Below are 57,671 nucleotides of genomic sequence, written 5' to 3'. Positions count from 1 at the left end.
GTTATTATCGGAAATATTTGCTCATACGTATCGACAGATTGGATCGATAAAAAATCCGTAGTAATCAGATCCCTAAAGTCTTCCCGGATTATATAGTAAAATTCAAAAAAAGAGAGATTATTCCCCTTCTTCCCAAATATACTCATTAAATAATCGGAACAGATATAACTTCTTTGAACAAAATCGGCTTCCCACAAGCCAACTTCCGCCCTATCCAATAACAATTTACATTGATCCAATTGAGTCTGTATATCCTCCATAAAAATATCCCTTCCGATAAAATTACACTATGATTTCACAAAGATATAATTTAAATAGTATAAATCCTCTATAATAAAAAAGAGGCTGTCTCAAAATAAACTTGAGATGGCCTCTGTTGTTTTATTCCAAGTTGAAGTCTTTTGGATTTTTCTCTAAAGATGAATTTATAAGCTTACTTTTGAAGATTTCACTGTTTTTTTGTTACCATAACCTTCCTAAGAGGCTACTTTTGCAAGATTATGTGCTATTGCCAGCAGGCCGAACTCAATTTCAACCTTCTTAAGTCCACGAAGATTGAACCTCTTGAAGTGCTTGTTGTTCTTGAGGTTTCCAAATACTGCTTCCACATCCTGTGGTCGCTGACTGCGATATTTCAGACCTTCATCAGAAAGCAGCTTTTCACGTTCTTTTTCCTTGATTTTTCTCAGACGGTGATTTACCTGTACAATCCTTTCCGAACTGCTTTTATGACACCGGCATCTTAACGGGCAACCCTTGCAGTTGCGTGCCCTGTATCTTGATATGGTCTGCACAAAACCGTTGTCTGTTACCCGCCTTACATCAGATAGTCTTTCCATTCTCTGCCCCATAGGACAGTACATGCCGTCATTTTCCTCATTATAATAAAAGTTGGCAGAGAGAAACGGGTCGTTTCTGAAATTCCTTTTCTGTTCCTTATGAAAATAATTGTACTTTATGAAGGTTTCAATGTCATGCCCGAAAGCATACAGATAGTTCTCTTCACTTCCGTATCCTGCATCACAGACAGACACGTTAGGGTATCTGCCGTAAAGGGAATGGAAATCATCCATATGCAGAGGATAGGTGGAGGTATCGCCTGCACACTGATGGATGGTATAGTTCAGGATGAACTGTTTATTGGTACTTATCTGAGGATTATATCCGGGTTTAAGCTGTCCGTTCTTCATATGGTCCTCCTTCATGCGCATGAAAGTGGCATCATTGTCTGTCTTTGAGTAACTGTTGCGTCCGTCAAGTATCTTTCCCTGTGATTCATATTTCCTGAGTTGTTCAGGCCATGACTTCCTTACACGCCTTACCTTCGCTTTCACTTTCTTGTCAGCATCAACTCCATTCAGGGCATCGTCTATCTGCTCCAGTGCCTTTTCCACTTTCTCCGGGGTGATATCCTGATATGTAACCGGAGCTGAATCACGCAGTTCCTGTTTGGTAACGGATTCGGCATACTGCCATATCTCCTCAAGCTGTTCAGCTATTCCGGATATACGGGTATGTATGGACCTGCCCCAGACAAATGTATAACGGTTGGCGTTAGCCTCCATTTTCGTTCCGTCGGTAAATGCCACATCAAGACTTACAAAACCTTCTGACACGAGGAACTTTACAATAGTAGCGAAAACTGTCTTCAGTACATCCTTCAGACGGCTGCTGCGGAAACGGTTGATGGTATTATGGTCAGGAGTCACGTTGCCGGTAAGCCACATGAAGCGGATATCGTTACGACAGAACTCTTCGATGCGACGGCTGGAATAGATGTTACGCAAATAAGCATAGACAAGAATCTGAAGCATCATGCGTGGATGGTACGCAGAACAGCCTTTAGAGGAATACTTAAGGTAAAGTTCTTTAAGGTTTATCTGTTCAATGATACGGTGAACAACCCGGACCGGATCGTTCTGGGGTATAAAATCGCCTAAACATGGAGGTAAAAGCAGATTATCGTTGGATGTGTAACTTTTAAACATTATCTTTGGGATATCTTGATTTGATTCCCTAAGATACAAAAAATTAGGGAGACGGGCAAGTTCTGGCTGAGCGAAGTTAGAGCTTGCCTGATTTTTTTTGCAGACACAAAAAAGGCCATCTCAAACTTCTATTTGAGACAGCCTCTTTCTATATTCAAAGCCTAATATAAATTATTTCAATTCCTTGATACGAATATTGCGGAATTTGACAGGGGAACCATGCCCTAAGAAACCTATATGACCTTTTTTGTTAAACAAACCCGGATGCTCCTTTCCATCAGGCGTACCATTCTTCACGGCATCCCGAATATTTCCATCCAAGATTACTACTCCATTCACCGTCACACGGATATGATCGCCATCCGCCATGATCTCTTCCGTATTCCATTCTCCAACCGGCTTGAACGCTTTCGGATGATCCTCACGGGCGGGAATGATACCGTATACGGAACCGTGATGTTGCAGCGGAGTGATGTTTCCTTGGTAAATAGGATGTTCACAATCCAAGACCTGCACTTCCATACCTACATATGCTGCATCTCCTTCCATCGGCGTACGAATACCGACACCGTTATTAGCTCCCGGGGTTAACTGGAAGTCAAAACGATAGATAAAGTTTCCGTATTCCTTCTTGGTGTACAGATTACCACCGAAACTACTGCTTGGGACCATAGAGATACAGCCATCTTCCAAGATATAATCAACCGTGTTTCCAGTCCACTCATGCATATTCGTTCCGTCAAACAAAACCTTGAAGCCCTCTTTTTCCTCTTCCGGCGATAATTTGAACGGTTCTTGTTTTTCCAATTCCTTTACGTAGATATTACGGTAATAGACCTTGCTGCCATGAGCTTGCATCTCGATTTGCTCTACCGGGAAAATCGGAAGCTTGCGATCCCAATAGTTTTCCAGAATCACGTTATCTACCACTTTTTCTCCGTTCAAGACAACCGTCACACGGTCACCAACCATCTTAATATAGAAGGAATTCCATTCACCCAATTTATTGTCGGCCACTTTCGAAGGCTTGCTCTCGTTTACCTGATTGTTGTACAAGCCACCGGAACCTACTTGCGCACCAACATTTACCCGAGAAGTATCCCAGATCTGGACTTGAGGAGTACCACGCAGATAAATACCGGCATCAGCCTCAGGGCCTTTCGGATCCAACATCCAATCCACATACATCTCGAAATCACCATATTGCTTTTCCGTACATAGGTTATCGTACCCAGTACCGTCAAATACTAACAGGCCGTTCTCTACTTTCCAGTCACGACGCATATTCTCATCTGCCTTCTCCTGCGCTTTCGCCAATTGAGCCGGTTTCATTTTCGCGCGGGCGATCGGATTCTCGACCAAACCTTTCCAACCCGTTAAATCCTTACCATTAAAGATAGAGACAAATCCGACCTCGTCCGGCATCGCATCCAAATGTTGCTTCAAGGCATCGATATCATAACGAGCGTCTTCCCCGTCAAACATGGTCAAAACACGTTTCAAGATAGCCTTCACATTGTCACCCTTATATTCCGGATGGTTACGAGCGATATTCCAAACCGCATAAACAGCCGCAGAACGAACAGCCGCATCGCTTGAATCCAAGAATTCCGACGCATACATCAATGCCAAGAAGGTATCCGCCCGTTGGATCTGACGTAAAATAAGAGCCTTTTGCTCACTCGTCCGGGCAATCTCCATGACTTTCCGCAAGCTCAACAAACGATTCTCTCTCGTAAATGCCGGATTAGATACCAACTGCACATAACGCTTTAACGCCCTGTCGAATACTTGATCGGAAGCGGCTGATTGGCAAACCTTAAATAGTTCGTCGGCAGCCTCAATACCCTTCCAAGCCAACAAAGCGTCAAGAGCCGCATCCTTGGCCGCTCCATTTCCTTTATTCAATCCTTCCACGATCGTAGCCAAAGCCTCTTTCTCGCCAGTCGCTGATAAGACCTTATAATAAAGATATCTCTTGCTGTCCCCCGCTTGTATCATACGACGATTCACGTTAGATACTTGAGTTGCCGCCGGTTGTTTAGAGATGGCGGCAATGATCGCATCTTGAAGCGGAGCGACAGCTGAAGCCTCCGCAGTCTCCAACATTCCGCACAATAAAGTGAAATCTTTCTCGGATACTACATCTTTCAATGCGGTATAAGCGGCTTTCTTCACCTCTGAGGAGCCGGATTTAATCTGATCCAGTACCGTATTTAGATTCGCATCGGCCATACGTATCGCCAACAGCTCCAAACCAGCGATTTTTCCGGCATCGGAAGCGGACGGGATCACTTTAGCGACTGCTTGATCAATATCGCCGTTAAATGCCATCAAAGCATCTTGACCCAATAAAATCACTTGCTTGTCATTGCTCTTCAACAAATCAGCCAGCACAGGAATGACACTCTTATCACCGATTTTAACCAAGGCCCAAACAGCGGCCTGTTGCACATAGAAATCCTTATCTTTCAATTGATCCAAAAGAACTTGTCTTGCTGGTAGATCAAAACGAAGTTCCAGATTCTTGATCACGTCATGTTTAGACGGGCATTTGCTTTCACGGCCTATCCAGTTCAAGATATCTACCTTGACTTCCGGCTTCGCCTTTAACATGTGTTTCATGACCTCGATATAAACATTTTGATCAGCGAAACCCGAAGCGAAGTTCAAAGCCGCATTACGGTATCCTTTATCCGTATCTTTCAAAGCCGATAATAAATTCTTCGTAGCGGCTTCCGGCTTAGCGGCCAATAGAATCTGAAGAGCGGCCTCACGGGTCTGTGTCATGCCCGCTTTCGTAGACTTCTTCAATAAATCATTCGCCGCTTTCTCCGCGTCTTTGGTATCGCCTTGCTCAAGGACACGTTTAATCAAAGCGATATACGCCTCATTCGCCCCGGTCTTTTCCATTTTATAACCGGCTTTCTCGGCAGCGGCGGCTAAATCACTCAGAGAAGCTTTAGAACCTACACGGCTCAACGCATAAAGAACCTCTTTCTGCATATTCTCATCGCTGGAACCAAGCATCACTTTCAATACATTTTCCGCATCAGCGATTTGCACGTCAGCGATCGCACGGATAATATCCTTTTGCGTCTTCGGAGTACCGGAACGACGCATCAAGGAAGCCACCAAAACCTTCTTAGCGTTATCGGTACGGATAGCGGATAACGCACGGGCAGCAGGACCGCTTAGGCTCTCATCGTTCAAATAGTTAGCCAGCGTATCCACACACTCATCTTTTCCCAGTAATTGAAGCTGCCGGATAATAAAAGCCTTTGTCTCCCGGTCGCTCACCTTATCTAAGGCTTTCAAATATGCGTTGGCTGTTGCTAGACGGGCATTTTCCTCACCTTTCGCCATCACGTAGTGAGTCAATCCGCTTAACGCATAATCCACGTTCGAGCTACTGCCTTTTCCCGGAGCGTTAATCTTGTTAATCAACATCAAGACCCCTTCCTCGCCAGTGGAGCTTAAGTCATTAATTAATTTGTTATATTCAGCTTGTTGCTCCGCCGGCATCTGTGCCAGTACATCGGCAACGATCGTCTTCGATGTACGATTAGCCGGGCTTTGAGCCATTAACATACTACCGCACAACAATAAGCTGGCAATTGATATATATACTTTTTTCATATGTGTATGTATTTAAATGTTCCAAGGCGCTCTCATCGGCTGATCCAACAAACGATTAGCGGCCTCATCATTAATAAATTCCAGTTTTACGGGATCAAAGTGAAGCGTACGATTCAAACGAAGGGCTACGGCACCCATATTCACGATCGTAGCGGAACGGAAGCCATTACGCTCATTCAAGGCAAAAGGCTGACGAGTCTTTACGCACTCGATAAAGTCGGTAACCTGTGGCTCAGGTTCGGGATAATCGGATAACTTTTTCTCCCAATCCGGGATATCACATACGAAATTCTTATAAACATTCCCGTTCGGTCCGGAAATATAAGGTGTGTTCGGATCCCCGTAATCACCTCCCCAAAGTACGATCTGGCAACCATCCTCATAGGTATACGTAATCGAGCGCCAAGTACCCACGGCGTCCGGATGTTGTTGCGGAGCATCCACCTCTACCTTAACCGGGCTGGTATTATCTTTTCCTAGAAAATATTGTACAGGGTCAATATAATGCTGTCCCATATCCCCTAAACCACCGCCGTCATAATCCCAGTATCCACGGAATGTCTGATGCACACGATGCGGGTTATAAGGTTTGTAAGGAGCCGGACCCAACCAGAAATCATAATCCAGCTCACTAGGCACCGATTGTGGTTCCAGATATTCTTTACCAACCCAATAGAACTTCCAGTCGAAACCGGTATGCTTGCTGATCGTTACCTTTAGCGGCCAGCCCAACATACCACTTTGAACCAGTTTCTTCAAAGGTTTCACTGGAGTGCCCAGTCCATAGAACGGGTCAGCGAAACGGAACCAAGTGTTCAAGCGGAACATACGTCCGTATTGCTTCATCGCTTCCATTACCCGTTTACCCTCCCCGATCGTACGGGTCATAGGCTTCTCACACCAAATATCTTTTCCTGCTTTAGCGGCCTCGACAGACATGATACCATGCCAGTGAGGAGGCGTAGCTATATGAACGATATCTACATTGGGATCTAGAATCAAATCACGAAAATCATGGTATGCGGCAATCTTATCCTTTACCAACTGTTTACCTAGCTCCAGATGATTCTTATCGACGTCACACACAGCGACAAGACGAGTCCCGGCATAGTCCACATGTCCACGGCCCATACCACCTGTACCGATAATTCCTTTTGTTAATTGATCACTTGGAGCGATGAATCCATTACCCAACACGTGGCGCGGTACAATCGTAAATGCCGCGATTCCTCCAAGAGTCTTCAGGAAGTCTCTTCTGTTTGTCTTCATAGTACGAATTTAAAATTTAGATAGAATAGATTAACTTGAGTGACAAAAATAATCATAATACTCGAAGAGACAAGAAAAATGTATATAAAAAAGAAAAGGATGCCTTTAACAAAGACATCCTTCCCTAGTATTTTATGAAAATCTATTACAAAGCGAATTGCGGTTGACGGTGAATCCATTGCCCACGGGTGAAATCCGGGAAGTCTACCAAAGCACCGCCACGAGCGATTGACATCTCCGACAAGCCGGAGATAGCGCTCCAAGCGGCAGCGTCATAGCAGTCCATTGGAGCCGGTTTCTTATTACGGATAGCGTCGATCAAGTCGTACATCATGATATAGTCCATACCACCGTGTCCGGCCTCAGCAGCTTGAGACTCTAAGGAAGCCCACAATTTATGATCATATTTCTTGAACCATTCATCGGAATCATCCCAACGATGAGGCTTAGACTTTCCTTGTACATATACATGATCGCCATCATTCATCCATAAACCCTCAGTTCCCTGAACACGGAAACCTAATGAATAAGGGCGAGGAGAATTGGTATCATGGGTTACGATAATCGTTTGTCCATTAGAACACTTAATCATAGAAGTCACGATATCTCCCAAATTGAAGTTGACCTTCGCCAACGGATGATTCTCACCCCCATTATCCACGATAAACTTATGCAATCCACGAGATTGAGTAGCCATAGCGGATAAAGAAAGGAAACGGTTACCACGATTGATATCCATACAATGAGCTATCGGTCCGATACCGTGAGTCGGATAGATATCGCCATTACGATGTACGGAATGGTTCGTACGCCATTGAGCCTCGGCGAAAGCCGTCGGACCCATACGAAGATCACCACTACCCGGTACATAGTTGTAATGAGTTCCATCGTTGAATTTCACCTCACGCAAGTCATGCTCATAACCACAACCACCATGCAAGATCTCGCCGAACAAACCTTGGCGGACCATATTCAACGCAGCCATACAGTCACGACGATAACATACGTTCTCCATGATATTCAAATGGCTTCCGGTTGCTTCCGAAACATTTACCAAATCCCAGCACTCCTCTAACGTGTTAGCCGCAGAAACCTCCACGCCTACATAAGGAACACCAGCCTTCATAGCGGCGACAGACATCGGTACGTGCCATTCCCAAGGACTTGCGATGATCACGCAATCAAACTCCTCGTTGTTCAACATATTCTCAAATTCACGTTCACCCCCTTTGTAAACTTTCGGAGCAGGGACATTAAATTTAGCGATATGTTTCAAGGTACTATCGATCGGGCCCTGTTGGATATCGCAAATCGCTACGATCTTATTACCGGGGATCGCCAATACATTATTAATATGCTCATGGCATCTAGAACCCGTTCCGATGAAACCGAAACGTAATTTACCATCATCTTTACCGGCTGTTTTTTTCTTTTGGGGTTCAGCGGCAGTTGTTGTAGCTCCGGCGTTTCCAGCCATTGCCAAGCCTGCGGCACCAATACCAGCGGCAGATACTTTCTTAAGGAATGAACGACGAGTGTTTTCCATATATTTTATAAATTAGTTTGTGTTTTGAGGATACAAAATTAAAAAAATATTTTTTCAATCAAAACGTTATTGAGTATTTTGAAAAATAAAGAGTCCAAGACTAAAAGTTCGTTATCTTTCCGGTTTCCCTTTTTAGCCTCTCGAAGGTCATCATCATCTGTCGAAGTCTTTTAGGTTCTTTTTCCGCCAAATTAACTTGCTGACCGATGTCTTCCTTTACATTATATAATTGATAACAGTTACTATTTCCGGCAAAGGCAGCCTCCTCCGCGTCGCCATAGGTATCCGGATACGGCGGGATCATGACCCAATCACCATCACGTAGCGCATAATTGAAATAACCTTCCAAGACAAGTTCCTTTCGCCCATTACCACCTTTTCCTAGGAAGACAGGCAAGGTGTTTTGGCTATCTACCTTATCAGAATAGGTCTGTCCGATCAACGCCGACAGCGAGGCTAACAAATCCATCTGGCAAACCAAGGCATCCGACACAGCGCCCGGCTTAACTTCCGCAGGCCAACGAAGCATGAACGGGATACAGGTCCCACCATCATACAAGCTCGTCTTTCCTCCACGAAGCGGTCCGGCCATCTTATGATCCCCTACCAATTCCACGGCTTGATCTTGATAACCGTCATCCAGAACCGGTCCGTTATCGCTAGTGAAAACAACTAACGTATTTTCCGTTAGCCCCAACTTATCCATTTCCTTCAAGAATTCGGTCACGCACCAATCCGCTTCCAAGATAACATCTCCACGAGGTCCCATCCCCGACTTACCCGCGAATCTCTCGTTCGGAACACGAGGTACATGCGGTTGATGCAAGCCATAGTACAGGAAGAAAGGTTTATCCTTATTCTCTTTCATAAAACCTTTCGCCTTCTCAAGGAACAACTCTGCCATATCCTCATCTTTCCATTGGGCGGTCTTGCCTCCTTTCTGGAAACCAATTCGAGGTACACCGTTTACGATAGCGCCGGCATGCCCGACACTCGGGAGCATTCTCAGTAATTCAGGATTATCCTTCCCAGTCGGTTCCCCGGGGAAATTCTCCTTATAACTGACATAGAGAGGATCGTTCGGATCGAGGTTTACACCTCTCCCATTCTCGATAAAGATACAGGGAACCCGGTCATTAGTAGCAGCTTGGATAAAAGAATAGTCGTAACCGATCTCTTTCGCTCCGGGATAAACCAGCTTGTTCCAGTCTACCACCCCGTCACCTAATCCTAGATGCCATTTGCCGACCGAGCCGGTGACATAGCCCGCTTGCTTCATCACCTTCGGCAAGGTAACCTGTTGAGTATTGATAATCAGAGCCGCATTGCCGGGAAGTATTTTGGCATCCCTATTTGTCCAAGGATATAATCCGGTAAGCAAGGAATACCGGCTGGGGGTAGAAGTAGCCGCCGTACAATAACCTTGCGTAAAGCGTATGCCTTCATTTGCGATACGATCCATTCCCGGAGTCTGTATGCGATGAGCCCCGTAACAGCTTAGATCACCATACCCGAGATCATCGGCCACGATGATCACCACGTTAGGTTGCCGGGGAGCTGATTGAGCTATTAAAGTTGTTGGCAAGGAAAACCCTGCCAACACACTCATTATACAATACTTATTCATCGCTTATTACGGATTCTGAGTTAATGTACCCGGATAAGCGTTAATCTCAGACTGCGGAATATACTGGATAGCCAACGGGCTGGTAGCAGGATATTCAGGCACGCCGTCATGGAATCCCGGGTAATGACGTTTCATCGTATCGCCTACACGATATACATCAAAACCACGGTCAGCCTCATAAGCTAATTCCAACTGACGTTCTTTCATGATAAGCTCATGAGCGTTTGTCGCATCCAAAGATTTATATCCGGCGTTAGGTAAGGAACGGGTACGAACGGTATTCAAATCGGCTAATGCTTTTGTATAGTTTCCTAATTTAGCGCTAGCCTCGGCGCGAATCAGGTATAACTCACCTAAGCGAGAGATAACCGGTGAATAAAGGTGGGGATAACCTTCTTGCTTAGAGCATTTATAACTATAGAATTTCGGATTACCTTGGCTTTCTAACATCAGGTAATCATAATCACCGACATAAGTTTTTCCCTTATAACTAATAGAATAACGTTTATTATCCACATCTACGGGAGTTAATGTGTACTCTTCATCATCCACGGTAGCGATTAACTTACCACCTACTTCCTTTGTCTCACCCTGACGATATACATAACCGGAAATCTTTCCGTCCGTATACAAGTTAGCGACGAAACGGAAAGCCGGAATTTGATCTCCCGCATCATTCTTCTTATATTGTGGATGGATAAAAGCCTCGCGGGCATCCGTATTTTTACCTGTCTCATGCAGCAAATCCATGTATTTAGCGCTAGCGTATACCTCACCCCAGCCTTGACCATCAATCTCCGCATACATACTACCTAACGGGCTACCCCAATCATCCCAATCCGAAGCAATGAATTTCACGGCAAAAATAGTCTCCGTTTGAGAAGCCGCATCCGGAGCAAGCTCATTATATGTCATAAACGTCGAACGACTCAATAAGGAGAATTGATTACTCTCGATTACCTCATTCGCATAATTATAAGATAATTGAGCGTATTCCTTATTCGGATTCTCAAAAGTACCACTCATATACATATAAACCTTGGCCAACAAGGCTTGAGCCGCATACTTTGAGGCATAGGCGGGCGACTTAAAATCAGACATCAACTCTTCTGCCTTTTTCAAGTCAGACAGAACTTGCTCATACGTATCTTTCACGGAAGAACGATCCGGAAGATCCAGGTTATCCATATCCTCAGGCATACCATTCACAATAGGTACACCCAGATTCTTCTCCGGTTCTTGATAATAAGGACGGCCAAACACACGACACAGATAAAAATACATCATGCCACGCATATAATAGGCCTCACCCAACTTTTGGTTCAACTCTGGAGATTCATTCTCATTGATCATCTTCATTAAAGAACTTGTCTGCGAGATGATATTATAAGCACTGTTCCAAACCGTAGAAAGCCCACCATTATTAACGGTATGCTGATAAGTAAAGTAAGTACCGAATGGATTTGTGGTCGGCTTATCCTTGCAAACGTTATCCCCGGGGAACTCTCCACAATAGTGTAAATGCTCAGATGCAGTTTTCAATTTAGCGTAGCAACCGTTTAATAAGACATCAACCGCAGCATCCTTATCTTCCATGATCTTGTCCTCCGTATACTTATCATAAGGCATACGTTCGATATCACAGCTTGTTATAAATGTGGCCGCTGCCGCAAGAGCCACTATAGCTATTTTTTTCATTCTTATTCCTTTAATTAAAATGTAACATTTAAACCAAACATAAATTTACGGGCTTGTGGGTACGGAGAAATGGCCACACCAACCGAACCAGCCTTGTATTGGCTTCCTACCTCAGCGGGAAGTTCCGGATCCACTCCAGAGAACCCCGAAAGAACAAACAAGTTCTCACCCGAGAAAGAAAGACGGACATTGTCTACATATTGGATCTTCCAAGGTAACGTATAGCCTAATGTCAAGCTACGCAAACGTAAATAGCTCGCATCCTCCAAGTAACGGGAAGATCCCTTGCTGGATTGGCTCTTATTACCATATTCAGCTTTTGGATGGGTAGCGATATCGCCCGGTTTTTCCCAGCGATTCCAATCATCCCTTAAATTCATTTGATTATAGTTTACATAAGCACCATCACTATCATACATAGAACGGTCATAATTGTAAATCTCACCTCCTACCGAATAACCGAAGACTGCGGATAAATCGATATTCTTCCAAGATAGATTTGTAGAGAAACCACCGTAGAAGTCAGGGCTTAATTTTCCTAATATAGTCTGGTGCTTGGAAGCCTCGCTATAATCAGAAGTTGTTATGCGTTCTCCTTTCTCATTTGTTGTATACCACAACGGAGCTCCTGTTTGCGGATCTACGCCAGCCCATTCAGTTCCATACCAAGTATCCACATCCTGACCCGGAGTCAAGATCTTATCCATATAGATGTAATAGCTTGTTCCTGCGTTGGCAGTAATAATCTCGCTCTTACCACCATACAATTCTGTGATCTTATTACGGTTCAAGCCCAAGTTAGCGGCAACGCTCCAATTCCAATCACCACCTTTCAAGATGTCCACACCTAATGAAACCTCGAAACCATTATTCTTAACAGAACCAACGTTACGATAGATACCCGTGATACCTGTCACACCGGGCAGAGGCACTTTATAAAGCAAATCGGTTGTTTTCTTATTGTAATAATCCAAATTAATAGTCAGACGATCGAACAAGATAGCGTCGATACCTACACCCGCCGTATAGGTTTTCTCCCATGTCAAGTTCTTATTTTCTTTTTGAGCAATTACCGCACCCGGATCACCGTTGTATCCCGTAGACATAGCATACAAAGTATACTGCGAATACAGCTCAGTAGGACGATTACCTACAGAACCATAGCTAGCGCGCAACTTCAATTGCTGTACCCAATCCTTTGCCTTGAAAAATTCCTCCTGATGGATATTCCAACCACCACTAACAGAGAAGAAATTACCATATTTAGCATCCTCACCAAAGTTTGAGGCACCATCTCGGCGGAAAGAGAAAGACAATAAATAACGATTGTCATACGCATAATTGGCATTGAACAAATAGGATTGTACAGCCCATTCCTCTTGCGATCCTTTTATTGTCTTAGGAGTTGTCGCTACATCTGCCACGGAGAAACCCGGAGCGAAACTAGCCGCTGTCTGATCCTTGATTTCCCGGGTATAAGAGTTCCACTCATAAGCCAATATCGCATTGATGGAATGTTTATCGAACACCTTATTAAAACGAAGCAATTGGTTGCTATATACCCGATAAGAAGTTGTGGTCTTATCTTGCAACAATCCATTGTCGGCCTCTCCTGCCTTAGAGCGAGGATCGTTATAGCCTTTGAAAAGAATGTTATTATATTTATAGCTATTCACGGACGCAAAAGTCAACCAATCGGTAAACTTGATATCGAAGTCAAAGTTTCCCATAAACTCATAGGAAGTTTTCTTCTCATAATTCCATTGCAGGTCATACAAGTAATTTGTAGCATCGCTATTCACCCAATCGGTCGGCCTGTATTGCTGGATCAAGTCGCCATTCTCGTCATACGGGGAGTCCCAAGGGAAATTAACGTACATGATAGCGCCTAGATCTTGCTGCTGGTCCATCACGTCGCTACGGGTAGCCCATACTTTAGGTTTGATAGTCAACCAATCCGTCGCTTGGTAATCCACATTGAAACGCAAGTTATAACGCTTGTAGTCATATCCTTTCACGGCACCATCCTCATTATAGTAACCAACGGATGTATACGTCTTGATCTTCTCTGAGCCACCGGAAACAGATACGTTATAGTCTTGAGCGAAGCCCAGATGCGTACCCTCTTTCCACCAGTCGAAGTTACGGTTGCGCAAATCCTCCGTAAAATAACTCGGAAGGGCGTCTTGATTAGCGAAAGATTTATAATAATCATATAATTCCTCGCCGTTCATCATATTCATGTTTCCACGGTGCAACTGGTTCACACCCATCTTTACGGAAGCGTTGATCGTAGCTTTTCCGATCTTACCTTTCTTCGTAGTCACCACGATAACACCGTTCGCTCCTTGAGAACCATAGATAGCGGTTGAAGCGGCATCCTTCAAGATAGACATGGATTCGATATCAGCCGGGTTCAAGCTACCCGCATCCGTACCGACGATTACGCCATCCACGATCCAAAGAGGGTCCGTGCTACCGTTTACCGTAGACTTACCACGGATCACCACCTTACCGGCAGCGCCCGGCTGACCACCACCCGAAGTAACCTGCACGCCCGGAGCCTTACCAGACAATAAGTTCTCGACCGTAGGGCTAGTGGCATCCAACAATTTCTCGTTGCTCACCACCTGCATGGCACCCGTCAAGCTTTCCTTTTTTTGCACGCCGTAACCAACAACAACCACCTCCTCAAGGTTCTGAGTGTCTTCCTTGATACGGATAGTCATCGGAGCACTAGTCGCTTTAACCTCATGGTTCACATAACCGATGTAAGAAACGACCAAAGTAGCTCCGGCCGGAGCTTCCAAACTAAACTTTCCATCGAAATCGGTACTGGTACCGTTCGTAGTGCCTTTCACGAGCACATTCGCACCGATTACCGGCTCACCCGTCACCGCGTCAACAATGGTACCTGAAATCGTAATCGTCTGCTGCGCCACCATTCTCTCCGCGTTTCTCAATTCATTTGGATTAGAAGATGACTTGTAAACAACAATCCTATTGTTGTTTACAACAAAATCAGCATGCTGATTTTTCAGCGCCGTCGTCAAAATCTCCTCGACCGAGCGGTTCGACATGTCGATTGAGATACGCTCATTCAGATTGATGTCATTGTTACGGATAAGGAACGTGTAATTGAATTTTTCCTCGATCAAATCGAAAAGTTCTTTTAATGTCGTACTTTCCATTTGAACAGACATCATTTGTGTCTGAAGTTCGGACGCTGAAACCGTACCGGGAATAAACGGCAGTCCCGCAAGCATACATGCGGCTACCATCATCTTACCGGTCTTCTTGAAATAGTTCATTTCCATTAAAGTTAGATTTAATAAATAATTTTCTCGTTTATACTATTTTCCACACTTACACCTTAGGATTAAGGTTTGTATTTTTATTTATCTTTTATAATAATCTCATCTCCCGAACGAGTCCACACATATTTGTGATCCACGTCCACCTCACGAAGGATTTTATCCAACGAATAATCTTTCGTAAAGCTACCGGAGAAGATTTCCTTTCTCAAAGGATCGCTCTCAACGCGGATACGCACGTTGAACTTACGTTCCAAATCCTTGGCGATACTCATGAAAGGTTGTTCGGAGAATTTCAGGCTACCGTCCATCCAAGAGAGAGCATCCTTGGCATCCACCTCACTGACTCTTACCTTATTGGTCTGCTTATTAAAGCTTAGTTTCCGGTTTGGAGTCAAGGTCACATCGCCCGCATGGGCAACCTCATCCCGCAAGCTCACGTTTACTTTTCCCGACACCAGAGTGACATCGGTCGTTTCATCCATTCCGTAAGCCTTTACGTTAAAGCTAGTTCCTAGAACCTTGATATCCAATCTCTTTGATTTTACGATAAAAGGCTTAAGGGAATCCCGGGTAATCTCGAAGTAAGCCTCACCATCCAATTGTACGCTACGTCCGTTCGTATTGAAATCACTGCCATATCTCAACGTGGAACCTGCGTTGACCCAAACCACGGATTGATCCGGCAAAACGACTTTCGTTTGGGCTCCCATAGGAGTTGTCGTCTCAAAATAAGCCAAGGCGGCAGATTTCGGCTGATTATGTCTCGTACCTATATAATAAGAGGCAGTCCCCACCGATACCACGATCAAGACCGAGGCGGCAACTTTTCCTAAAAACCGAAAATTTAGCCAATGATTCTTTTCAGAAGGAATAGCGGGATCGATAAGTGTCCCGAAATGTTTTTGGAAATCGGCTTTCATATCAGAGGCAAACAAAGGTACATGCGCCGTCGCCCAACAATCTGCCATCTCGGAAAGGCACTGTTTATGAGCGTCATCCGTTTCCAACCATTGTAGTAATTCATTTCGCCCCTCCTCGGATATATCTCCCATGAGGTAGCTATAAATTAAATCTTCTATGTGTTTATTCTCTATTTCCATGATATTAACAAAGGAGCCGGTTTTCAACCCGGTTTCTATTATATACACCTGTTTTAGAGATTCCGTTTAAGGAGATTCCAATTATTTTTCGAAAAAATTAAATATAAGTAAGAAAAGAGGGTAAAGATCGCCTAAAAGTTCACGCAACTTCGCCAAACCGATCTTGATCTGTACTCGTACCGTACTGGAACTGATATGATTTGTTATCGCTATTTCCTCATAGGTCTTGTTATGGTAAAGATATTGCACGAAGATATCCCGGCATTTAGCGGGCAAGGAATCCACGGCACGATAGATTTTCTCCTCGAATTCCTTATTCTCCAGATAAGCCAACGGATGGGGATCGGCGTCTATCTGCAACTCTTGTATCGACAATAAGTTTTCTTGTACATCTGATAAAGGGACTTCTTGCTGACGTTTATCTCTTAAATAATTCAGGCAATAATTACGTACCGAGCGAATTAAATAAGCGTTTACCGGATGTATTAACGCCGAATGGTGATTCCATACATTCATAAAAACATCATTAACGATCTCACGTGCCGCCTCCGAATTATAGACATATTTAGTCGCTACGGCGCACAAGTACACGTAGAAGGTCGTATATAATTGTTCAAATGCTTTGGCATCGCCATTATTGATCCGAGATATTATGTCCTCCTTTACAATCAGCACAAACGTCAACCCTTAAGTTTCACTCACAATTGAATCACAAAAATAATGAAATATTCCAGAGATTACCTCATTTTAAAAGAAAGTATAGGGTAATAGCGCCAAACAGCTCGCTAAAGCGGACTGTTTGGATACTTAGGTGACGAACCGGATGCCATACGGGTGGCATAGCTGTGCCATCCTTATGGCACGCCCTTGCCATCGTTGTGGCACGGCTATGCCACCGGCGTGGCACGACTGTGCCAATGCTATGGAAAGGACTGGCACTATACGTCGTTGCAATACAATAACTTAGATCACTTAGAGGAATTGGCGGCACGCTTCTTGTTACGCCAGTAACTGCCGTCACGTTTGCTTCCGAACATATTACGGCGTTTCGACTCTTGCTTGATCGCTTCTTTCTTCTCGGCTACGGCGGCTTTCACCTCCTTGGTCTCATACATATGGCCACCGGCTACGGGGACTTCCTTGCCGATCAGTTTCTGGATATCTTTCAACAAAGGTACCTCCTCGGCGTCGCAGAAAGAGAAAGCCACACCTTCACGGCCCGCACGACCCGTACGCCCGATCCGATGTACATAAGTCTCGGGTACGTTAGGAAGCTCATAGTTAATGACGTGCGTCAGATGATCCACGTCGATTCCACGGGCGGCGATATCCGTAGCGATCAGCACACGGGTCGTATGATCCTTGAAATTCGTCAAGGCACGCTGGCGGGCGGTCTGGCTCTTGTTGCCATGGATCGCCTCCGCCCCTATCTCCGCTTTCGACAAGACACGGGCCACCTTGTCCGCCCCGTGTTTCGTACGGGTAAAGATCAATACGGATTCCAGTTCCGGGTTCTCCAACAAGCTTTTCAGCAAGTTGATCTTCTCGGCCTTCTCGACGAAATAAACGGATTGGTCGATCGCGTCCACGGTCGATGAGGCCGGGGTTACTTCCACCTTTTGCGGCTCGCTCAAGATCGTACCTGCCAAGCGCTCGATCTCAGGGGGCATGGTAGCGGAGAAGAACAAGGACTGGCGTTTCTTGGGCAATAACGGTAAAATACGCTTGATGTCATGGATAAAGCCCATGTCCAACATACGGTCCGCCTCGTCTAAGACGAAATACTCCAAGGTATCCAAGTGGATGAATCCTTGTCCGATCAAGTCCAGCAGACGTCCCGGCGTAGCGATTAATATATCGATGCCTCTTTCCAAGGCTTCCGTCTGGGGCTTCTGTCCCACCCCACCGAATATCACCGTATGGCGTAATCCGGCGAAACGGCCGTAAGCGGCAAAGCTCTCTCCGATCTGGATGGCAAGCTCACGGGTAGGCGTAAGGATCAATGCCTTGATACCCCGTTTGTAACCTTTCTTCTTCTGGAGATATAACCGCTGGATAATCGGGATGGAGAACGCCGCCGTCTTACCGGTTCCTGTCTGGGCGCAACCCAATAAATCATAACCTTGCGAAACGATGGGAATCGCTTCTGATTGTATAGGTGTTGGAGTCGTATAACCTTCTTGCACGAGAGCCTTACGTATCGGCTCTATCAAATCTAAATCTTCAAATGTCATTCTAAAATAGGGTGAGCCATCACGGCTCGTTATGTAAATAATGTGGGCAAAGGTAGTAAAACTTTATGATATAAACTATCTTTGCGCTTTTTATGCCCGTAAAGCGATATGAAAGAATTATTACTACTACTGAAAAAGTTCTTCGGATATACCTCCTTCCGTCCCTTGCAGGCGGACATCATACAGCGTATCTTACAGAAAGAGGACTCGTTGGTGCTGATGCCCACGGGTGGAGGCAAGTCGATCTGTTTCCAGCTACCGGCTATCTATCTGCCGGGTACGGCTTTGGTGGTGTCCCCCTTGATCGCCTTGATGAAGGATCAAGTAGAGGGGTTGATCGCCAACGGCATCCCGGCGGCGGCGTTGAACAGCATGATGCCGGAAGAGGAGCAACAGCAGGTGAAGCAACTTTGCGTGCAGGGCAAGATCAAATTATTGTATATCTCCCCGGAACGGATCAAGATGGAGGCGGACTGGTTCCTGCCCCGGCTGGACATCTCGCTCATCGCTATCGACGAGGCGCATTGCGTATCGCATTGGGGACATGACTTCCGTCCGGAATACACGCAACTGGCGATCTTGAAGGAGCGTTTCCCGAAAGTCCCGGTCGTGGCCCTGACCGCTACCGCCGATAAAATCACCCGGAAGGATATCCTAGAGCAGTTACGGCTTCGCACGCCCCAAACGTTCATATCGTCATTCGACCGCCCGAACATCTCCCTCACGGTACGCCGGGGACTTAACAAGAAAGAGAAGATCGCCGCCATCGTCCATTTCATCCGGGGGCACCGGGAGCAGAGCGGTATCATCTATTGCATGCGCCGCAACGATACGACCGAGCTGGCCGATGAGTTGGCGATGTATAATATCAAGGCGATCGCCTACCACGCCGGCCTCCTGCCCGCCCAACGGGAACAGGCCCAAAACGATTTCATCAACGACCGGGTGGACGTGGTGTGCGCCACGGTAGCTTTCGGGATGGGTATCGACAAGAGTAATGTCCGTTGGGTCGTGCATTACAGCATGCCGGGGAGTATCGAGAATTACTACCAAGAGATCGGCCGTGCCGGAAGGGACGGGATGAAAAGCGATACCCTCCTGTTCTATTCCTTGAGCGACTTGATCGTACTTCGCCGTTTCGCCGAGGAGAGTGGCCAAAGCGAGGTGAACTTGGAGAAGCTAAACCGGATGAGACGGTACTGCGAGTCCGACATGTGCCGCCGCCGTGTCCTGCTCAGTTACTTCGGCGAGGAGGCGGACCATGATTGCGGCAACTGCGACGTGTGCAAGAACCCTCCGCGACGCTTCGACGGCAGTGTCTTGATACAAAAAGCGCTGAGCGCCGTTATCCGGACCGGCGAGCATGTAGGCATGCAAATGCTGATCGACATATTACGTGCCTCCGGTCGGGCGGAACTCTTGGAGAGAGGATACGATAAGCTAAAGACGTACGGCGCCGGACGGGACCTCTCTTATAAGGAATGGAAGGAGTACATTTACCAGATGATCCAACTCGGGTACATGGAGATCGACTACGCCGCCGAGCGTGTCTTGCGGATGACCCCGTTAGGCAGGCGTGTCCTGTACGGGGAGCAAAAGGCCCAGCTCGTCATCTATCGGGAACCGGATGAGCTGACACGCCCCGTCCGGAGAGGCGAGCGGAAATCCTCCTTCAAGGCCCAGCCGATCCGGCCGATCCGGTCCGCCTCCACGGACGAGACCTTGCTGGACTCCCTCCGCCAGCTTCGCAAGCAAATTGCCGAGCGAGAGCATACGCCGGCTTATATCATCTTCTCCGACGATTCCTTGGAAGACATGGTGGAGAAGAAACCGGTCACCTTGGATCAGTTCAGCGACATCCGGGGCGTAGGGCAAATCAAGCTGGACCGGTACGGGAAAGTGTTCGTGGCCTTGATCCGGTTCGTGCTGAAGCTACCGAAATAAGAAGAACACATGTTAATGTTTTTAGCTCCTAAATGGAAATATAAAAAAATCACATATATTTGTCTACAGTTATTAAGCACAATGCCCCATATTCATGATAGACAAATATTTTTCTCTCCTCACCCACCTGCTCTGTCTGTGTTTTCTGGCAGGATGCGAGAATGAGTATTTCAAAACGGGGAGTATCCATATCCAATTGAAGAAACCTTCCGGATACGCAGATATCTCCTTGGCGAATATCCCGGTCACACTAATCAATCAAAGTATAGGCTGTGTCTACACCACGACCACCGACACAAATGGACTAGCTCTATTTGAACTAACCGCTGGCATATGCGCAATCTCCGCAAATCAGGAAACCACGACTGGCAACAGGGATTATATATTGAGTGGTAGCCTCTCCAATATCCAGTTCGAGGCCAATGGAGAAGAACGATCCGTAGAAATACCTTTGGAAGTGTCCGAACGAGGCCGTCTACTGATTAGCGAGATTTATTTCAGCGGTTGTCTCTGGCCTGACGGGAAAAATGTCTATAATAAAGATCAATACCTCACGTTGGTCAATAACTCCGATGACTTGATTTTCCTAGATGGCCTATGTATCGCACAAGCAGGACCCGTAAGCGTGACAAAGCCTTCCGGATGGATGCTCCATACCGATATGAAAGAAATACCTTTATTCATGATGTGCTGGGAGTTTCCGGGAACGGGAACCGAATATCCCATTCAACCGGGGGAGCGACAAACGATAGCGATTAACGCCATAAACCATACCAATAGCGAAGTGGGAGTTCCGGCCTCGCTCGATTTATCCAGCGTGGAATGGGCTTTTTGGGATCCTATCTTGACCGGAAGCCAAATCTCCGCCGGTGTAAAACCTCTAAACTTGGTATGGCGTGGCACCGGTTTCTCCTATCTGTTTTCCATGAACGGCCCGACGATCCTCTTGTTCCGCCCCAAAACGGACTTAAGAGAATGGATCGCCAATCCGGATCACATCCAAAAAGAACCTGAGAGTTTCAATACGCTAAAATACCTCCATATACCCGCTGATTGGGTGCTGGATATCGCAAATTTCGTCTCTTCAACCTCTACGGTAGCTTACACACGTATCCCATCTTCTATGGATGTGAGTCCGGGTATAGCCACGTCCGGCGGCTCCGGCCTGGCAATGCGTCGGAAATATGAGCAAGAGGGGAAACGCTTCCGCTGGAAAGATTCCAATAACACCGCCGAGGATTTCGAGAAAAGTCCACCTTCCTTAAAACGGTAAGCCTCTATGAAGATCACTATCATTCTATGTATGATATCACTATCTGTCTATGCCTCACGGTCATGGGCTCAACAAGAAAGTGCATGGGCTTTATCCGCCAATCCTGTCAGCATCAGCTATGTGCCTAAGGACAGCGCTATGGAAGCTGGTTTAAGTTATTTGATCCATCAAGCCGCCTTACCTGCCAGCGACCAGCCGGATCAAACACAGACCTATAGGGCTTATGTATCCGGTAACCGAAAGCTGGGTCTGCTTTGGCTGGCGGGTGGTATCGATTGGTCGCAAAGCCTACTGGAAGGGAGAAAATGGAATTTATTATCGCAACCGGACTATCTGATTACGGCCGGCGATTCCTTGGGAGAGCCACAACGCATCGAGAAATACAGGATCTACGGACAAGCGGCTTACGTCTTATCCCCGAAAATCAAGGTCGGGATAGATGGAGACTATACAGCTACAAGCAACGAAGATCGCTCCTCTTACCATATCTACCATGGGATGGCACACTTAATCCGGATATCAGGAGGTATCGTTTACGAACAAGTACGCAGACGTTTTGGAGCCTCGATCCATTATACCCATCGAACAGAGGAATTAACGTATGATACGGATAGTAAAGATAAACTTTATACATTTCCTCTGGGTTATTGGCTTCCAATGCAAGAATTATCGGGAAGTTTCCTGTTTCGCAGCCAAGGAAAACGCCTAGGTGTTTCCTTGCAAACGGAAACCCTAAAAGAGCATTGGAGTCTTTTCCATGATCTCTTCTACGAGACCCAGCAATTAGCGGACAATCCCAATAACTCCGGCAACTTGAGAGGCTGGGAAGAACGGCTGCATCAAATCAGTTACCAAGGTCGTTTTACCCGAACGAATAAATCGTGGACGCATATCTGGTCGCCCACAGCCCGATTCAACCAAACTACGGCCAACCGCATATTACAACGGAATCCCACCACAAGCTCGTCTGCCATATGGACTACATTCGCCACCTATCGCCTAGCAAGGCAACGGATGTTATCTACCCAACTAAGTTACGAGGCGACAAAGAATGATACTTCGGGCGAAAAGGTATCCACATGGCTAATGACTGTCGGATGGAATCGTTTGGAAAATGATTTCTACATATATCCTTTTACGGTCAAACAATATACAGGGCTCTTCCACGGAGAGATCGCGTTTTTTCGACAAATCCGCCTACCTAAAGAAAACAAGCTAAGTATCCGCCCGTCCGTGTATATCGTATCGGGCTATGGTACCGAGATCAAATGGGAGAAGGAAACGCAGAAGGATGAGAATGGCTCAGCAGAAATCAAGCTAGAGCAGAACATGCAAAAAGTGAACGAGGATTTTATTGCTCGCATGGCAACCCGTCTGGGTATCGGTACGGAAATGGAATATCGGCATCCCATTCATTCCGCCTTATCAGCGGGATTTCGTTTAAAGGGTAGTCTCGAACAAACGACAAGTCCTCAATCGACCCTCGGAGGGGGTGGAAACTTCAGTATTGTCATCTGGTTATAAATAGGTCTAATACTATGCGTTACTCAACTTTGTACAAAATACCAATAAGGATCGTGACGATATTTCTCTTATTGTCATCACTTCATCCGGGCAATTACCTTCACGGGCAAGAGCAACCGGATACTCTGTCCTTCTATTTACCCAACATTTTGGTAACAGCCATCGAGTCTAAGACTCCGGGTACGGTTTCCTTGCTTCCTGCATCAACATTGGAACACACGCAACCGATCACAATCGCTGATCTGACACAGTTATTACCAGGAGGTCTCACCAATAATTCAGGGGTGACAGACGCACAATATTTCTCAGTGCGGGAGGTTTCTTTAAAGAACGGGGTAAACCAATTTCATAAGAACGCAGCTATGGGTGCCCAAATATGGGTAGACGGCTCTCCTCTTCATTTCAACACCGGCATCAACGAGCCTTACGAAGGATATGATGCCCGTTTTCTATCTCTCAACCAAGTGAAAGAGGCGGAAATCATCCGGGGAATACCTTCTGCCCGGTACGGAAACTTAACAAATAGCGTATTATTACTCAAGACTCATCAAGGTAGAATGCCTCTCTCCACCAGCATACGTTACAATCCGAAACTGAAACAATATATGCTTGGAAAAGGCTTCTGTATCTCCCCACAAGGCCATACGCTCAACCTGTTAGCGGACTATACCAGCCAAGGCGAATTCCATACCGGCGGCATACGCTTGGCAAACCTTTACCATTGGTTGCCCGCAGGGAAAAAACTAGAATTAAGCCTTACTTACACCTCTCGCATAGGAAAGGAAAAGCAATTCGTCAACGAGCAGAATCATACACAAAGACAACGATTGGATCAGCGATTTTCCATACAAGGGGAATGGCAACCCGACCGACGTTGGCTCAAGAAACTGTCTCTGAGAATAGACGGTTCCCTTCAAAAAAGCAAACAAACAAAGAGTCAGGTCAACAATGCCTCTAGCCAGCTTTATACAGACCAGAAAGAGAGCGGCGAATGGGAAGCCCGTGTTTTATCCTCAAACTACATGTACACATTAGTCAATGAAAGCCAACCTTTTTATGTAGAAACCGAGATGCTGGCGTCTACCTTATTCCCTCTACGACAAGGGAGGGAGATCAGCTTAGTAGCCGGATTCTCATACCGTAGTGAGGGTAACGAAGGGCGAGGCAGGGATTTCGATCGGCAGAGGCCTCCTTCTACATCTATCCGTCCCCGCTCATTCCGGGAAATCCCGTCCTTGCATACGTTCGGTGGCTTCATTGAGGCCACATACCGGACTTCCAACCTCCATGTAGAAGCCGGATTAAGAAATCAAGGATTGAAAAGCCGGGATTATGCCTTAATCTATCAGACAGAACCTCGCCTGAATCTCTTATGGTCTCTCTGCTCCTCTCCCTCCGGCTATACATTGAGTTTAAAAGCCGGGGTCGGATGGATCAGTTTCATGCCGACATTGGAAAAACTCTACCCGGAAGCTATTTATAATGATAAGGTCTCTTTCTATTATAATGATAGCAATGAAAATGGAAACACCCTCGGTATTCTCACGACACATGCCCCCGGAATGGAACGAAATATGAAATTAAAACCTACCGTAAATCGAAAGATAGAGGTTGGCCTTATAGGGAAGACTCCGGCCATCCGACTTGACATGACCGCTTTTTTCGAGAAACAAACGGATGGCTTTTCCTCCTCGGCGCAATATATTCCATTCAGCTATCGGGAATATGATTATCTATCAACCGCCCAACTTCGTCCTGAATACAAAAATGGACAGGTATGGGTGAACGGTAAGGCTGTCCCTTATCAAGAGAAATATAGTTACACGCCGGTATCTGTACCAGTCAATACATTCCATAGGAAGAAACATGGGATCGAGATGGTAGCGGACCTCGGGACTTTCTCACCCTTGCGTACCTCCCTAATCGTAGACGGGATCTGGTTATATGTACGAGAAAAGAATACGGCCCTTAACGGGATCTGGCCGATCCAGTACACAGATAAAACAGAATACCCCTACGTAGGTTTTTACGACAAGCAAGGCGGACCGGGAAATGAAAGTCGTTCGGAGATCATCTCCACGAACTTCCGTTTCATCACGCGCATCCCCAGAATCGGACTGGTCACTACCCTTACGTGGCAAATGATATGGCTCTATAAATATCGTACGCTCTACAACGGTAGCACTGGCGAGAATGTATGGCCCCTATATTGGTGTGGAACAGACGGAATCATACATTCGTTCACCGAGACACAGAAAGAGGATCCAGCCTTCGCGCCTTTACTCTCCACCACCGCGCCGGAACGATTCCTGCCAAACTCTTATAAACCATATGGTATGCTGAATATTCGGGTAAACAAAGCTTTCGGAGAGCACATCACGCTGGCATTCTTTGCCAACAACCTCGCCGATTTACGCCCCACTCGCTATTCGGCCAGCACGAGATCTTACCTTCAACAAAATACCCAGCCTTTTTTCGGTCTGGAATTACAAATAAAACTATGACATCATGAAAACAAGCATACTTTACATATTCCTACTGTCAGTCCTTTACGCCTGCGACTCCCACTCTCTTCTTCCACCCAAGCAGCAATTGGATCAGCAAATAGCGCAACTGAATGATTATTCTTTGTTGAGCGGTCCCTTGAACGACCAGCTATGCGAAGAGATAGAAACCCATGCCCAAGAAATAGGGAATGACTCGCTTTTGCTGGCAACCCGCCAAATCATATACACCCGCTATTGCAGATTACAGGACACGGCCCATGCGAGAATGCTACTCGACCGCATGAAACCTTATGCCATCCGCATAAAAGACAAGCACCTTCTCATGAATCACCTGCGTATGGCATTTCTTCACGCACAGATACGCCAACCCGCAGAATGCGAGCGATGGATAAACGAGGCACGAAAATATGCATATATAAATCCTCAAAACTGGTATATCACGGCGGCTAGCGCTTGTCTTGAATGTGGATTATATCCCCAAGCACTCATCTATGCGGATTCAGCATTGGTGAACTTGAAATATAAAGTGATAAGCTCTCCTCACTTAGTAAAAGCTATAGCATTAAGCCGTACGGGAAAGACCGCCGAAGCGGAGGAATGGACCCAACGATGCATTACCGATATCCGCCACTTTCAGGCGAAACACCAAATACACACGATCAGCTATCTGCAATATCAACTCTTCATGGAATACGCCGTCTCTCTCCGGAAACATGGAAAAAACAAAGAGGCACTATCCGTATTGGAGGAATTAGACAGAGTCTCATTCAATAATGTCGCCACGCCTCTCTTGAGGAACAAAGACAATATCGAGGAATATAAGGTGCGTGTGGCACGTATGTTGTCCGAATGCCATTATGCGACCGGAAATCAATCGGAAGCCATCCAACAGGCAAACCGGGCAGACTCCCTACAATCCCATTATGCCCAAGAGCAAATGAACATACGCAGAAAGATGATCAGCGAAAGCCTGCAAAACGAACTATTATCCACCCGCTTAAAAAGTCAGAAGGCGGAAGCGGAACAGGCACGGCTCATCCAGTATATCCTTACCGGAGTCATTATTTTGCTCATGGCTATCCTAACCGGAGGATACCTTTGGTGGAGAAATCATCGCCGTCGCCTACGCCAGTTATTCGATTTATTGATAAGCCATCATGCGGCTTGGTTGCTAATACACGATCCGCTTCCGCTAATCTCCCGGCCACAAATAAAGTTACCAGATCATTCAGAGGCAAACACCGAGGTCACAACAAAAGCTGATAATCTCCTATATCAACGAATCCTATCAGTTATGAAAGAGCAAAAGCCTTTCTTAAATCCTAATCTCGACCTTGTGACCCTCTCCCGTCTAGTGGGTACTAACCGAACACAACTATCCACCACCCTCAATAGGCAGACGGGAATGAACTTTAGTCGTTGGCTGGCTGAATACAGGGTACACCACCTCCTTTCGCTCGTCGCCCTACGTCCCGACAGCGACATCACCGCACTAGCCTCCGAATCAGGCTTCACCTCCCGAACCTCCTTCTTCCGGCAGTTCCGGCAAGTCACCGGACTTACGCCCAACCAATACAGAAACGTACGAAAAGAGACCGGCAAATAATCTGTTAAAGTACGTGTCTAGCCTTTGATGCAGGGGCTTTACGGCCTTTGGTGTACCAGATCGTTCGGATCAAGTTTCAATACGTTCGCATCTTTTCTCATCCCTTGATTTACCAAATGGGACTGTCTATATTTGACCTCGCAAGTCCCTCTTATGCGGGTTACTTAAGACAGTACCAATATGGAAGAAAAGCAAAAGCCATCCCTAATCGAACGCAGGCTATATGCCCGCATCTTACAAATCATGGAGGATAAGAAGCCTTATCTCGATCCACAGTTCAATTTGTGCCAGTTGGCCAACCTCGCTTGCACGAACCGTACCCGGCTATCCTCTACCTTGAACAATCAGACGGGTATGAACTTCAGTCGCTGGCTGGCTATCTATCGGGTAGAGTACCTCATACGGGAATTTTCCAAGTGCCTCACACAAGAGCCGCAGGAGTTATACAAGACGGCTGGGTTTACCTCCCGTACCTCTTTCTACCGCCAATTCAAGGAGGTGACGGGCAACACTCCCATCGAGTACTTCGCCAACCTATATTATAACAACGTAAATGATTCAACTAAATAAATAGCGATATGAGACATTTTACACTCCTACTCTTATCCGTTTTTACTGTCTATCAAGCCAAGGCGGATATATTGATCCCCTTAGACAAATATCCTACGGGGGAAAAACGTTTCAACTTACAGATCAACGGAAGTCACGATACCAGTACCCCTTGGCTCTCCACCACGTCATTTGGCGTGGATGAAGATGGGCAGATGGGAAACCCGGAGAATTGGACTTCCGAACAAATCGACGAGGACAATCACTCGGTAAGTCACCGACTCATCATGAACAGTATTTCCCTGCGCCTCTCCTATCGTGTATGGGACAATCTCAGCCTGTGGGCAGGCATCGGTACCACCAACTTCACCCACGAGGAGACTTTCCGAGATGATGACGACCTAAGCAGTACCATCTTCAGCAAGAACATGGTACCCATCTACAGCGGAGGGTTAGGTTACGGCTATGCCTTTACCGACCGCTTTTTCATGTCTACCCAACCCGGCGTGCGCTATGCCAACAGCGATAACATGACCACCGAGGTGTATTACCAAGGCAAGACCATCCCCTTGCGAGACCTCAGCCTCAACCGCCGTTACCTAGAGTGGGCCGTGCCCGTGGTGGCCGGATACGCACTGGGCAATTTCGTGCTCTATGCCGGCATCCTCTACAAGGACTACACGATGAAAGACCGGTACGAGTTCACCAAGACATATGCCGGCGAGGACTATACCGTTCGTATCGACGAGACCTTCCACGCCCGTCACAAGCTGTACGCTTTGGCCGGGGTGAACTATTTCCTCGCTGACAACATCTCGCTCGGAGTAAACGGGAGCTTCGGCAAGAGGCAGTCCGTACAGTTACAATTCAATATCAGTTTCTAAACCTCTTAAACAGATATATACATGAGAACGACACTCAAAGCACAAGCTATACGGCTGATCGCCGTATTTTTGCTTATCACCGCCTCTACCACCACCGTCAAGGCACAGATCAGCCAACATCCCGAACTGTATAAGGTGAAAGAATTCCACAATTACGAATCAGACGGAGGTGCCTATTACTGCTTCACCGACGCACAATACTACCAAGGGAAGCTCTACGGGGTCTACATAAATAATAACGGACCTTCAGCCGTATGCCTCACGGCTTTCGAGGTGAACGGCGAGACCCAGACAATGAAGCAATCTACCATTGGTGAAACCAATAAAAAAGAGATCCGTCTCAATGAGTTCGGCGTATACCAAGATGCCGAACTCATCGTATACCGTAATCGCTTCTATGTGCTCTGGAAGAATAATACCAATGGCCAGATATGGATCGGCGAGGTGGATATGAAAAAGGGAGAATACAAGAAAACTCGTATGCTCGATGACGGGAAAACTTACGCCAACTTCGCCGCCACCATCTACCGTGACAAGATCTGCGTCATCCTACACCGCCGCACCAACAAGAAACTGCAAGTCTACCAATACGGTGATCCCGAGCTGAACAGCGGCTGGGACTGGTGCGGCACCGTACGCAACGCCGGACACGATAATATCGAGCTAAAAGGCTCAACAGGCATATCAATGGAATACGATCCCGACGACCACTGGGACGCCACCTCGTGGTACGGCTACGACGACACCGAGAAAAAGAACGTGGAGAAACTCATCGTAGGCCGACTCAAGAGCGGTACCTTCGAGGCATTCAGCTACAGCGGCGAATATGGCAAGGATAACACATGGCCCTCCAAGTGGGAAGAATACGCACATCACGACATAGGCCGCTCGAAGACCTTCTCACTCAAGCTCATCCAAGCTGACATCGAAGGCTATGCGGCCGACAATACCAATGGCTACAAAGCGTCCTCAAATCCCCTAATCTTCAGCTACTGTTCCTATGATGGCAAAGGGACGGGTGAACACTTCCTAAAGAAATTCTACCCCGGTAGCAACAGCTTCGCCGCCGACGCACCCATCTACACCGACCTGCCCTACGGCTACACGGCCGTAGCCACCGCGGCAGATCCTACCACTGAGACAGCTCCCGGTGGAGGACTCTACTACAAGCAATATATCTATCTACTGCGGGGTAACCAGCAACCATACCACTGGTTCAAGCACTCCTACGTCGCCTCCATCCGATCTAACGAGATCGTGGAGAGACGCAGTTCTTTCAACGACGAGAAGGCCTTATTCGGCAACAGCGAGTTACGCAATCTCGTGCGCCTCGTCGGCATCATCGAAGGACCACCTCCAACGGTAGTGGATAATAACGAGTGGTTCGGCGACCTCGGCGTAGCCTCAAGCCTTGCCTTCACCATGGGATCGGGCACCAGCAACTCCGTGAGCCGACTCTATAAAAGCGACCTCAAATGCTCCTTCGGACCGCATACGGATAAACTCACGGCAGCATTCGGCGGCGGATACTCCTTCCAGAAACAACACGAGGAAGTAACAAGCCAGTCCGAGTCCATCACCGTTACCTTCGAAGCAAACGACACAGCAGACTACCGGGCCATCGCCCTCTACTCTGTACCCATTCTGACCCGTTGCGACCTAGAATACCTCTCCCCCACCCGGAGACAGAGTGTACGAATGCCCATATTCAGCTATACTTACATGACACGGCAGAGTATCAAACAAGTAGAAGTGCCTCTCGACCTAGAGCCTTTCCGCATAGACAATCCAAGCAAACTTGGAGACTGGGAGGCCCGTGAGATCCTCACCATGACCGCCAGCGAGCCAAATGTCAGCAAGTCCGTCAACTTCAGCCTCAACTCCGAACGGATCGACATGACGCTGGAAACCAGCGGCACAATCTCCGACAGTCAGACCAAAGGTGCCATCAGCCTTATGGATTTGAAATTCCCCTTCTTCCAACTAGAGAACCAAAGTTCTTGGGAATGGACAGACCAGACCACGGCGACAACCTCGCAGGGTATCAGCGCATCCTATTCGAAGATACGACGCACGGACAAGCACGTCAGGCCGGAAGAGACAGCCGAGTCCTTCTCATCCACCCTCTATCTGCTCACTGCCGAGAAGTCGAACACGCTCCGTGACCAGTACTACCCCAAGCTACTCGAACGGAAGATCAGCTTCGGCACCGACACCTTTCCCTTCATGGTAAACAGCGACAAACCCTTCGTATTGGCGTGGGACATCAACAACATCACCTATGTACGAGGTGACGTGAGCGCCACTGGCAATGAGGAGGTAACGACCGACGAGCCCCTGTCTATCCGCTTCCTCGACGGCATGCTTACGGTAGATTGCCTGCCGGGAGCCACCGTCAACGTCTACAGCATGAACGGCACGTTAACCGGTCACCAGCAAGCGGTATCCGGAAAAGCAATCTTCAGCCTGCCCGGACACCTGTACACCGTGGAGGTAGTGACCGAACGTTACCGGAAAGTACAGAAAGTAGTAAGATAATACAGTTAGAAGCCATGAAGACAAACCTCCTCCAGAGAAAACGCCTCCTAACGGAAGAATCGAATCGCTGTTATCTGTGCGATGACCCTGTCTGCACGAAGGCATGCAAGCCCGGACTAGATCCGGGCCGCTTGCTGCAGGCCTGTAAAATGGACAACCTAGCGGGAGCTATCCTCCGGGCCTACCGGATGGAAGCCTGCAAGGATTGCGACGGGCATCCTTGCGAGAAGGCCTGCCTCCGCGGACGAACCGACCGGGCGATATCCATCACCCAGATCGTACGGCAATTACAAGATATGCCAAACCCGACGGATAGTTCTCCCCTCACTTCGTCTCCGGACTTGGCGATCGACTTTTGTGGTGTCCGCTGCGCCAACCCCTTTATACTGGCCTCCTCGCCCGTAGCCCATAATTACGAGATGTGCGTCCGGGCCCTCGAAGCCGGTTGGGCCGGTATCTGCTTCAAGACGATATCATTCTATCCGAGCCATGAGGTATCCCCCCGCTTCGACCAAATGGAGGTGGATGGCGTGCCTTTCATCGGATTCAAGAACATGGAACAATTGTCGGAAGCCTCTGTCGAAGAGAATTTCGATACTCTCTATCGCCTCAAGCAACGCTATCCTGACAAATTAATCATCTCCTCCATTATGGGACGGACAGACGATGAGTGGACACGGCTTGCCCAATATTCCACGCAGGCTGGGGCCGATATCATTGAGTGCAACTTCTCTTGCCCACAAATGACGCAAGAAGGGATGGGCAGCGACGTAGGACAAAGCCCGGAACTGGTACGCCGGTTCACCGCCGCCACACGCCGGGGTACCCATCTGCCGATACTAGCGAAGATGACACCGAATATCGGGCAGATGACACCCGTGGCGCTCGCCGCCCACGAAGGAGGAGCCACCGGGATAGCCGCCATCAACACCATCAAATGTATCACCCGTATCGATGAGAAAGCGCTTACGGCCCGGCCCGTTGTCTGCGGACTGAGCAGCGTGTCCGGCTATTCGGGGAAAGCCGTGCGCCCTATCGCTCTCCGGTTCATACATGAGCTGGCGAGCGATCCTTCCGCCGGCAAGATGCCTATCAGCGGGATAGGCGGTATAGAGACTTGGCGGGATGCCCTCGATTTCCTGCTACTAGGCTGCACGAACCTACAGATATGTACCGCCGTGATGCAATACGGCTTCCGGATCATCGACGATCTATGCGAAGGGTTACGACTGTTCATGCAAGAGAACGGATATAAAACCCTATCCGACCTCATAGGTATCGCTTTACCGAACATCGTACCCCCCGAGAAACTGGAACGTACGCAGATACACCGCCCGACAGTAGATAACAGCCTATGCCTCGGCTGCGGACGCTGTTTCGTTTCCTGTAACGACGGTGGACATCAAGCTATCCGTTTCACCTCTATGCGCAAACCGGTGATAGACGAGCAAAAATGTGTCGGCTGCCATCTTTGCGCATTAGTATGCCCAACCTTCGCCATACATTGACAGGATGAGGATCGAGACGGGACACCTTATTCTACTATCCATACTTCTTCTGTGCCCGCTAGTCCATTCAGACCTGCGGGCACAAGAGAAGACACCCGTCACACGAGCCGACTCCATCATGCGGCAGGTAATCCATCAAGCCCCCATCTACGAGCACGTCCTCGAGAGCTATGAAGCGGAGACCTACGTGAAAGGCCGTACGCACGTTCCCCGGAAGAACAAGCTGTTGCGATACGCCTATCTGGTCTTCCCAGTAGAGCGTCATCCCTGCGATGCTCTCTTCGAGATGAGCGGCCTCACCCGCTACGACGCTCCCAACCATTATCGCAACAAGATCGTAGCCATCAACAGCAGCCATCTCGCCGCCGGAAGACATTACAAGGAGATAGCCTCATTCGTCAACTTGAACGTCTACTCCCCCACGATCTACAATAAGGGAATCATCATGCCACTCTCGCCCGATGCTTTCAAATATTACACGTTTCGGCAGGAAGGCACGGACACGATCTCCGGCATCCCTGTGTATAACATCCGTTTCACCCCTCGCCAATGGAGCCAGAAACTACTATCCGGAAACCTGTACGTAACCGACGAACTCTGGACCATCGACCGTATCGAGATACAAGGGCACTCCTCTTTCTCCGAGTTCAACCTAAGCATACGTTTCAACCGTGACGAGAAGCATTTCATCCTCCCGGAAGAGGCTGACCTGCAAGTCTGCTACCATGCCCTAGGCAACCGGATAGAGAGCGACATCCACGCCGCTTTCCGCTATAAATCGATCTCTTGGGTAGAGGAAGACCATGAGAGCAGGAAATTATACTCGCTCGATCAAACCCAATACTATACGATCACCTCCGACACACTCTCCTTTACCCAAGACAGCACTTATTGGAACAGCCGGAGGGACAAGCCGCTCACTACCGACGAGAAAGCCTTGTACACCACCGGAACGAACGTGGTGAGGACGGAAGCGGACAGCAGCGCTCTCACTCGCTACCTCCAACTCGGCGAGCGGCTCACCAGCACGGTCAACAGGGATTACAAGAGTACTCGTGTGAAGTATTCCGGCCTTCTCAACCCGTTCCAGCTATCTTTCGGAAGCAACGGGATCACCTATAAGCAAGAAGCACGTATCAGTAAGACATTCGAGCATGACCGTCAGCTACGCTTCCACCCCGAGATCGGTTTCCTATTCAAGGAGAAAGAGCTACGCCTACGGCTAACAACCGACTGGGAGTATCACCCCGAGCGTCAAGGTATCCTCAACCTCACGATAGCCAATGACAACCAAAGCTATTCCTCCGAAGTGATCCACCAGATCAACGAGATCCTAAAAGATACCCCAATCCGTTTCGAAGATCTCAACTTGAAGTATTTCCAGCACTACTATGCCAAGCTGATGAACCAGATAGAACTGATGAACGGCTTCCGGCTCTCGGCCGGACTCGCATACCACTATCGTACGCCCGTGAAAAAGAATAAGGATACCGGATTGGATCTAAAGGATCATAATGAGTTCACCCCGGTTATCGGCCTTACCTACACGCCCCGGCAATATTACTGGATGGACGGTTACCGGAAAGAGTACCTACATTCCCATTACCCGACCTTCCGGATCGAGCTGGCACGAAGCATACCGGACCTGCTCGGCTGTACGGGAAATTATTGGCGGATGGAGGCCGGCATGAACCAGACCGTACGGCTGGGCTTATCCGAACGACTGAGTTACAATCTAAGCGGTGGACTCTTTTTTAACCAGCATAACATGTACTTCGCCGATTTCAGCTATTTCGCCAAACGTTATTTCCCCGAGCCTTGGGGCGACCGGTTTGGCGGGATCTTTCATAATCTAGGTGGGGATTGGTGCAATGCCTCCGACAAATATATTCAAGGGCACCTCATGTACGAGAGCCCATTCATTCTATTGCGATTCCTCAAGCCCAATCCCAAGGCGCATAAATACCTCGTGTCCGAACGTTTCTACCTCAGCCAGCTATGGACTCCCGTATTGCCGAATTACAGCGAGCTCGGGTATGGTATCGGTAGCGACCTTTTTCATATAGCGCTTTTCCTAGGCTTCGAGAAGTTCAAGTATCAAAGCGTCGGGTTGAAGTTCGCACTTGAGTTATTCAGATAATTATAAACAAGTATAGATATGAACAAGAGAAACACTATTAAACAACTTCTTCACCGCGGATGCCTACTTATGGGTATCAGCGCAATAACAAGTTCGGCCTTCGCATGGGATTTCGCCGAGCATCGTAAGATCGGCGACCGTGCCATGAGCCTTCTCCCACGTTATCTGGTGGAAAACGGGATCTTCCCCAACGAGGCCGTCGCCGATAGCGCCTTGCTGCAGATCCTCAACATGTCGCATATGCCCGGCTCGAACGCCTACGCCATGAATGAGCTGACGCAGTTGCCGAATATCGTGACCTACGGTACGCTTTGCGGATTGGCCGGCGACCATGTGGAAAATCCCATGCTCTTGGAGACAGGCCTGCAGACCCATTTCTCCAAGACGAACCGTACGCTGGCTTTGGAGACACAAGCCATGAACGAGTTCCTCACCGGAGCCAACAGCAAGGAGTTGCTCGACATCAATCTGGCTTACGGTATCCTAGCGATCAAGGACCTCTCCCACTTCTACGCCTATGGCAAGGGATTGAACGAGCATCTGAAGATGATCGGCCCCGAGCTGATCCGCCGCCTTCAACGCCCCTCGGAAGTAAACAAGGTCTTCGATAAATTAAATCAGTTGCCCTCCATGAGCAAGTATTTCTGCATCCACATCTTCGCCATCTATCTAGCACAAGAGGCAGGCAAAGAGATGTGTAAAGGAGATACGCAAACGGCGAGCAACCTTATGTTCTACGCCACGATGTACGAGGCTTTCGCCGAGCATTTCCTACAAGACTCCTTCGCCTCCGGACACCAAATGGTACGTAGGGGCTTCTCCGCCTCCGCCGTATCCAACAATAAGAGCCTGCACGATTTCTACAATACCATCCCCGTACAGACCGCTAACCTAAAAGGCGAGACATGGAGTGCTTACGGCGATAAACGTCTGAACCAAAACATGATGGAGTACAACGAGGCCGATGATTACCGGCATATCCGGGTAACGGAGAAACATCCTTATTCCTTGGAGAAAGGCGATAGCTACGAGCGGGAGACGAAGGTATTCTACCAAGTCGTGACCGCCACCTGCGAGTCTATCGTAGAAGTCTGGAAAGCCTACCAGAATGCCTTGGAAGGATCAGACGAGAATATCTTGAACGAGATCCCTTCCGAACGAGACGACCTACCTCAGTTCGTCTACGATCGTTTCCCGGTAATCAAGGATTTCCCGATCCCCTTCGGGACGAATTTGGATGACGTCCCCTTGGAAGCTTCCGTCGCCGACCGCAAGGATGAGCTACAGCTGATCGTACAAGAGCCTTTTACCCGCAACTTTATCCGGTCGAGGGTAGCCAACTCCTTCATGTTCCTGATCGGCACGCCGATCCATAGCAACCGGGATGGTGTCATGACGTATGGCGGTCGCTTGAACGTCAGCATGATCAATTGGCATAAGTTCGGGAAAGGGAAAGGCATGATCATGGAGCCGGGCGACATCGCTCATTGGGTATCCCCTACGATCTCCGGTTATTATATGCACGCCCCTTCCTCCTCCTACACGATCAAGAACTGGAACGTGAAGGCGGGCGCCAATTATAACATGGATATATTCGTTTCCCCGAAACGTTTCCTCGGCCTGTATAGTTATTTCGAGATGGGTATAGACCGCCGTAATGACGAGACCCGTTTCTTGGTAGCTCCCTCGGTCGGTATCCAGCTAGGTTCCCTGATCGGTGTCCATAATTTCAATATGCCGGGATGGTTACGCATCCCGTTGGGAATTATCCTCCCCTTGAAATTCGCCGTCACTTGCAATAAGGTGGCCGGCCGTCCGGTAGAATGGATCAGCAATATGGAGGTGGATATATTGTTCTAGGAAACACCTTGATTCATGCCTATATAGGTAAGAGGCCACACGGATATCGGCGTAACCCCTTACCTATATAGGCACAGGGCCACGCCGATACTCGCGTAGGGTCATACGTATATACGCGTGATCTCATCGATTTCACCGAACCCGATCAAGGCGTTAAACAGACGGATCCGGGTATACTTAGGCAGATCCTCTACCGGGATATCCTCGGCCTGTACCAAGCCTTTATCCAATAAGTAAGCACGCATCGTACCACATAACAAAGGGCGTGCGGGAGTGATCCAAGAGGTGCCATTCCAAAGGGCGACATTGCAAATGGAAGTATCGGTCAGCAAACCGTCACGGATGATCAGGATATCGTCATGTCCCCCTCGTTGGGCGAATAAATCATTTAAGCATTGACGATCCGTACTCTTATAGGAATAATCGATCTCATCGCATGTAACCAATCGCAAGGAATGAACCGGACGCATACGGTAAGGAACGTATTCTACCTGTAAGACCTCGCGGGTATATTCCACCCGGCATTTGGTACGTTCTTGATGAGGCCCCGGATGAATATAACCCGCGAGATCAATTTCTTCTCTCGCTCCGAATAGCTCCCTGCGGGTACGGTTCATACGGGCATTATGGTACGGAAGGTTATGTATCCGTCCCTTCTCGATACGGATCGTCTCCACAAACGGACTCCCAGATAAGGTCTCAATAGATGGGCACATATACTTTTTGTTTCATTTCGTTATACTCCGATCTCACATCACTTTTAGAGGTGATTCCCCCACCGCTCTTGAAAACAAACGAATGGGGAGAGACTTGTTCCATAAAACGGATCATCACGGCGCTGTCTAAATCTTGGCCGTCAAAATACCCCATCACCCCCGTATAGAAACCCCGCTCATAGGTTTCCGCCTCGGCGATGATCTCCAAGGTCTTTTTCTTGGGAGCGCCCGTGATGGAGCCGGCAGGCAAGAGGCTGAACAAAATCTCCCCGACATGTCCGTTCCATCCTTCCGGCAACCGGCCTCTTATCTCAGAGCTGACCTGCAACAAACTTCCGTTATGCGTACGCAGTTCATCGATATAACGATACCGGGGAACACAAACCTCGGAGGCTACGATACTCAAGTCATTCCGGATCAAGTCCACGATCGTGGCATGCTCCGCCGCTTCCTTGGGATCATCGAGGATACGTCTCCGGGCATCGGGCAGCGTAGCGTCGATCGTACCTTTCATGGGATACGAATAGATGAGACCATCCCGCGTCCGCACGAATATCTCCGGCGAGAATACCACGAAACGATCCCGCATCCAAAGCTTATACATCGCCTTGGATTGGTAGAAGATATCTTTTAAGGAGAGATTCGCATGTACCGGAGTAGCGCATGTCAAGTTCACCAAATAAGAATTACCCGCATGGATATGCCGGGCAACGGTCTCGAATGAATGGGCATACTCCTCGAAAGAAACATACGAGGGCTGCCATTCAACAGGTTCTCCGGATATAAGATGAGAGGAATCCCGCAAGTTACATTCGTGATTCGCATTCGTAAAGCCGTTCAAGTCGTACAATAACTCGGAGGGAACGATCTCTTCCGGACTCTCCACGTAGATCCGCTCTCGTTTATAATCAATGATAAAAAGGAAAGGCCGTCCCGCTTTCCCCATTTCGTTCATGCGGAAGACGGCCTCTTCTTGCGTGTATTCGGTCATTATACTAAAAATCGTTCTGTCAAACCACCAAACGCATCGATACGGCGATCCCGGAAGAAAGGCCACCAACGACGCACGTTCTCACTACGGGTCTTGTCGATCTCTATCACACGTACCTCCTCTTCGTCATTCGGGAATACGGTTAATAGCTCACCTTGGGGACCGGCCGCCAAACTGTTTCCCCAAAACCGGATACCGCCCGTTTGCCCCGAAGGGTCCGGCTCATGCCCGGTACGATTTACGGAAATGACCGGGAGTCCGTTCGCCACGGCATGTCCCCGCTGTATGGTCACCCACGCACCCAGCTGACGGTCCTTCTCTTCCTGCGTATCGCTACTTTCCCAGCCGATAGCGGTCGGATAGATCAACATCTCGGCGCCACGCATAGCCATCAAACGGGCTGCTTCCGGATACCATTGATCCCAGCAAACCAACACACCAAGACGCCCCACAGAGGTATCGATAGGCTCAAAGCCTAAATCACCGGGGGTAAAATAGAATTTCTCGTAATAAGCGGGGTCATCCGGGATATGCATCTTGCGGTATTTCCCGGCGATCGTACCGTCTTTCTCCAAGACGACGGCCGTGTTATGGTACAGGCCCGGGGCACGCTTCTCGAAAAGGGAAAGCACCAAGACGATACCCAATTCTTTCGCCAAGGCACCGAAGGTTTCCGTCGATGGGCCGGGGATCGTCTCTGCCAAGTCAAACATGCTCGTATCTTCCGTCTGGCAGAAATACAGGCCGTTATGCAGTTCTTGCAAGACGACCAATTCCGCTCCCTCCCGGGCAGCCTTACGGATATTTACCTTTAGCTTCTCTATATTCGCCGCTCTGTCAGCGGTATTCTTTTGTTGTATTAATCCTACTTTCATATTTAATTGGTTGTAGTTATTATTCGATAAAGCTTTCCGGATATTGCATCGTCACGCAATGCAGGGAACCGTGTTGCTTGATAAGCGGAAGGCAATTGATACCCACGATCTCACGGTCCGGGAACGCTTCCCGCAAAGCCGCTTTAGCGATCTCATCTTTCGGTGAGTCATAGAACGGAACCAATACGGCCCCATTCATGATCAGGAAATTAGCGTAAGTAGCGGGCAAGCGCTCCCCTTCCCATTCCACCTTATCGGCCATCGGAAGTGGAATCAGACGATAAGGCTCCCCATTCGCCCTAGTAAACTCCTTGATCTCCTCCTCCATCGCCTTCAATTCCTCATAATGCTCGTCTTCCTCATCCTCGCAACGGACATAAGCGATCGTATCCTCGCTACAGAAACGGGCGAGCGTATCCACGTGGCTATCCGTATCGTCTCCGGCTAAATAACCGCTGGTAATCCAAAGGATACGATCCAAGCCAAATACGTCTTTCAAATAACGTTCCAATTCCTCCTGTTGCAAATACTCATTACGGTTTACGGATGCCAGACACTCAACGGTAGTCATCAACGTACCTTTCCCATCCGATTCGATACTACCGCCTTCCAGCACGAAAGGTTGCATATTAGCGGGCACCACCTCACCGGAGAAGGTCTTCATATGACAAAGGTTACGGGTAATCAGATTATCATGATTGGCGGCGAACTTCATTCCCCAGCCATTGAACACGAAATCATAAAGCATGGGCGTTCCCTCATCGAAGACGGAAATTCCCCCGTGATCCCGTGCCCACGTATCGTTCGTATCCATCTCACGGAAAATGACACGGTCGTAATCAACCTCACCCAATTGTTCACGTACGGCGGTCTCGTCCGGACAGACAATCAATAACTTCTCTCGCTTGATCACTTCCTTGGCGATAGCCACGAAGCAAGGAATCACCTCGTCCAATATCGGGGCCCAATCCGTATTCTCATGCGGCCACGTAAGCTGCACGGCACTTTGCGGATACCATTCCGCAGGTAATATCACGTTATGTTCCATATTTGAATTGTTTAAATTGTTTCACAAGCACGATCGCCGTCACGATCGCCGCCACCGTATCGGCGATAGGCATACTGATCCAGACACCGAGAGTTCCGAATAACGGGGGGAGGAGGATTAAACAGGGTATCAAGAAAAGCATCTGCCGGGTCAAGGAGAGAAAGATCGCTTTCTTAGACATGCCGATGGAAAGGAAGAAGTTAGTCGCCACCATCTGGAAGCCCACGATCGGGAATACGGCGAAGACGATATGCAGGCCATAAGAGGCGGCACTGATCAACTCCCCGTCACTCGTAAACATACGGACGATCCACGACGGCACCAACTGGCAAAGCAAGAACCCCAGCGTAGCCACTCCTACCGCCCAGCGCATCGTCAGCCGGGTCACGTCCGTCACCCGGGAATAGAGTCGGGCACCATAATTATAACCGGCTATCGGTTGCATACCCTGATTAAATCCCATGATGATCATCACGAAAAGAAAAGCGATACGGTTCACGATACCATAAGCGCCAATCGCCATATCTCCCCCATGCTCTTTCAATCCCCGGTTGATAAGGATCACGATCAAGCAGGAACAAAGGTTCATCAAGAACGGAGATAAACCGATCGACAAGATACCTTTCACGATCTCCGAGCGCAGCCTATAAATACCTTTCTTGAAATGAAGGAGTTGCTTCGGTCTCGAGAAATGGATCAACTGTCCGGTAAGCGAGATTACCTGCGAGATCACCGTCGCCCAAGCCGACCCCTTTATACCCCATCCAAACCCAAAGATAAACAACGGATTCAAGGCGCAATTGATAACGACCGACGCCAACGTAGCATACATCGCCATCTTCGGGAACCCAGAGGAGCGCAAGACCGCATTTAATCCCAGATACATATGCGTAACCACATTGCCATACAGAATAATCCGCATATAATCACGGGCATATGAGATCGTGTTCTCACTAGCACCGAAAAAGTACAGCACGGGATCAAGCAAGAACAAGAAAGCGATCGTGAAAGCGACGCCCAGAACCACATTCAAGATCAACACATTCCCCAATACCTTATTCGCCCCCTCATAATCTTTCTGCCCCAGCTTCACGGCAACCAACGTAGAGGCACCGACTCCCACCAACGAACCGAAGGCGGCCGCCAAGTTCATCAACGGAAAGGTCAAGGCTAGGCCGGAAATCGCTAACGCCCCCACTCCATGGCCAATAAAAATACTATCGGCCATATTATATAAAGAAGAAGCTGTCATAGCGATAATCGCAGGAATCGCATATTGCGTAAGTAATTTACCGATAGGCTCGGTCCCTAATACCAATGGAGAATTTTGTTTTGCCATGCCGCAAAGATACGGATATTTCGATTTATTTTCCTACTTTTGTAAGGTATAACCTTATGAATCTAATCAAATGGAAACAGAGAAACAGTTGATATCCCATTTATACCAAAACAAAGAAAATGGAAAATGGATAATACAAACCAACGATGAACATCAAAGGGGTGTTGCAGAAATGGCAACCTCCTTTTCTGGACTGTTCGGACTTCCATCTTGGGGGCATACGCTTGGAATGCTTCACGACAAAGGAAAAGAGCGTGATGCATTTCAGCAATATATCCGCACGACAAGCGGTCTACCTGTGACTGACGAAAAATCGTATGGAGAGCATCATCATGCGTTTGTAGGTGGAATATTGGTAACGAACCTTATGGGGAAGAGTGTATTCAATCTTCTTGCCAACCAGATAATCTCTCATCATACAGGCCTACATGATTATATAGATGCGGAGAGCGTCATAGAGAAAAGGCAACTTCCCGAAGAGATAAACAAAGGGGACATAGCTCTGAATATACCCCAGTTGAGAGAAGAACTTCTTGAATCTCCTTTTTCTAAACTTAAGGTGGACATGAAGCATTTTCATCACCTTTCCCGCATGCTTTTTTCCTGTCTTGTGGATGCCGACAGACTCAATACAGAGCGATTTATGGATGTAGAATCGTGGAAAAAACGGGGATGCTCGTCTACACTCACTGACTTATTGCCAAAATTGGAGGCGCATTTACGTGAACTGCAATTGTATGCACCCGATACAAAAGTGAACCACATTCGTAAGAAAGTACAGGAACGATGCCGTAAAGCTTCTTCTGAAGAGAAAGGATTCTATAGCCTTACGGTACCAACGGGAGGCGGAAAGACTCTTTCATCGTTGTTGTGGGCCATGAAGCATGCTGTAAATCACGGTATGAATCGTATTATCATTGCCATCCCATACACTAGTATTATTGTGCAGACGGCAGGCCTCTTGAAAGAAATCTTCGGCGAAGAGCACGTACTGGAGCATCATAGTAACTTTAATCCTGATGAGATAAAGAATGAAGAGGTACGTGAGAAGGCAAAGCTGGCCACGGAAAACTGGGATTATCCGATTATCGTTACGACCAATGTTCAGCTGTTTGAGTCAATGTTTAGCAACAAACCGTCAGATTGCCGTAAATTGCACAATATCGTGAATTCAGTTCTTATTTTGGATGAAGCGCAGACATTGCCGACTGATTTCTTACAGCCGATAGTGGATGCACTTAAAGCATATCAGAAAATATTCGGAGTGTCGGTACTGTTTACCACTGCCAGTCAGCCGGTACTTAGCGGACTGATAGAAGGAACTAATCCTAAGGCCAATTTTCAGGGAATAGACCATATTACTGAAATCATACCGAATGAGTTTGCCCTGCATGACAAGCTCCGTCGTGTGAAGTTAGTAATAGACAACACAGGAAAGACATACGATGAGATTGCCGCCAAAGTTGCTATATACAATCAAGGTATTGTGTATCGTAAACACCCGAAAAGATGCCAAGGAACTGTATGACCGTTTACCAAATGAAGGAATAAAGCTCCATCTATCGAGAATGATGTGTCCCGCCCATATCAGTGAAACCATACGGAAGGTCAAGGCATTGCTGAAAGATAAATCACATCCGATTGTCAGAGTGATAGCTACCCAACTTGTAGAGGCAGGGGTGGATATAGATTTCCCTGTTGTATTTCGGCAAGAATCAGGTCTTGACTCTATTTTACAGGCAGCGGGGCGTTGTAACCGTGAAGGAAGAAATACTGTTGGTACCACATTTGTGTTCAGTCTCGCCGCAGAGAAACGTATTCCATTTGGGGCAATGAAGGCTGCAAACAATGCACGATTGAATTTGCCTGCAAATAGTGATTGGTTTGACCCTTCTACGATGACAGAGTATTTTTATCAGTTGTATTGCAGGAAAAACACGTTTGACGATAAGGATATGAAACATTATCTTTATAACCCTAATGAGTTATGTTTTGAAACGGCATCAAAGAAGTTCAGATTGATTGATGATGATTGTATGAATATCATTGTAAATTGGGGGAACAGCATGGAGCTTGTGGAAAAACTGAAAGAATCTGGCTGTACCTATCCCTTGATGAAGCAACTGGCTAAATTTACAGTAGGCGTTCATAGTTCCGATTTTGACAAGTTGGTCAGCTATGGTGCTATTGAAGAAGTATTAGAGGGTATCTATGTGTTGACAGACAGGGTACAGTATGACAAAAATACGGGTCTTAGCCTTGATAACCACTGGATGGAAGAGCTATTAATGATATAAAAAAAATGAATAATATGGACTATACAGATAAAGAATATTGCTTGGAAGTATGGGGTGACTGGGCTTGTTTCAGTCGCCCTGAATTGAAAGTAGAGCGTGTGAGCTATGATGTTATTACACCTTCTGCGGCACGTGCCATTTTTGAAGCAATACTTTTCAAACGCTATGCCATGCGTTGGCAAGTGACGAAAATAGAAGTTCTTAATCCTATCAAGTGGACTACCATCAGGAGAAATGAGGTAGGAGCATTGGCGGGTAAGTCCTCAATCTTTATTGAAGATAAACGACAACAGAAGAATTCTTTGCTTTTGCAAGGTGTGCGCTATCGTATTCACGCAAAGCTGGTTTTTATTCCGGTAAAAGATCGACCAAAGGAGGCTTTTATCAAACATCAGCCAAGTGATGATGAGAATCCGATGAAATATTATCAGATGTTTGAACGCAGAGCATCGCAAGGACAATGTTTCACCCAGCCGTATCTTGGTTGCCGTGAGTTTGCCGCAAATTGGAAGTATATTGATAATACGGAACAACTTGCCCCTCCTTTGGCTGAAGATAGGGATTTGGGTATCATGCTTTATGATATGGATTTTGAAGGGAATGTACAGAAACCTAATGCCATGTTTTATCGTGTAAGAATGGAGCAAGGTGTGATTGTCGTACCAGATAAAGATAGCGAGGAGGTGCTGAGATGATACTAAAAGCATTGTATGATTATTACCATCGGAGTGGTAATTTACCCACTATGGGAATGGAGTTAAAGGAAATAGGTTTTATCATCGTTATTGATAAGTGTGGTAATTTCTTACGTTTTGAAGACAGGCGTATAGACAAAAAGTCTGCGCAACAGTTTCTTGTTAAGAAGAGTGTAGGTCGTTCAAGTGCCCCTGTTGCAAACTATTTGTACGACAATAGCCAATATGTATTTGGTTATTCCGACAAAGGGGACATGGAAAGCATGCGCAAGTATTTTGATACATTCAAAGCGAAGGTTGAAGAAATATACGACATGTTTTCAGATAATGAAACCATGCAGGCTGTTTATGCGTTTTATCAACAAGAGCCTTCAGATATAGTTGAAGCCATGCAGAATGATTCTCTTTGGGATGATATAAACAAGAATCTCAATAAAAAATATTCCACTTTCTCTTTTCTTATAGAAGGAGATACGGAAATAGTGGCTTCTAAGCGCAAACTAATAAACTTAGAATCGGGTGGTAATGATGTTGGTGGAGGTCTTTGTTTAGTAATAGGCAAACATTCAAAAACCGTAGAGGTTACAACCGCTACAATGATTCCGGGAAGTCAGGCTACAGCTAAACTTGTCGCTTTTCAAGTCAATTCCGGATATGATTCGTATGGTAAGTCAAAGGGGCATAATGCTCCTATATCTGAAGAGGCTGAATTTGCTTATACTACAGCATTGAATCATTTATTGCGTTCTGATTCGCATAATAAATTTATGGTAGGTTCACGCACATACCTGTTTTGGGCTTCTTCTGATAGTGAGGCTGCAAAGAAATCTGAAGATAGTTTGTTTGCTTTGTTGGGGCGTACAGAAGAAAACGATGATCCTAACATGCTCATAAAATTGGTGCGACGTACATTCATGTCTATCTATAACGGAGTATTGTTCGCAAACAAAGATGACAAATTCTTTATATTAGGTTTGGCTCCCAATTCAGCCCGAATAGCGGTGGTGTATTGGAATGAATTGCCATTGCGTGAGTTTGCCGGCTTAATCAGTAAACATTTCGCAGATATGGAGATTGTTGATACACGTAAAGACAAGAAACCGTATGTAGGATTACATTCCATCCTCGGAAATGTTACTCTTGGAGGGAAGTCAAGCGATGCTACGCCCAATCTTCCAGATGCTGTAGTGAAAAGCATCTTCCAAGGACTTCCGTATCCGGCTTCTCTGTTTCAGGCTTGCATTCGCCGCATACGTGCTGAACAATCAGTCAACATTGGTCGTGCAGCCATCATCAAGGCTTATCTTAATCGATTAAATGATAATAATAACAATAAAAAACTCGATATTATGTTAGACAAAGAAAATCAAAATCAAGGGTATCTTTGTGGAAGGTTGTTTGCTGTTCTCGACAAGATACAGGAAGACGCAAATAACATTCATTCCATTCGTGAGCGTTACATGAATTCCGCATCGACCACTCCAGCTATGGTTTTTGCCACTATCCTAAATCTTTCCACTCATCATCAGGAGAAGCTGAATGAGGGTAAACAGGTGTTTTATGAGAAATTGAAACAGGAAATCATTTCCAAACTTGACGCAAACGGTTTTCCTGCACATCTAGAACTTCAAGACCAAGGGCGCTTTTTTGTAGGATATTATCATCAGCGGCAAGCGTTCTTCATGGGTAAAGAGAACAGAGAAACAGAAGAGCAATAACAAACAATTAAAAATATACAGTTATGTCAGAAATTAAGAACAGAATCGATTTCGTTTACATCTTTGATGTGCAAGACGGTAATCCGAATGGAGACCCTGATGCAGGTAATCTTCCCCGTGTAGATGCAGAAACGGGTATGGGGCTTGTTACAGATGTTTGCCTTAAACGTAAGGTACGTAATTATGTACAAGTGGCAAAAGGTTTGGAAGATGGCTACGATATATTCATTAAGGAGAAGGCTGTTTTAAACACTTTGATTGATAAAGCGCATGATGATTCTGAGGTAAAAAATGCTAAAGATAAGACTGATGCTGCACGTCGTTTTATGTGCAAGAACTATTTTGATGTTAGAATATTTGGTGCTGTGATGTCAACCGGCAAGAATGCAGGGCAGGTACGTGGCCCAATCCAGTTTACCTTTGCCCGTTCTGTAGATCCAATTGCTGCGGCAGAACATTCTATAACCCGTATGGCTGTGGCAACAGACGCTGAAGCTAAGAAACAAAGTGGTGACAACCGCACAATGGGACGTAAAGCTACCGTACCTTACGGTCTCTACATCTGTCACGGCTTCATTTCTGCCAACCTTGCCCAACAAACAGGCTTTTCAGAAGAAGACCTTGCGCTGTTCTGGGAAGCCCTGAAGAACATGTTCGATATGGATCGTTCGGCTGCACGCGGATTGATGAGTGCACAGAAATTGATTGTTTTCAAACATGATTCCGTATTGGGTAATGCCCCTGCCAACAAACTATTTGACTTGGTTAAGGTGGAGAAGGTGTGCGATGGAGCACCACGTTCATTCGGTGATTACCATGTCACGATAGACAAGGAACATGTCCCATCAAATGTTACTGTAGAGGAACTGATATAAAACAAAAGATAATGTATAGCGAAGACGATATGCTCATGTTGTCAGGGATTCAGCACTTCAGGTTCTGTCCCCGGCAATGGGCTTTGATTCACATTGAGCAGCAATGGGATGATAACCGTCTCACCATAGAGGGACAGATTCTGCATAAACATGTGGATGACCCGTTCTATAGACAGAAATGTGGAGATCAAATAACATTGCGTGCAGTGAATATCGCTTCGCGTGAGTTGGGGCTCTATGGCATTTCCGATGCCATAGAGTTGCTACCTTCTCCATCTTTGGAAGATACGATCTTGCATCCTAAATATCCAGGACGTTGGCGACCGGTGGCTGTGGAGTATAAGCATGGCAGACCCAAAAAGGATGAAGTGGATGAAGTGCAGTTGGCGGCACAAACGATGTGTCTTGAAGAAATGTACGCAATCCATATACCCTACGGTGTGTTCTTTTATGGAGAACTTCGTCATCGAATAGAGGTGGCTATAACAGATGAGTTGCGCGATATCGTCAGACAATGCGCCAGGGATATGCATGAAATATTCAGTAAGACTGTTATCCCAAAAGCAAAATATGAACGACATTGCGACAAATGCTCATTGAAAGAAATCTGTATGCCGACGATAGCCAAGAATTGTACCACGGTAGATACTTACCTCAATAAACACTTATATACATGAGAAAATTGTTGAATACTTTGTATGTGACGACACCTGAAGCCTATCTGAGTAAGGATGGGCTGAATGTCGTAGTATCAGTCAAGCAGGAGGAAGTGTTCCGTATTCCTGCTATAAACATAGAAGGCATTGTGACATTTGGATATATGGGCGCAAGTCCGGGCGTGATGAAATTGTGCAGTGACAATAGCATATCACTTACATTCCTATCTCCTCATGGCAGATTTATCAGCAGGGTACAGAGCGCAACGAAAGGGAATGTACTGTTACGCAAGAGACAGTATCAATTGTCGGATGATGAATCCTGGTCATTACATGTGGCACGACTGATGATTGGTGGTAAGATTCAAAACTATCGTAATATATTAAGGAGATATATTCGTGATTATGGAGAGAATGAAAACATTAATCGGGCGGTACAAGTGTTGGAACATGCCAAGCGTGAAGCTTTGGCGACCCAAGATAAGACGACCCTAATAGGGTATGAAGGCATGGCTTCAAATGCCTATTTTGAAGTGTTGCCTGTTTTGATACTTAATCAGAAGGCTGATTTCCCGTTTCATGGCCGTAATCGCCGTCCTCCTAAAGATGCAGTGAATGCCATGTTGTCTTTTGCTTATACTTTGATTGCTAATGATACATCTGCCGCACTCGAAACAGTTGGCCTTGATCCATACGTAGGATTTCTCCATACACTTCGTCCGGGACGTACATCCTTAGCATTGGATATGATGGAAGAATTGCGAGCCTATCTTGGTGATCGTTTTGTCTTGTCGTTGATTAATAAAAGACAAATAACATCCAAGGATTTTTTGTTTCAAGGTGATAATGGGGTTGTTATGACGGATAAAGGGAAAAAGACATTTATTTCCGCATGGCAGGCAAGGAAAAGGGAGGTGATAATCCATCCTTATCTTAATGAAAAAATAGAGATAGGGCTTCTGCCTTATGTACAGGCCATGTTGATGGCAAGATATATCAGGCAAGATATTGATAATTATCCGGTATTTCTAATAAAATGATTTACGATTATGCATATTCTTGTGACTTATGATGTGGATACTACGAGCAAAGAAGGAGCTCGCCGCCTACGACATGTGGCTAAGGCTTGCATAGATTATGGCCAAAGGGTACAGAATTCTGTCTTTGAGTGTGAGGTGACAGAAGCACAATATTGTCTCTTGATTGAACGAATCAAGCGTATTATTGATATGTCTCTTGATAGCGTTAGATTTTATATTCTCAATAAAAACGAAAATAAAAGGGTAAAAGTGATAGGTGTTGAAACTGCTTACAAAGTTAATAATGCTCTTATCATATAATTTATGCGAATGTGGAGTATTACGAAAAAAGTAGTATTTTCGCACCCCTTAATAATTAGCAGATTAACCCGTCTATAAGGCGATTGCAGCCATTAAGCTGAAATAAAAATGAGAATTCGCATATTAATAGGTCTAATTTATTGACTTATAATATGTAACTTTGCACACTGTCGCACCCCGTGTGGGTGCGTGGATTGAAACCCCAAAGACCTAGGAAAGGCTTTTCAAGTGATTGTCGCACCCCGTGTGGGTGCGTGGATTGAAACGAATTAACAGGTCTTGGCTTGAAAGAGGCTAAGGATGTCGCACCCCGTGTGGGTGCGTGGATTGAAACATTTTAGATATGATGGCCTTGGCGCTCTCGGGCGGTCGCACCCCGTGTGGGTGCGTGGATTGAAACCTTGAAAGTAAAGATGCCTGAGCGTTTTGACCGAGTCGCACCCCGTGTGGGTGCGTGGATTGAAACAGACCAATCATCAGAATATACACGTCCATCTGAGCGTCGCACCCCGTGTGGGTGCGTGGATTGAAACATGTCAATATAGCCGTCCCTGATCTGGACGAGAAAGGTCGCACCCCGTGTGGGTGCGTGGATTGAAACTAATATGTGAGGAGCGTAATACATATCAATAATCGTCGCACCCCGTGTGGGTGCGTGGATTGAAACAAGATCCTCCTTGCCCGATGTTGTCTTATCAATAGTCGCACCCCGTGTGGGTGCGTGGATTGAAACTAGTAGTGTCTACCTCGTAGGTATAAGGAGTGCCGTCGCACCCCGTGTGGGTGCGTGGATTGAAACTCTTATCCTTATCCTCGGCGAAAGGCTCGGAGAAGTCGCACCCCGTGTGGGTGCGTGGATTGAAACCTATGCCAAGCATGTGGCGTTAGGGCTTGACTTTGTCGCACCCCGTGTGGGTGCGTGGATTGAAACTCCTCCAGTACCTTTTTAAGCTGATATAGGCTCAGTCGCACCCCGTGTGGGTGCGTGGATTGAAACGAGTACAGTCTTGTTGTTAATACTTTTCCTAGAAGGTCGCACCCCGTGTGGGTGCGTGGATTGAAACATTTGTAAAGCGCAAGCTTTTTCATAAAAGATATACTTACGTGATGAAGTATATCTTCTATGGGACTTGAAGTGTTCTTCTGCGACGAAGGGATTAGTACTTCGTAAAAATAACTTTTTAAAGTCACTGACACTGACATATAATTTCGCTTAGTTATTTCTGCAAAAATCATTCATATGTAAACAAGTTTCGTATATTCGCGACCTTATAATAGTTTAAATATGGCAGAGGAACTACGGATTAAAAATGGTGATAAACAGGAAATGTATGAGACGTTGCTCCCGCAAATCGCCTCATTGGTAGGTAACGAGACCGACCTAATCGCTAACATGGCGAACATCGCCGCAGCACTCAAGCAGACTTTCGGTTTCTTTTGGGTAGGTTTCTACCGGGTCATAGACAATCAGTTGGTATTAGCGCCTTTTCAAGGCCCTATCGCCTGTACACGAATCAAATACGGAAAAGGGGTATGCGGCACGGCTTGGAAGGAGACCCGTACGATCATCGTACCGGATGTAGACGCTTTCCCGGGACATATCGCTTGTAGCTCGGCGTCACGCTCTGAGATCGTAGTTCCCGTGATATGGGAGGATAAGGTAATCGCTGTCCTTGATATAGACAGTGATCAACCGGATAGTTTCGATGAGACTGATCAGATCTTTTTGGAAAAGATAGTGGAATTGCTTCCTCATCAGTAAGCCTCGCCTCAGTACTTCCCAAGAAGTACTGTAGTACTGCCTAAGAGGTACTGTAGTACTGCCTAAGAGGTACTGCAGTACTTTGTAAGGAGTACTCCAGTACTCTCCGAAGAAATACCACAGTACTTCGCAAGGAGTACTCCGGTACTCTCCCTGAAGTACCGGGACAAATGCTACTTACCGCAAATACCCTTAAATGGACAATAAGAACAAGCCTTCCCCGTAGGGGTTTGCGTAAAGGGAATTTCCGGATTGAAGATCTCGTCCAAGCAGCCCCGCAGCCCCTCCTCGAACGCTTGGGCATAACCGGAGAAATCCTCTACCTTCTCCGACTTCCCCCGTTCGATACGGTGGTAGACCGATGGGTCGAACGGATCGGCGAAAAGGGAACGGACGTAATAAATGCCCGGTTGTATCGTCTTTCCTTTGTTCTCGGTGAGATGGGCGTACATCCAGCAATACATGAATACCTGCATCACGGCTTTCGCACGATCTTTCTCCTCCTTGTTGAATAGGCTCTCGATACTACTGAAAGTCGTAGTTCCGCTACCGCTCTTGTAATCGATGATACGGATAGCGTCGCGAACCTCGTCCACACGGTCGATAAAGCCTTTCAACCGGATCTCGGAATGGTCGGAAAGGCTGATCAGACCGTTTATCTTACGCTCGGACTCGATGTAAACGAAAGGGGTCAGCTTGCCGTCACGCTCCAAGATTTTCTCCACGTATTTGCGGATCATCTCGCCGATCAGGTAGTTTTGTCCGGTAAGGGAGCGAACCACCTCTGTCTTGAAAAACTCGCTGGCGAAAGCCCGGGCGATAGCTCCGGTAAGCAAGGCCGTATCCTTACGGATCGCTTTCAGCAAATCCACGGTAACCATCTTCCCTTGGAACGGCTTGTAAAGCTCCTCCATCACTTTATGTAAGATACTTCCGAATACATCGCTCTCGATCGTCTCGCTCACCTCCTCTTCCTCTCGAATGCCTTCCACAACGGAAAAATAGAATTTCAACGGGCAATCCAGATACGTATTGATAGCGCTCGCCGAGATCGCCTTGCTCCCCCCTTTCCGGTAAGCGTCTAAACGGCGCATGATATCCTCCCTTTTCGGCACGGCCAATGGCGGGGTCTTGGAGGAAGATACGTTATAGACCACCAATTTATCTCGCATCGGCACCTCGTAATGATAATGCAGCTGGTGAACAAAGCGACTTACCTCTCCCGTCTGCAATCCGTTGCTGCGGGTATCGTATAAAAGGCTCACGTGGCTGGCACGCTCTATCAAACGATAGAAATGGTAGGCCCATACGCTATCTTGATGCTCGTAGGTAGGCAACCCGAAACCCCTGCGTAGGTTATAAGGGATAAAGGAGTTCGCCGCTTTCCGCTGCGGGAAAATACCCTCGTTCATGGATAAGATAATCAGACGGTCGAAATCCAAGGCACGGGTCTCGAGCACACCCATAATCTGGAGGCCGGAAAGCGGCTCGCCGTGGAAGGGGATCGTGATCGTATCAGTCACCCGCTTCAATAGGCGGAAGAAGGTATCTATTTTCATCTCTATACGAGCGTCTTTCATTACCTCTTTCATGCGGTTTACCGTGGTGAAATAATGGAAGATGAACTCTTGCTCCAAATCGTTCGTCCGCTGGGGTGCGTCCTCCTCTTCCTCATCGGAAAGGGCGGACATAACCTTGTTCAGCTCTTCCAACACCTTGATCAGATAGTCCGAGAAGGCCTCCACCCCGGTCACCGGCGTGAACAGGATTTCTAGCAAAGGCGTTTTCCCTAACTCCGTATGCGAGATATAGATCTTGTTGTTCTCCGTGATCTCTTTCACCAAGGAGGAAATAATCTCCGGTGAGGTGGAGAGGATGTAGCGATGGTTCAATACCGGCAGCACGTCGCGGAAATAGAACAACGGATTCCGGTCTATGTAGCGTACGTTCTTCTGCAACGCCAAGATATACTCGATCAACGAGGCGACCGGGGTTCCCGCCAAGGGATAACCCATCGTGACGTTGATACGCCGGATTTGCTCCGGTATGGCGTTCAGCACCGGGATCAGCAGATGTTCATCGGGCAAGATCACCGCCGTACGCAGGGCTTCTTCCGAACTCATCTCCGCTTCCTTGCACCAATCGCTCAACAGGGTGTAGACGTGCTTGGCCTGCCCGATACCGGAAGGGATGCCGATCACCTCGATCTCGGTCTTTACCTTCTCCTCGGGGGGTAATTTCATCGAGGAAGGGAAGCTCTTCCGGTTACGGGAGACGAAATAAGAGGCCTTATTATCCGGATCGGTTACCTTATCGGATACATAATCCCAATAGAAATCCGCTATCTTCCGCTTCTGCAACTGGGCTAAGAAACGTTCTTCCGATACGGACAAGGCGTTCAAACCGACAAAGACAATTTGCTCGTAAGGTAAATCCGGAGACTCGCCCCGTTCCATGCTTTCCACGACCTCCCGGAAGATCATGCCCTCGTAGCCTTTTCCCTCGGCGGCCAAGGTCGCACGGAATTCCTCATAGAGATCGTATAGCACTTGCCAGACCGCCAAGAACTGTTGCTGGTTCGGCGTATCGCCCCGGGGATAAAAACTGGACCAGAAACTACGGATAGCGGCGATCTGCTCATCACTTAAGAAATCGAAATCATTCTCTATCTCCCGTAGGTCCGTCACGTTACTGAATAGCATGCGGGCATTTGCCATGTACTTATCGATATCGTCGAAGTCGTTGAGCAACATCTCGCCCCAATACAGGAATTCATCGAAAGTCTCGGTGGAACCGCTTTGGCGGATGTAGATGTCGTACAGGGTAAAAAGCATACTGATCCGGTCGGCGGATTGTTTTCCGCTCAACTGGATAAAGAGATCGTTGATCGTAAGGATTGTCGGAGAGAAAAGGGGAATATCGGCTACCTCCGAGAGATATTTCTGGAAGAAAAGTCCCGTACGCCGGTTTGGGAAAACAAAGGCCAGACGACTGACCTCCGCTCCCCATTTCTCGTAAAAAAGAGACGCTACTTGATATAAGAACGGTTTCATTTATTCAAAAATTTGTACAGGCTGTAGAGACGGGGCGTGCCCCGTCTCCCACCATCTAATAGTAACTTTAAATACTCTTTTGAGGGGATGAGACGGGGCACGCCCCGTCTCTACAATCGGATACGATTCACGTTATATTAAGATGTTCTCTATCTCCTGCAATTCTTCCCCGGAGAAAGAGATATTATCTAACGCTTTCAGGTTATCCATCAATTGGGCGACAGAGCTAGCGCCAATTAATACGCTAGTTACCCGTTCGTCCTTTAATAACCAAGCGAGCGCCATCTCCGCCAAGGTCTGTCCACGGCGGGCGGCTACCTCGTTTAGCTTACGGGCCTTTTCCACGGCCTCCGGGGTAACTTGAGAGGTCTGCAAATGACCGGTCGATTTCGCCGCACGGGAATTCTCCGGAATTCCACGCAAATACTTATCCGTAAGCAAGCCTTGCGCCAACGGCGAGAACGCTATCATACCCACACCCTCTTCCTTCAATACAGGCAATAAATCCGGTTCCGTCCAACGATCGAACATCGAATAGCGGGCTTGGTGAATCAAGCAAGGCACCTTATGCTCTTTCAGTACGGCCAAAGCCTTACGGGTCTGGTCTGCGTCATAGTTGGAGATACCTACATACAAAGCCTTTCCTTGCCGGACAATATCGGCCAAGGCCCCCATCGTCTCCTCGATCGGAGTCTCCGGGTCCGGACGATGGGAGTAAAAGATATCCACATATTCCAGTCCCATCCGTTTCAAGCTCTGATCCAAGCTAGCCATTAAATATTTACGGCTTCCCCAATTCCCATACGGTCCCGGCCACATATCGTAGCCCGCCTTCGTAGAAATAATCATCTCATCCCGATAAGCGCCCAAGCCCTTCTTCAATATCCGGCCAAAATTCTCCTCCGCCGATCCGTAGGCCGGGCCATAATTATTCGCCAAGTCGAAATGAGTCACGCCATGATCGAATGCGGCGTGAGCGATCTGGATAAAATTACTGAACACATCCACACTACCAAAGTTGTGCCACAATCCCAAGGAAACGGCCGGCAATAAGATACCGCTCCGTCCGCACCGCCGATATACCATATCCGCATAGCGATTCTCTTCCGCTTTGTAAAACTCCATATGCTCTTTCTTTTTTTAATTATTATATCTCATCCGGCCAAGGAACCGGTTTACCTGTCGCCTTAAACGACGGACGTTGCCCGTCCACTTTCCGTAAATACGTACCCAATTCCCCGGACAGACGCTTTACGATATCGGGATGCTGCCTTGCCACATCATTATGTTCCCCTATATCCTCCGGGATATTAAACAATTCCTTCCTCCCCGTCTCGTAATAATAGATCAGTTTCCAGTCTCCATTACGAACCGAGCAAGTCGGACCGATTCCCGGCCCGTCATTACCCCATATATTCGGGCAGTTCCAGAATAAGCTACGTCCCACGGAAGGATCTCCCGTACCTTTTAATAAAGGCATGAAACTGACGCCATCTATCGGCTGTACAGTCTTATACCCCTTTATGCCTGCCATCTCCAAGATAGTTGGATAGAAATCCTCGATAATCAAGTATTTATCACATTTGCTTCCCGGCTTCACCACCCCCGGCCAACGCACGATCATAGGCTCACGGACTCCTCCCTCATAGGCGGAGCCTTTACCACTGTTCAAGGGATAGTTTTGCGTATGGATCTCTCCGTCACGCCATCCGGGCTCGCTGGAAAGACCGCCGTTATCGCTCATGAAGATCACGACCGTGTTATCCGCCTCGCCATTCTTCTCCAACCAGTTCATCAAATCGCCCAGACTCTTATCCATACCCTCTATCAAGGCAGCGTAAGCCGCCTCTTTAGCCGTTAACCCCTTATCGATATATTTCTGGTAGAAACGCTTGTCCTTATCAATCGGGATATGGATCGCATAATGTGACATATATAGGTAGAACGGCTGGTTATATTTCTTAGCCTTGTCCAACGCCTTGATCGCCTCCTGCGTCAAGGCCTCCGTAGCGAAGGTGTCGCTTCCCCAATACTTTTCCAATCCGGGGATAGCGTTCGGAGCGTAAGGTTTACCATCCTTGGTATGCCCGTAATTATTCTCGCCGAGGTAACTGGCGAGACCTCCGGCGGCATGCCCGGCTATATTGACCTCGAATCCCCAATGATGCGGGTCCTCCCCCGGGGTATCGATCGCCCCAAAGTGCGCCTTGCCGCAATGGATCGTATGATATCCGTTATTCTTCAATATCTGCACGAATGAAGTACCCACAAACGTATTATTCGTCCCGCTCACTTGAGCCACGCCGTTATAATTCCAATCCGGCAGGGTAAGCACATCACTCTCCCGGTCGGTCGTCTTATCCTTAAAAAGTGTCCAGTTCGTAACCCGGTGACGGGCGGCATTCGTCCCCGTGATCAAGCTACAACGAGTAGGCGAGCTGATACTGCTAGCGTAGGCTTGGGTAAACATCATACCCTCTTTCGCCAATCGTTCCATGTTCGGGGTCTCATATACTTCATTATAATGCGTCTTTTGAGTCCAGAAAGGCAAGGACGTATCCTCCCATCCCATATCATCCACCAAGAACAAGATGATATTCGGGGGACGACTGGCATTCTGGGCGTTCACTACCGCCGATACCGACAATAAAGCGATGGGGATAAGCTGAGTCTTCTTCATGATTGGCAACGGATATTTGTATTCTACGAAAGTAGATATATTTCACCGAAAAACAATATTGTTTCATATACAAAATAATATTGTCTTATGTATTATACTTTTCCGGACATAAAATAAGGGGCCCTTGACAAAAAGAGTCCCTTACCTAATATCTTATACCCAATGATTTATCTGGAAAGCCTTAACGCAAACGATCCAAAGAACGTACCAGCGCCTCATCGGCCCCGATATTACGGATCGCCAGATAATCCAAGATCAGATTGACCAACGGGAAGGAAAGAGCGATCTTAACACTTACGCTGGCACCTTCCATATCCCCCTTCAAGGAATAGATCAAGAAGGCGAAGAAACCATAAAAGCCCAATATCAGCAATGCGTTGAATACGCAAAGACGGATTTGCAGGATTCTTTTCCTATATAAGAAGATCGTCACCAAGGCAATGATAGCGATGATAGCGGTCAAGGCAAATAAGCCCCACGCCGGGTATAGTAATTCCGGCTCACCGATCATCGTGCTCAACCCGCTAGCATCGAACGAGAAGAGAGCGTCTCCTTGTTGCAACACGGCCAACGGCAAGAATAAGGTAGCGACCGTAAGCACCACGATAATTAGCAGGTAAACAGTTTGTATTCTTTGTAACATGGTAATTAGTTCGTTTTAAATGGAAAGGCCGACTCATTTGAGGGTCAGCCTTTCCGATGTTCAAAAATATTTCTTCTTAGAAGTTATTCTTCTCTTTAGCAGGATTCTTGTAATAAACCTTGCCATCCTCATACTCTTGAGCGGCGATCAACGTTGATTTCGGAAGTTTCTCATAGTAGCGTGAAATCTCGATCTGCTCACGGTTTTCAAAGACTTCCTCCAAGTTGTCATT

General features: G+C 47.2%; 39 protein-coding genes, 1 pseudogene and 1 CRISPR repeat array (2 of these 41 running past the window's edge). Of the genes and pseudogenes, 19 read left to right on the top strand and 21 right to left on the bottom strand.

Features of this window, described 5'->3' with window-relative positions:
* The 11 genes from CI959_RS17235 to CI959_RS17185 form a co-directional block, all read right to left on the bottom strand.
* Window positions 1–260, bottom strand: partial view of a PAS domain-containing sensor histidine kinase gene (locus tag CI959_RS17235; protein WP_008780578.1) — the 5' end (the start) only. It extends 1,639 nt beyond the left edge of the window; the window shows 260 of its 1,899 coding nt (coding positions 1–260); it begins with the start codon at window positions 258–260; the stop codon falls past the left edge of the window.
* Window positions 261–476: 216 nt separating this feature from the next.
* On the bottom strand, window positions 477–1,988 hold the full coding sequence (locus tag CI959_RS17230) for an IS1182 family transposase (protein ID WP_057317674.1): 1,512 nt from the start codon (window positions 1,986–1,988) through the stop codon (window positions 477–479).
* A 171-nt stretch (window positions 1,989–2,159) separates the two neighbouring features.
* Window positions 2,160–5,627: a DUF1080 domain-containing protein gene (locus CI959_RS17225; RefSeq protein WP_095231506.1), complete on the bottom strand. Its 3,468-nt coding sequence runs from the start codon at window positions 5,625–5,627 to the stop codon at window positions 2,160–2,162.
* Between the two features lie 12 nt (window positions 5,628–5,639).
* Entirely contained in the window at window positions 5,640–6,896 is a 1,257-nt protein-coding gene (locus CI959_RS17220; RefSeq protein ID WP_005856828.1) for a Gfo/Idh/MocA family oxidoreductase, read from the bottom strand.
* Between the two features lie 145 nt (window positions 6,897–7,041).
* Window positions 7,042–8,442, bottom strand: a complete 1,401-nt coding sequence (locus CI959_RS17215; protein ID WP_005856826.1) for a Gfo/Idh/MocA family protein — start codon at window positions 8,440–8,442, stop codon at window positions 7,042–7,044.
* Between the two features lie 100 nt (window positions 8,443–8,542).
* Entirely contained in the window at window positions 8,543–10,069 is a 1,527-nt protein-coding gene (locus CI959_RS17210) for an arylsulfatase (RefSeq protein WP_008780575.1), read from the bottom strand.
* A gap of 6 nt (window positions 10,070–10,075) precedes the next feature.
* Window positions 10,076–11,767, bottom strand: coding sequence for a RagB/SusD family nutrient uptake outer membrane protein (locus CI959_RS17205; protein WP_005856821.1), 1,692 nt, complete (start codon window positions 11,765–11,767; stop codon window positions 10,076–10,078).
* A gap of 14 nt (window positions 11,768–11,781) precedes the next feature.
* Window positions 11,782–15,084: a SusC/RagA family TonB-linked outer membrane protein gene (locus CI959_RS17200; RefSeq protein WP_011966328.1), complete on the bottom strand. Its 3,303-nt coding sequence runs from the start codon at window positions 15,082–15,084 to the stop codon at window positions 11,782–11,784.
* A 77-nt stretch (window positions 15,085–15,161) separates the two neighbouring features.
* Window positions 15,162–16,184, bottom strand: a complete 1,023-nt coding sequence (locus CI959_RS17195) for a FecR family protein (protein WP_011966329.1) — start codon at window positions 16,182–16,184, stop codon at window positions 15,162–15,164.
* Between the two features lie 81 nt (window positions 16,185–16,265).
* Entirely contained in the window at window positions 16,266–16,868 is a 603-nt protein-coding gene (locus CI959_RS17190; protein WP_008772119.1) for an RNA polymerase sigma-70 factor, read from the bottom strand.
* Between the two features lie 284 nt (window positions 16,869–17,152).
* Window positions 17,153–18,418, bottom strand: a complete 1,266-nt coding sequence (locus CI959_RS17185) for a DEAD/DEAH box helicase (RefSeq protein ID WP_005862195.1) — start codon at window positions 18,416–18,418, stop codon at window positions 17,153–17,155.
* Window positions 18,419–18,526: 108 nt separating this feature from the next.
* Between CI959_RS17185 and recQ the strand changes: the two genes are divergently transcribed.
* The 11 genes from recQ to CI959_RS17130 all read left to right on the top strand — a co-directional run bounded on the left by recQ (window position 18,527) and on the right by CI959_RS17130 (window position 36,751).
* Window positions 18,527–20,362: a DNA helicase RecQ gene (gene recQ / locus CI959_RS17180; RefSeq protein ID WP_022192151.1), complete on the top strand. Its 1,836-nt coding sequence runs from the start codon at window positions 18,527–18,529 to the stop codon at window positions 20,360–20,362.
* Between the two features lie 94 nt (window positions 20,363–20,456).
* Complete coding sequence (locus CI959_RS17175; protein ID WP_095231505.1) at window positions 20,457–21,635, top strand: DUF4876 domain-containing protein; 1,179 nt, start codon at window positions 20,457–20,459, stop codon at window positions 21,633–21,635.
* A 6-nt stretch (window positions 21,636–21,641) separates the two neighbouring features.
* Complete coding sequence (locus CI959_RS17170) at window positions 21,642–23,159, top strand: DUF6850 family outer membrane beta-barrel protein (RefSeq protein WP_095231504.1); 1,518 nt, start codon at window positions 21,642–21,644, stop codon at window positions 23,157–23,159.
* A 14-nt stretch (window positions 23,160–23,173) separates the two neighbouring features.
* Window positions 23,174–25,663: a TonB-dependent receptor gene (locus tag CI959_RS17165; protein ID WP_095231503.1), complete on the top strand. Its 2,490-nt coding sequence runs from the start codon at window positions 23,174–23,176 to the stop codon at window positions 25,661–25,663.
* A 4-nt stretch (window positions 25,664–25,667) separates the two neighbouring features.
* Entirely contained in the window at window positions 25,668–27,272 is a 1,605-nt protein-coding gene (locus tag CI959_RS17160; protein ID WP_005862185.1) for a helix-turn-helix domain-containing protein, read from the top strand.
* A 180-nt stretch (window positions 27,273–27,452) separates the two neighbouring features.
* The gene (locus tag CI959_RS17155; RefSeq protein ID WP_005862182.1) at window positions 27,453–27,842 is read left to right on the top strand and encodes a helix-turn-helix domain-containing protein; all 390 of its coding nucleotides are present in this window, start codon (window positions 27,453–27,455) and stop codon (window positions 27,840–27,842) included.
* A gap of 8 nt (window positions 27,843–27,850) precedes the next feature.
* The gene (locus tag CI959_RS17150; protein WP_057317100.1) at window positions 27,851–28,705 is read left to right on the top strand and encodes a hypothetical protein; all 855 of its coding nucleotides are present in this window, start codon (window positions 27,851–27,853) and stop codon (window positions 28,703–28,705) included.
* Between the two features lie 21 nt (window positions 28,706–28,726).
* On the top strand, window positions 28,727–31,243 hold the full coding sequence (locus CI959_RS17145; protein WP_057317101.1) for a hypothetical protein: 2,517 nt from the start codon (window positions 28,727–28,729) through the stop codon (window positions 31,241–31,243).
* Window positions 31,244–31,257: 14 nt separating this feature from the next.
* Entirely contained in the window at window positions 31,258–32,751 is a 1,494-nt protein-coding gene (gene preA, locus CI959_RS17140; protein WP_057317102.1) for an NAD-dependent dihydropyrimidine dehydrogenase subunit PreA, read from the top strand.
* 4 nt (window positions 32,752–32,755) lie between these two features.
* Window positions 32,756–34,891 carry a DUF5686 family protein gene (locus CI959_RS17135; protein WP_095231502.1) on the top strand — a complete coding sequence of 712 codons (2,136 nt, stop codon included), beginning with the start codon at window positions 32,756–32,758 and terminating at the stop codon, window positions 34,889–34,891.
* 18 nt (window positions 34,892–34,909) lie between these two features.
* Window positions 34,910–36,751 carry a hypothetical protein gene (locus CI959_RS17130; protein ID WP_057317104.1) on the top strand — a complete coding sequence of 614 codons (1,842 nt, stop codon included), beginning with the start codon at window positions 34,910–34,912 and terminating at the stop codon, window positions 36,749–36,751.
* A gap of 101 nt (window positions 36,752–36,852) precedes the next feature.
* Here the strand turns inward: CI959_RS17130 and CI959_RS17125 are convergent, their stop codons facing one another.
* From CI959_RS17125 to CI959_RS17105, 5 genes are read right to left on the bottom strand one after another with little or no spacing between them, the layout of a single operon-like run.
* The gene (locus tag CI959_RS17125) at window positions 36,853–37,467 is read right to left on the bottom strand and encodes an aminotransferase class IV family protein (protein WP_036630895.1); all 615 of its coding nucleotides are present in this window, start codon (window positions 37,465–37,467) and stop codon (window positions 36,853–36,855) included.
* Window positions 37,451–38,458 carry an aminodeoxychorismate synthase component I gene (locus tag CI959_RS17120; protein WP_057317105.1) on the bottom strand — a complete coding sequence of 336 codons (1,008 nt, stop codon included), beginning with the start codon at window positions 38,456–38,458 and terminating at the stop codon, window positions 37,451–37,453. Before CI959_RS17120 ends, CI959_RS17125 begins: the two co-directional genes overlap by 17 nt.
* Window positions 38,458–39,333: a carbon-nitrogen hydrolase gene (locus CI959_RS17115; RefSeq protein WP_057317106.1), complete on the bottom strand. Its 876-nt coding sequence runs from the start codon at window positions 39,331–39,333 to the stop codon at window positions 38,458–38,460. The genes CI959_RS17120 and CI959_RS17115 overlap by 1 nt, the downstream gene beginning before the upstream one ends.
* A 19-nt stretch (window positions 39,334–39,352) precedes the next feature.
* Window positions 39,353–40,381 (bottom strand): agmatine deiminase family protein, encoded by a 1,029-nt coding sequence (locus CI959_RS17110; protein ID WP_005856783.1) that lies wholly within the window; start codon window positions 40,379–40,381, stop codon window positions 39,353–39,355.
* Window positions 40,371–41,720, bottom strand: coding sequence for an MATE family efflux transporter (locus CI959_RS17105; RefSeq protein ID WP_005856780.1), 1,350 nt, complete (start codon window positions 41,718–41,720; stop codon window positions 40,371–40,373). Before CI959_RS17105 ends, CI959_RS17110 begins: the two co-directional genes overlap by 11 nt.
* A 70-nt stretch (window positions 41,721–41,790) precedes the next feature.
* Between CI959_RS17105 and CI959_RS17100 the strand changes: the two are divergent.
* The 8 genes and pseudogenes from CI959_RS17100 to CI959_RS17065 all read left to right on the top strand — a co-directional run bounded on the left by CI959_RS17100 (window position 41,791) and on the right by CI959_RS17065 (window position 51,063).
* A pseudogene (locus CI959_RS17100) lies at window positions 41,791–44,017 on the top strand (CRISPR-associated helicase/endonuclease Cas3).
* A gap of 14 nt (window positions 44,018–44,031) precedes the next feature.
* Window positions 44,032–44,712 carry a type I-C CRISPR-associated protein Cas5c gene (cas5c, locus tag CI959_RS17095; RefSeq protein ID WP_011966343.1) on the top strand — a complete coding sequence of 227 codons (681 nt, stop codon included), beginning with the start codon at window positions 44,032–44,034 and terminating at the stop codon, window positions 44,710–44,712.
* The gene (cas8c, locus tag CI959_RS17090) at window positions 44,709–46,430 is read left to right on the top strand and encodes a type I-C CRISPR-associated protein Cas8c/Csd1 (RefSeq protein WP_057317108.1); all 1,722 of its coding nucleotides are present in this window, start codon (window positions 44,709–44,711) and stop codon (window positions 46,428–46,430) included. The genes cas5c and cas8c overlap by 4 nt, the downstream gene beginning before the upstream one ends.
* Before the next feature lie 23 nt (window positions 46,431–46,453).
* Window positions 46,454–47,305, top strand: coding sequence for a type I-C CRISPR-associated protein Cas7/Csd2 (gene cas7c, locus CI959_RS17085; RefSeq protein WP_057317109.1), 852 nt, complete (start codon window positions 46,454–46,456; stop codon window positions 47,303–47,305).
* A gap of 11 nt (window positions 47,306–47,316) precedes the next feature.
* Complete coding sequence (cas4, locus tag CI959_RS17080) at window positions 47,317–47,982, top strand: CRISPR-associated protein Cas4 (RefSeq protein WP_057317110.1); 666 nt, start codon at window positions 47,317–47,319, stop codon at window positions 47,980–47,982.
* A complete protein-coding gene (gene cas1c / locus CI959_RS17075; protein WP_057317111.1) occupies window positions 47,979–49,001 on the top strand; it encodes a type I-C CRISPR-associated endonuclease Cas1c in 1,023 nt (340 codons plus the stop codon). The genes cas4 and cas1c overlap by 4 nt, the downstream gene beginning before the upstream one ends.
* Before the next feature lie 9 nt (window positions 49,002–49,010).
* Window positions 49,011–49,301 carry a CRISPR-associated endonuclease Cas2 gene (cas2, locus tag CI959_RS17070; RefSeq protein WP_005856765.1) on the top strand — a complete coding sequence of 97 codons (291 nt, stop codon included), beginning with the start codon at window positions 49,011–49,013 and terminating at the stop codon, window positions 49,299–49,301.
* A gap of 169 nt (window positions 49,302–49,470) precedes the next feature.
* Window positions 49,471–50,365: direct repeats of the CRISPR family, unit length 32 nt; unit sequence GTCGCACCCCGTGTGGGTGCGTGGATTGAAAC.
* A 221-nt stretch (window positions 50,366–50,586) separates the two neighbouring features.
* Window positions 50,587–51,063 (top strand): GAF domain-containing protein, encoded by a 477-nt coding sequence (locus CI959_RS17065; RefSeq protein ID WP_057317112.1) that lies wholly within the window; start codon window positions 50,587–50,589, stop codon window positions 51,061–51,063.
* 173 nt (window positions 51,064–51,236) lie between these two features.
* Here the strand turns inward: CI959_RS17065 and CI959_RS17060 are convergent, their stop codons facing one another.
* From CI959_RS17060 to CI959_RS17040, 5 genes are all read right to left on the bottom strand, one after another.
* Window positions 51,237–54,116: a PD-(D/E)XK nuclease family protein gene (locus tag CI959_RS17060; RefSeq protein ID WP_036643561.1), complete on the bottom strand. Its 2,880-nt coding sequence runs from the start codon at window positions 54,114–54,116 to the stop codon at window positions 51,237–51,239.
* Between the two features lie 132 nt (window positions 54,117–54,248).
* Complete coding sequence (gene mgrA / locus CI959_RS17055) at window positions 54,249–55,241, bottom strand: L-glyceraldehyde 3-phosphate reductase (RefSeq protein WP_005856758.1); 993 nt, start codon at window positions 55,239–55,241, stop codon at window positions 54,249–54,251.
* 22 nt (window positions 55,242–55,263) lie between these two features.
* Entirely contained in the window at window positions 55,264–56,796 is a 1,533-nt protein-coding gene (locus CI959_RS17050) for a sulfatase (RefSeq protein ID WP_005856756.1), read from the bottom strand.
* Between the two features lie 181 nt (window positions 56,797–56,977).
* Window positions 56,978–57,439 (bottom strand): DUF4293 domain-containing protein, encoded by a 462-nt coding sequence (locus CI959_RS17045; RefSeq protein ID WP_005856754.1) that lies wholly within the window; start codon window positions 57,437–57,439, stop codon window positions 56,978–56,980.
* A gap of 76 nt (window positions 57,440–57,515) precedes the next feature.
* A protein-coding gene (locus CI959_RS17040; RefSeq protein WP_005856752.1) for a DNA-directed RNA polymerase subunit omega crosses the window boundary here: on the bottom strand, window positions 57,516–57,671 show its 3' portion. 177 nt of this gene lie beyond the right edge of the window; only the last 156 of its 333 coding nucleotides appear in the window; the start codon falls outside the window, past its right edge; its stop codon occupies window positions 57,516–57,518.

This window comes from Parabacteroides sp. AT13, assembly GCF_002272965.1.
Lineage (GTDB): Bacteria > Bacteroidota > Bacteroidia > Bacteroidales > Tannerellaceae > Parabacteroides > Parabacteroides distasonis.
Note: the sequence above shows the minus strand (reverse complement) of the source record. Positions and strands in the feature narration are given on the sequence as shown.

What these genes read in the sequence shown, in the direction of transcription:
- mgrA (WP_005856758.1), bottom strand. Translation starts at nt 55,241, where the DNA reads ATGGAGTTTTACAAAGCGGAAGAGAATCGCTATGCGGATATGGTATAT.
- cas4 (WP_057317110.1), top strand. Translation starts at nt 47,317, where the DNA reads ATGTATAGCGAAGACGATATGCTCATGTTGTCAGGGATTCAGCACTTC.
- CI959_RS17160 (WP_005862185.1), top strand. Translation starts at nt 25,668, where the DNA reads ATGAAAACAAGCATACTTTACATATTCCTACTGTCAGTCCTTTACGCC.
- CI959_RS17120 (WP_057317105.1), bottom strand. Translation starts at nt 38,458, where the DNA reads ATGACCGAATACACGCAAGAAGAGGCCGTCTTCCGCATGAACGAAATG.
- CI959_RS17145 (WP_057317101.1), top strand. Translation starts at nt 28,727, where the DNA reads ATGAGAACGACACTCAAAGCACAAGCTATACGGCTGATCGCCGTATTT.
- CI959_RS17105 (WP_005856780.1), bottom strand. Translation starts at nt 41,720, where the DNA reads ATGGCAAAACAAAATTCTCCATTGGTATTAGGGACCGAGCCTATCGGT.
- cas1c (WP_057317111.1), top strand. Translation starts at nt 47,979, where the DNA reads ATGAGAAAATTGTTGAATACTTTGTATGTGACGACACCTGAAGCCTAT.
- CI959_RS17200 (WP_011966328.1), bottom strand. Translation starts at nt 15,084, where the DNA reads ATGGAAATGAACTATTTCAAGAAGACCGGTAAGATGATGGTAGCCGCA.
- CI959_RS17065 (WP_057317112.1), top strand. Translation starts at nt 50,587, where the DNA reads ATGGCAGAGGAACTACGGATTAAAAATGGTGATAAACAGGAAATGTAT.
- CI959_RS17125 (WP_036630895.1), bottom strand. Translation starts at nt 37,467, where the DNA reads ATGTGCCCATCTATTGAGACCTTATCTGGGAGTCCGTTTGTGGAGACG.
- CI959_RS17045 (WP_005856754.1), bottom strand. Translation starts at nt 57,439, where the DNA reads ATGTTACAAAGAATACAAACTGTTTACCTGCTAATTATCGTGGTGCTT.
- CI959_RS17150 (WP_057317100.1), top strand. Translation starts at nt 27,851, where the DNA reads ATGAGACATTTTACACTCCTACTCTTATCCGTTTTTACTGTCTATCAA.
- CI959_RS17185 (WP_005862195.1), bottom strand. Translation starts at nt 18,418, where the DNA reads ATGACATTTGAAGATTTAGATTTGATAGAGCCGATACGTAAGGCTCTC.
- CI959_RS17195 (WP_011966329.1), bottom strand. Translation starts at nt 16,184, where the DNA reads ATGGAAATAGAGAATAAACACATAGAAGATTTAATTTATAGCTACCTC.
- CI959_RS17155 (WP_005862182.1), top strand. Translation starts at nt 27,453, where the DNA reads ATGGAAGAAAAGCAAAAGCCATCCCTAATCGAACGCAGGCTATATGCC.
- CI959_RS17115 (WP_057317106.1), bottom strand. Translation starts at nt 39,333, where the DNA reads ATGAAAGTAGGATTAATACAACAAAAGAATACCGCTGACAGAGCGGCG.
- CI959_RS17220 (WP_005856828.1), bottom strand. Translation starts at nt 6,896, where the DNA reads ATGAAGACAAACAGAAGAGACTTCCTGAAGACTCTTGGAGGAATCGCG.
- CI959_RS17130 (WP_057317104.1), top strand. Translation starts at nt 34,910, where the DNA reads ATGAACAAGAGAAACACTATTAAACAACTTCTTCACCGCGGATGCCTA.
- cas7c (WP_057317109.1), top strand. Translation starts at nt 46,454, where the DNA reads ATGTCAGAAATTAAGAACAGAATCGATTTCGTTTACATCTTTGATGTG.
- CI959_RS17175 (WP_095231505.1), top strand. Translation starts at nt 20,457, where the DNA reads ATGATAGACAAATATTTTTCTCTCCTCACCCACCTGCTCTGTCTGTGT.
- preA (WP_057317102.1), top strand. Translation starts at nt 31,258, where the DNA reads ATGAAGACAAACCTCCTCCAGAGAAAACGCCTCCTAACGGAAGAATCG.
- cas8c (WP_057317108.1), top strand. Translation starts at nt 44,709, where the DNA reads ATGATACTAAAAGCATTGTATGATTATTACCATCGGAGTGGTAATTTA.
- CI959_RS17060 (WP_036643561.1), bottom strand. Translation starts at nt 54,116, where the DNA reads ATGAAACCGTTCTTATATCAAGTAGCGTCTCTTTTTTACGAGAAATGG.
- CI959_RS17215 (WP_005856826.1), bottom strand. Translation starts at nt 8,442, where the DNA reads ATGGAAAACACTCGTCGTTCATTCCTTAAGAAAGTATCTGCCGCTGGT.
- recQ (WP_022192151.1), top strand. Translation starts at nt 18,527, where the DNA reads ATGAAAGAATTATTACTACTACTGAAAAAGTTCTTCGGATATACCTCC.
- CI959_RS17225 (WP_095231506.1), bottom strand. Translation starts at nt 5,627, where the DNA reads ATGAAAAAAGTATATATATCAATTGCCAGCTTATTGTTGTGCGGTAGT.
- CI959_RS17135 (WP_095231502.1), top strand. Translation starts at nt 32,756, where the DNA reads ATGAGGATCGAGACGGGACACCTTATTCTACTATCCATACTTCTTCTG.
- cas5c (WP_011966343.1), top strand. Translation starts at nt 44,032, where the DNA reads ATGGACTATACAGATAAAGAATATTGCTTGGAAGTATGGGGTGACTGG.
- cas2 (WP_005856765.1), top strand. Translation starts at nt 49,011, where the DNA reads ATGCATATTCTTGTGACTTATGATGTGGATACTACGAGCAAAGAAGGA.
- CI959_RS17230 (WP_057317674.1), bottom strand. Translation starts at nt 1,988, where the DNA reads ATGTTTAAAAGTTACACATCCAACGATAATCTGCTTTTACCTCCATGT.
- CI959_RS17205 (WP_005856821.1), bottom strand. Translation starts at nt 11,767, where the DNA reads ATGAAAAAAATAGCTATAGTGGCTCTTGCGGCAGCGGCCACATTTATA.
- CI959_RS17165 (WP_095231503.1), top strand. Translation starts at nt 23,174, where the DNA reads ATGCGTTACTCAACTTTGTACAAAATACCAATAAGGATCGTGACGATA.
- CI959_RS17210 (WP_008780575.1), bottom strand. Translation starts at nt 10,069, where the DNA reads ATGAATAAGTATTGTATAATGAGTGTGTTGGCAGGGTTTTCCTTGCCA.
- CI959_RS17050 (WP_005856756.1), bottom strand. Translation starts at nt 56,796, where the DNA reads ATGAAGAAGACTCAGCTTATCCCCATCGCTTTATTGTCGGTATCGGCG.
- CI959_RS17170 (WP_095231504.1), top strand. Translation starts at nt 21,642, where the DNA reads ATGAAGATCACTATCATTCTATGTATGATATCACTATCTGTCTATGCC.
- CI959_RS17110 (WP_005856783.1), bottom strand. Translation starts at nt 40,381, where the DNA reads ATGGAACATAACGTGATATTACCTGCGGAATGGTATCCGCAAAGTGCC.